The 56546-nt window shown below is 73.6% G+C and carries 47 protein-coding genes (1 of these 47 cut by a window edge); 13 read left to right on the top strand and 34 right to left on the bottom strand.

Annotated elements, in window-relative coordinates:
• Window positions 1-214: 214 nt before the first annotated feature.
• The 5 genes from ACZ6W9_RS01270 to ACZ6W9_RS01250 all read right to left on the bottom strand — a co-directional run bounded on the left by ACZ6W9_RS01270 (window position 215) and on the right by ACZ6W9_RS01250 (window position 4807).
• A complete protein-coding gene (locus tag ACZ6W9_RS01270) occupies window positions 215-853 on the bottom strand; it encodes an MBL fold metallo-hydrolase (RefSeq protein ID WP_362928920.1) in 639 nt (212 codons plus the stop codon).
• A complete protein-coding gene (locus tag ACZ6W9_RS01265; RefSeq protein ID WP_470116518.1) occupies window positions 850-1935 on the bottom strand; it encodes an S-(hydroxymethyl)mycothiol dehydrogenase in 1086 nt (361 codons plus the stop codon). Before ACZ6W9_RS01265 ends, ACZ6W9_RS01270 begins: the two co-directional genes overlap by 4 nt.
• Before the next feature lie 191 nt (window positions 1936-2126).
• Window positions 2127-3104, bottom strand: a complete 978-nt coding sequence (locus tag ACZ6W9_RS01260; RefSeq protein WP_389958532.1) for an adenylate/guanylate cyclase domain-containing protein — start codon at window positions 3102-3104, stop codon at window positions 2127-2129.
• 138 nt (window positions 3105-3242) lie between these two features.
• Window positions 3243-3833 carry a PH domain-containing protein gene (locus ACZ6W9_RS01255; protein WP_470116517.1) on the bottom strand — a complete coding sequence of 197 codons (591 nt, stop codon included), beginning with the start codon at window positions 3831-3833 and terminating at the stop codon, window positions 3243-3245.
• A 149-nt stretch (window positions 3834-3982) separates the two neighbouring features.
• Window positions 3983-4807 carry a biotin--[acetyl-CoA-carboxylase] ligase gene (locus ACZ6W9_RS01250; RefSeq protein WP_389958526.1) on the bottom strand — a complete coding sequence of 275 codons (825 nt, stop codon included), beginning with the start codon at window positions 4805-4807 and terminating at the stop codon, window positions 3983-3985.
• Between the two features lie 151 nt (window positions 4808-4958).
• Between ACZ6W9_RS01250 and fdhD the strand changes: the two genes are divergently transcribed.
• Entirely contained in the window at window positions 4959-5927 is a 969-nt protein-coding gene (gene fdhD / locus ACZ6W9_RS01245) for a formate dehydrogenase accessory sulfurtransferase FdhD (protein ID WP_389958523.1), read from the top strand.
• Here the strand turns inward: fdhD and ACZ6W9_RS01240 are convergent.
• From ACZ6W9_RS01240 to ACZ6W9_RS01225, 4 genes are all read right to left on the bottom strand, one after another.
• Window positions 5887-6372 carry a GNAT family N-acetyltransferase gene (locus ACZ6W9_RS01240; protein WP_389958520.1) on the bottom strand — a complete coding sequence of 162 codons (486 nt, stop codon included), beginning with the start codon at window positions 6370-6372 and terminating at the stop codon, window positions 5887-5889. The genes fdhD and ACZ6W9_RS01240 overlap by 41 nt on opposite strands.
• On the bottom strand, window positions 6369-9047 hold the full coding sequence (locus tag ACZ6W9_RS01235; protein ID WP_389958517.1) for a phosphoenolpyruvate carboxylase: 2679 nt from the start codon (window positions 9045-9047) through the stop codon (window positions 6369-6371). Before ACZ6W9_RS01235 ends, ACZ6W9_RS01240 begins: the two co-directional genes overlap by 4 nt.
• Window positions 9048-9241: 194 nt before the next feature.
• Complete coding sequence (locus ACZ6W9_RS01230; protein WP_389958514.1) at window positions 9242-10921, bottom strand: hypothetical protein; 1680 nt, start codon at window positions 10919-10921, stop codon at window positions 9242-9244.
• Entirely contained in the window at window positions 10897-11676 is a 780-nt protein-coding gene (locus tag ACZ6W9_RS01225) for an ABC transporter ATP-binding protein (protein ID WP_389958511.1), read from the bottom strand. Before ACZ6W9_RS01225 ends, ACZ6W9_RS01230 begins: the two co-directional genes overlap by 25 nt.
• Before the next feature lie 136 nt (window positions 11677-11812).
• On the opposite strand from ACZ6W9_RS01225, the gene ACZ6W9_RS01220 reads away from it, so the two are divergent.
• The 5 genes from ACZ6W9_RS01220 to ACZ6W9_RS01200 all read left to right on the top strand — a co-directional run bounded on the left by ACZ6W9_RS01220 (window position 11813) and on the right by ACZ6W9_RS01200 (window position 16817).
• Window positions 11813-13405: an acyl-CoA carboxylase subunit beta gene (locus ACZ6W9_RS01220; protein ID WP_389958508.1), complete on the top strand. Its 1593-nt coding sequence runs from the start codon at window positions 11813-11815 to the stop codon at window positions 13403-13405.
• On the top strand, window positions 13402-13599 hold the full coding sequence (locus ACZ6W9_RS01215; protein ID WP_389958505.1) for an acyl-CoA carboxylase subunit epsilon: 198 nt from the start codon (window positions 13402-13404) through the stop codon (window positions 13597-13599). Before ACZ6W9_RS01220 ends, ACZ6W9_RS01215 begins: the two co-directional genes overlap by 4 nt.
• A gap of 100 nt (window positions 13600-13699) precedes the next feature.
• Window positions 13700-14647, top strand: a complete 948-nt coding sequence (locus ACZ6W9_RS01210; RefSeq protein WP_362928900.1) for an NYN domain-containing protein — start codon at window positions 13700-13702, stop codon at window positions 14645-14647.
• Between the two features lie 200 nt (window positions 14648-14847).
• Window positions 14848-16296 (top strand): DNA-3-methyladenine glycosylase 2 family protein, encoded by a 1449-nt coding sequence (locus ACZ6W9_RS01205; RefSeq protein ID WP_389958499.1) that lies wholly within the window; start codon window positions 14848-14850, stop codon window positions 16294-16296.
• Window positions 16293-16817: a methylated-DNA--[protein]-cysteine S-methyltransferase gene (locus tag ACZ6W9_RS01200; protein WP_389958496.1), complete on the top strand. Its 525-nt coding sequence runs from the start codon at window positions 16293-16295 to the stop codon at window positions 16815-16817. The genes ACZ6W9_RS01205 and ACZ6W9_RS01200 overlap by 4 nt, the downstream gene beginning before the upstream one ends.
• A 69-nt stretch (window positions 16818-16886) precedes the next feature.
• On the opposite strand, the gene ACZ6W9_RS01195 is transcribed toward ACZ6W9_RS01200, so the two are convergent.
• From ACZ6W9_RS01195 to ACZ6W9_RS01140, 12 genes are all read right to left on the bottom strand, one after another.
• On the bottom strand, window positions 16887-17825 hold the full coding sequence (locus ACZ6W9_RS01195; protein ID WP_389958493.1) for a hypothetical protein: 939 nt from the start codon (window positions 17823-17825) through the stop codon (window positions 16887-16889).
• On the bottom strand, window positions 17822-18499 hold the full coding sequence (locus tag ACZ6W9_RS01190) for a hypothetical protein (RefSeq protein ID WP_389958490.1): 678 nt from the start codon (window positions 18497-18499) through the stop codon (window positions 17822-17824). The genes ACZ6W9_RS01195 and ACZ6W9_RS01190 overlap by 4 nt, the downstream gene beginning before the upstream one ends.
• 143 nt (window positions 18500-18642) lie before the next feature.
• Window positions 18643-21633, bottom strand: coding sequence for a BTAD domain-containing putative transcriptional regulator (locus tag ACZ6W9_RS01185; RefSeq protein ID WP_470116516.1), 2991 nt, complete (start codon window positions 21631-21633; stop codon window positions 18643-18645).
• A 143-nt stretch (window positions 21634-21776) separates the two neighbouring features.
• Window positions 21777-22241 (bottom strand): pilus assembly protein TadG-related protein, encoded by a 465-nt coding sequence (locus tag ACZ6W9_RS01180; RefSeq protein ID WP_470116515.1) that lies wholly within the window; start codon window positions 22239-22241, stop codon window positions 21777-21779.
• Complete coding sequence (locus ACZ6W9_RS01175; protein WP_389958481.1) at window positions 22238-22777, bottom strand: TadE/TadG family type IV pilus assembly protein; 540 nt, start codon at window positions 22775-22777, stop codon at window positions 22238-22240. Before ACZ6W9_RS01175 ends, ACZ6W9_RS01180 begins: the two co-directional genes overlap by 4 nt.
• Window positions 22774-23220 carry a TadE/TadG family type IV pilus assembly protein gene (locus ACZ6W9_RS01170; RefSeq protein ID WP_389958478.1) on the bottom strand — a complete coding sequence of 149 codons (447 nt, stop codon included), beginning with the start codon at window positions 23218-23220 and terminating at the stop codon, window positions 22774-22776. The genes ACZ6W9_RS01175 and ACZ6W9_RS01170 overlap by 4 nt, the downstream gene beginning before the upstream one ends.
• A gap of 76 nt (window positions 23221-23296) precedes the next feature.
• Window positions 23297-23563 carry a hypothetical protein gene (locus tag ACZ6W9_RS01165; protein ID WP_470116514.1) on the bottom strand — a complete coding sequence of 89 codons (267 nt, stop codon included), beginning with the start codon at window positions 23561-23563 and terminating at the stop codon, window positions 23297-23299.
• 2 nt (window positions 23564-23565) lie between these two features.
• Entirely contained in the window at window positions 23566-24501 is a 936-nt protein-coding gene (locus ACZ6W9_RS01160; protein ID WP_362928881.1) for a type II secretion system F family protein, read from the bottom strand.
• Window positions 24498-25382, bottom strand: a complete 885-nt coding sequence (locus ACZ6W9_RS01155; RefSeq protein WP_362928879.1) for a type II secretion system F family protein — start codon at window positions 25380-25382, stop codon at window positions 24498-24500. The genes ACZ6W9_RS01160 and ACZ6W9_RS01155 overlap by 4 nt, the downstream gene beginning before the upstream one ends.
• Window positions 25379-26680 carry a CpaF family protein gene (locus ACZ6W9_RS01150; RefSeq protein ID WP_362928877.1) on the bottom strand — a complete coding sequence of 434 codons (1302 nt, stop codon included), beginning with the start codon at window positions 26678-26680 and terminating at the stop codon, window positions 25379-25381. The genes ACZ6W9_RS01155 and ACZ6W9_RS01150 overlap by 4 nt, the downstream gene beginning before the upstream one ends.
• The gene (locus ACZ6W9_RS01145; RefSeq protein WP_389958473.1) at window positions 26677-27432 is read right to left on the bottom strand and encodes a CpaE/TadZ family protein; all 756 of its coding nucleotides are present in this window, start codon (window positions 27430-27432) and stop codon (window positions 26677-26679) included. Before ACZ6W9_RS01145 ends, ACZ6W9_RS01150 begins: the two co-directional genes overlap by 4 nt.
• 1 nt (window position 27433) lies before the next feature.
• Complete coding sequence (locus tag ACZ6W9_RS01140; protein WP_389958470.1) at window positions 27434-28141, bottom strand: CpaB family protein; 708 nt, start codon at window positions 28139-28141, stop codon at window positions 27434-27436.
• Between the two features lie 624 nt (window positions 28142-28765).
• On the opposite strand from ACZ6W9_RS01140, the gene ACZ6W9_RS01135 reads away from it, so the two are divergent.
• Window positions 28766-33484 carry an FtsK/SpoIIIE domain-containing protein gene (locus ACZ6W9_RS01135; protein ID WP_470116513.1) on the top strand — a complete coding sequence of 1573 codons (4719 nt, stop codon included), beginning with the start codon at window positions 28766-28768 and terminating at the stop codon, window positions 33482-33484.
• An 86-nt stretch (window positions 33485-33570) separates the two neighbouring features.
• On the opposite strand, the gene ACZ6W9_RS01130 is transcribed toward ACZ6W9_RS01135, so the two are convergent.
• The 3 genes from ACZ6W9_RS01130 to ACZ6W9_RS01120 all read right to left on the bottom strand — a co-directional run bounded on the left by ACZ6W9_RS01130 (window position 33571) and on the right by ACZ6W9_RS01120 (window position 34897).
• Entirely contained in the window at window positions 33571-34293 is a 723-nt protein-coding gene (locus tag ACZ6W9_RS01130; protein ID WP_389958464.1) for a YqjF family protein, read from the bottom strand.
• A 48-nt stretch (window positions 34294-34341) separates the two neighbouring features.
• Window positions 34342-34515, bottom strand: coding sequence for a hypothetical protein (locus tag ACZ6W9_RS01125; RefSeq protein WP_470116512.1), 174 nt, complete (start codon window positions 34513-34515; stop codon window positions 34342-34344).
• A 109-nt stretch (window positions 34516-34624) separates the two neighbouring features.
• A complete protein-coding gene (locus ACZ6W9_RS01120; protein WP_179819513.1) occupies window positions 34625-34897 on the bottom strand; it encodes a WXG100 family type VII secretion target in 273 nt (90 codons plus the stop codon).
• Window positions 34898-35234: 337 nt separating this feature from the next.
• Here ACZ6W9_RS01120 and ACZ6W9_RS01115 point away from each other — a divergent pair, with 337 nt between their 5' ends.
• Window positions 35235-36989 carry an acetyl-CoA carboxylase biotin carboxylase subunit gene (locus ACZ6W9_RS01115; protein ID WP_470116511.1) on the top strand — a complete coding sequence of 585 codons (1755 nt, stop codon included), beginning with the start codon at window positions 35235-35237 and terminating at the stop codon, window positions 36987-36989.
• A gap of 171 nt (window positions 36990-37160) precedes the next feature.
• Window positions 37161-38537 (top strand): hypothetical protein, encoded by a 1377-nt coding sequence (locus tag ACZ6W9_RS01110; protein ID WP_389958455.1) that lies wholly within the window; start codon window positions 37161-37163, stop codon window positions 38535-38537.
• A gap of 212 nt (window positions 38538-38749) precedes the next feature.
• On the opposite strand, the gene ACZ6W9_RS01105 is transcribed toward ACZ6W9_RS01110, so the two are convergent.
• The 3 genes from ACZ6W9_RS01105 to ACZ6W9_RS01095 all read right to left on the bottom strand — a co-directional run bounded on the left by ACZ6W9_RS01105 (window position 38750) and on the right by ACZ6W9_RS01095 (window position 44089).
• Window positions 38750-39754: a LacI family DNA-binding transcriptional regulator gene (locus ACZ6W9_RS01105; RefSeq protein WP_389958452.1), complete on the bottom strand. Its 1005-nt coding sequence runs from the start codon at window positions 39752-39754 to the stop codon at window positions 38750-38752.
• A gap of 142 nt (window positions 39755-39896) precedes the next feature.
• Window positions 39897-42719, bottom strand: a complete 2823-nt coding sequence (locus ACZ6W9_RS01100; protein ID WP_470116510.1) for a glycoside hydrolase family 3 C-terminal domain-containing protein — start codon at window positions 42717-42719, stop codon at window positions 39897-39899.
• A gap of 164 nt (window positions 42720-42883) precedes the next feature.
• Complete coding sequence (locus ACZ6W9_RS01095; RefSeq protein ID WP_389958446.1) at window positions 42884-44089, bottom strand: ROK family protein; 1206 nt, start codon at window positions 44087-44089, stop codon at window positions 42884-42886.
• A gap of 209 nt (window positions 44090-44298) precedes the next feature.
• Between ACZ6W9_RS01095 and ACZ6W9_RS01090 the strand changes: the two genes are divergently transcribed.
• From ACZ6W9_RS01090 to ACZ6W9_RS01075, 4 genes are all read left to right on the top strand, one after another.
• Window positions 44299-45993: an extracellular solute-binding protein gene (locus ACZ6W9_RS01090; protein ID WP_389958443.1), complete on the top strand. Its 1695-nt coding sequence runs from the start codon at window positions 44299-44301 to the stop codon at window positions 45991-45993.
• Entirely contained in the window at window positions 45986-47008 is a 1023-nt protein-coding gene (locus ACZ6W9_RS01085; protein WP_362928853.1) for an ABC transporter permease, read from the top strand. Before ACZ6W9_RS01090 ends, ACZ6W9_RS01085 begins: the two co-directional genes overlap by 8 nt.
• On the top strand, window positions 47005-47904 hold the full coding sequence (locus tag ACZ6W9_RS01080; RefSeq protein ID WP_362928851.1) for a carbohydrate ABC transporter permease: 900 nt from the start codon (window positions 47005-47007) through the stop codon (window positions 47902-47904). Before ACZ6W9_RS01085 ends, ACZ6W9_RS01080 begins: the two co-directional genes overlap by 4 nt.
• Window positions 47905-48060: 156 nt before the next feature.
• Window positions 48061-49998: a DUF262 domain-containing protein gene (locus ACZ6W9_RS01075; protein WP_470116509.1), complete on the top strand. Its 1938-nt coding sequence runs from the start codon at window positions 48061-48063 to the stop codon at window positions 49996-49998.
• A gap of 69 nt (window positions 49999-50067) precedes the next feature.
• Here ACZ6W9_RS01075 and ACZ6W9_RS01070 read toward each other — a convergent pair whose 3' ends face one another.
• The 7 genes from ACZ6W9_RS01070 to ACZ6W9_RS01040 form a co-directional block, all read right to left on the bottom strand.
• A complete protein-coding gene (locus tag ACZ6W9_RS01070; RefSeq protein WP_389958431.1) occupies window positions 50068-50385 on the bottom strand; it encodes a MerR family transcriptional regulator in 318 nt (105 codons plus the stop codon).
• 89 nt (window positions 50386-50474) lie between these two features.
• Window positions 50475-50924, bottom strand: a complete 450-nt coding sequence (locus ACZ6W9_RS01065; protein WP_389958428.1) for an Hsp20/alpha crystallin family protein — start codon at window positions 50922-50924, stop codon at window positions 50475-50477.
• Window positions 50925-51226: 302 nt separating this feature from the next.
• Entirely contained in the window at window positions 51227-52093 is an 867-nt protein-coding gene (locus ACZ6W9_RS01060) for an aldo/keto reductase (protein ID WP_389958425.1), read from the bottom strand.
• A 79-nt stretch (window positions 52094-52172) separates the two neighbouring features.
• On the bottom strand, window positions 52173-52985 hold the full coding sequence (locus ACZ6W9_RS01055; RefSeq protein ID WP_470116508.1) for an HpcH/HpaI aldolase/citrate lyase family protein: 813 nt from the start codon (window positions 52983-52985) through the stop codon (window positions 52173-52175).
• Window positions 52985-54157: a CaiB/BaiF CoA transferase family protein gene (locus tag ACZ6W9_RS01050; RefSeq protein WP_389958419.1), complete on the bottom strand. Its 1173-nt coding sequence runs from the start codon at window positions 54155-54157 to the stop codon at window positions 52985-52987. The genes ACZ6W9_RS01055 and ACZ6W9_RS01050 overlap by 1 nt, the downstream gene beginning before the upstream one ends.
• A complete protein-coding gene (locus ACZ6W9_RS01045) occupies window positions 54154-55713 on the bottom strand; it encodes an ADP-ribosylglycohydrolase family protein (RefSeq protein ID WP_470116507.1) in 1560 nt (519 codons plus the stop codon). The genes ACZ6W9_RS01050 and ACZ6W9_RS01045 overlap by 4 nt, the downstream gene beginning before the upstream one ends.
• Window positions 55710-56546, bottom strand: the 3' portion of a protein-coding gene (locus tag ACZ6W9_RS01040) for an ADP-ribosylglycohydrolase family protein (protein WP_470116506.1). It continues 375 nt past the right edge of the window; 837 of the gene's 1212 nt are visible here — the last part of the coding sequence; its start codon lies off the right edge, out of view; its stop codon occupies window positions 55710-55712. Before ACZ6W9_RS01040 ends, ACZ6W9_RS01045 begins: the two co-directional genes overlap by 4 nt.

Below are 56546 nucleotides of genomic sequence, written 5' to 3'. Positions count from 1 at the left end.
CGTAAGGGATAAAGCGGGCGTGTCCCGGCGATCAACACAAAGCGATCAACACAAAAGGGTCCGTGCCGCCACGGGCCCGCGCCGGACGACCCGGCGGCCCGGCGTACCCGCACCGGACGACCCGGCGACCCCGAGCCCCCGAACCGGCCGGCCCCCGCCGGGGAGACGCCGGGCGAACCGGCCGGCGTCTCCCCGGCGGGGCCGGCCGGCGGGCTCAGTGCCCCCGGGCCAGCCACTCCGAAAGGTGCGGAGCCTCCTCGCCGATCGTGGTGGAGTCGCCGTGCCCCGTGCGCACGACCGTCTCCGGCGGCAGGGTCAGCAGCCGCCCGCGAATCGACTCGATGATCGTCTCGAACGACGAGAACGACCGGCCCGTCGCCCCCGGCCCGCCCCGGAACAGCGTGTCGCCGGTGAAGACCGTCCCGAGCGCGGGGGCGTACAGGCAGACCGCGCCGGGCGCGTGACCCGGCGTGTGCATGACGTGCAGCTCGACCCCGCCGGCCGAGATCACCTGCCCGTCCGCGAGCGGCGTGTACGGCGTGCCGGGGTGGACCATGTCCCACAGGACCTGGTCGGCCGGGTGGAGCATGACCGGGGCGCCGGTCCGCGCGGCGAGGGCCGGGGCCGCGCCGACGTGGTCGTCGTGCCCGTGGGTGCAGACGATCGCCCGGACCTGGCGGTCGCCGACCGCCTCGGCGATGGAGTCGGCGTCGTGCGCCGCGTCGATGACGACGACCTCGTCGCCCGAGCCGACCAGCCAGACGTTGTTGTCGACCTCCCAGGTGCCGCCGTCCAGCGAGAACGTCCCCGAGGTGACGACCCTGCCGACCGCGGAGTCCTCTCCGGCGCTCACAGGACCACCACCGAGCGCAGAACCTCGCCGCGGTGCATCTTGGCGAACGCCTCCTCGACGTCCCCGAGGCCGATCGTCTCGGAGACGAACCGGTCGAGGTCGAGCCGGCCCTGGAGGTAGAGGTCGATGAGCATGGGGAAGTCGCGGCTGGGCAGGCAGTCGCCGTACCACGACGACTTCAGCGCGCCGCCGCGCCCGAAGACGTCCAGCAGCGGCAGCTCGATCCTCATCTCCGGGGTGGGCACGCCGACCAGCACGACGGTCCCGGCCAGGTCGCGGGCGTAGAACGCCTGGCGGTAGGTCTCCGGGCGGCCGACCGCCTCGATCACCACGTCGGCGCCGTTGCCGCCGGTGAGCTCGCGGATGGCCTCCACCGGGTCGGCGTCGCGGGAGTTGACCGTGTGGGTGGCGCCGAACTCCTTCGCCCAGCCGAGCTTGCGGTCGTCGACGTCCACCGCGATGATCCTCGTCGCGCCCGCCAGCCGGGCGCCGTGGACGGCGGCGTCGCCCACGCCGCCGCAGCCGATGACGGCCACGCTGTCGCCGCGGCTCACCGCGCCGGTGTTGATCGCGGCGCCGATGCCCGCCATCACGCCGCAGCCCAGCAGGCCGGCCGCGGTCGCGGGCGCCTGCCGGTCCACCTTGGTGCACTGGCCCGCCGCGACCAGGGTCTTCTCGACGAACGCGCCGATGCCGAGGGCCGGGCTGAGGGGCGTGCCGTCCTCCAGCGTCATCCGCTGGGCGGCGTTGTGGGTGTTGAAGCAGTACCACGGACGGCCCCGCCGGCAGGCGCGGCACTCACCGCAGACCGCCCGCCAGTTGAGGATCACGTAGTCGCCGGGGGCCACCTCGGTGACGCCCTCGCCGACCGCCTCGACCACCCCGGCGGCCTCGTGGCCGAGCAGGAACGGGAACTCGTCGTTGATCCCGCCCTCCCGGTAGTGGAGGTCGGTGTGGCAGACGCCGCACGCCTGGACGTTCACCACCGCCTCGCCGGGGCCGGGGTCGGGGACGTGGATCGTCTCCAGCGAGACGGGCTCACCCTTCGCCCGCGCGACCACGCCTTGCACGGTGTACGGCATGTCATGCACCTCAGATCTTCGAGCTCGTACCGGTCGTCGGTCGGCGCCCACGAAGCGGTCCCATGAGACGCCCACGCCTCAATCCTTATCAGTCCCCGCGAAACACGCACGCCCCCGCACGGACCGTCACCCCGCCCGGTGCGCGGCGGAACGCGCCGGACCCGCGCTCCGGCCCCTCGCGGCCCGTACGGCTAGCTCCCCCGCAGCACGTACGGCTGGACCATGCCGAGGCCGCGGACCGGCCGGCGGCGCATGCGGACCACCTCCACACCCGGCGCGCCCTCGACGGCGGCGGCCACCCCCTCGTCCGCGAGGATCGTGCCGGGACGGGCGATGGCGGTCAGCCGGGCCGCCAGGTTGACGGTGGTGCCGAAGACGTCGCCCATGACCGGCAGCACCGGGCCGTGGGCCAGCCCGATCCGCACGCCGGGGCCGTCCCGGCCCGCCGTCCCGGCGAGCTCCAGCGCGATCGCGGCGGCCCGGCGCGGGTCTGCGGCGGTGAACAGCACCTCGTCGCCGAGCGTCTTGACCAGACGCCCGCCGTTCGCGGCGACGATGTCGGAGGCGCGGGCCTCGAACCCCTCGACCAGCCCCGCCAGGGCCCGCTCGTCCAGCGAGCGGGACAGGCGGGTGAAGGAGACCAGGTCGGCGAAGCCGACCGCGAGGGTCCGCCGGGGCGATGTGATCTCATCGGCCATGTCGGCGACCGCGAGCAGGCGGGTGCCGGCGGCGGCGAGCTGGGCGCGCCACACGTGCACCAGCATCCGCTCCAGGTCCGGCAGCATGCGGCGCGAGGTGTCGAGGACCGCCGCCAGGTCGTCGTCGGTGGGCGTCCGGCCGGGGTCGAGCATGGCGCCGATCAGGATGTCGGCCTGCCACTGGGCGAGCCTGGCCGTCGTCTGGCCGAGCGCCCTGGCCATCCGGACGGCGGTCTCGTCGTCCATGGACCCGTCGTCCATCATCACCCGGACCCGGCGGAGGGCGTCCACGTCGGCGTCGGTGAAGGCCACCGCGTCATCGGGCAGCGTGGCGAACCCCAGGGCCCGCCAGATGCGCTCGGTGAGGCTCTGCGGCACCCCGGCGAGCTCGGCCACCTGGATACGGGTGTGGCGGGGCCGGTCGCCGGCGAAGACGCTCTCGATCTGCTCGGCCGTCGGACGTCCCGTCACTTCCCCTGGTCCCCCTTCTCGCCACCCCCGTCCAGGGGGTCCGCCCCGTCCAGGAGGTTACGCCACGCGGCCGGGCCGGCTCCGGGGCCCCCGGCCGTACGGGAGCCCCGGGAGGCCCTGGAAGGGCCTCGGGAGGCCCTACCGTCTCCGGCGGCCCGTCCCGTCCAGATCGCCCGCCGCCTCCGGGCCGCCCTCCCCGTCCACGCCGTCGTGCTCGTCGTGGTCGTCGTGGTCGTCGTGGTCGTCGGCCTCGTCGATCGCCCGGAACAGCTCGGCCCGCACCTCCTGGAGGTGGGGGATGTCGCGCAGCTCGATCCGGCCCTGCTCGCCGGCCGACTCGACGTGGAGCGTGCCGGAGCCGAGGATCCGCTCCACCAGCGTCTGCTCCGCGCTGACCGTGTTGACCTTGGCCATCGGGATGTCGTCGTGCGACTTGCTCAGCACGCCGGTGCCGATGGACAGGCGGTGCGAGGTGAGGAGGTAGGAGGTGTTCTTCCACTTCAGGTACGGCACGAACGACCAGACGGTCAGCAGCCCGACGGAGATCACCGCGACCGCGATCCGGGCGTAGCCGGCGTACTCGAAGTCGGGGATGTAGAACATCGCGGCGCCGGAGGCGACGACGATGACGACCAGCGCCAGGAACGGCACGACGAGCCGCCGCCAGTGGGGGCGGAACGAGCGGACGCGCTGCTCGCCGTCCGTGAGGTGGTGATCCGGGAGACCCATGGGCAAATCGTGGCACGTCCGGCCCCCGGCCGTCAGGAGGCGCGAGGACGGGCCCAGGCCGGATGCGCGCCGGGGCCGGACGCTCCCGCCGGACGCCCTCTCCGGGGCCCGGCTTCCCACGGAAAGCCCCCTGAAGCTCCCGGGATCCCTCAGGAGGCGCGAGGACGGACGTGCACCACGTCGCCGGCGCTCAGCGCGTGCTCCTCGCCCCCGGACTCCACCAGCAGGCGCCCGGAGGCGTCGACGCCGACGGCCCGCCCGGCGAGCACCCGCTCCCCCGGCAGCTCCACCCGGACCTCGCGGCCGACGGTCGCGCCGGCGGCGAGGTAGGCGGCCCGCAGCCCGCAGGCGTCGGCATCGCCCTGGGCCTCGGACCATTCGCGGTAGTGAGCCTCGATCTCCCGCAGCACCCCGCGGACGAGCGGGTCGCGGTCGACGCACACGGCGTCCTCGACGGCGAGGGAGGTCGCGGTCTCCACGGGCAGCTCCTCGGGGCGGAGGCTCACGTTGAGGCCGATCCCCACCACCACGGCGCCGTCGATCCGCTCGGCGAGCACCCCGGCGAGCTTGCGCTCGCCGATCAGCAGGTCGTTGGGCCACTTCAGGCGGACGTCCACCTCGGCGATCCGGCGTACCGCCGACGCCGCGGCCAGGCCGACGAGCAGCGGCAGCCAGCCGTGCCGGGCGGGGGGCGGGTCGGGCCGCAGCAGCACCGAGAGCGCCAGGCCGGAGCGCGGCGGCGCCGTCCAGGCCCGGCCCAGCCTGCCGCGCCCGGCGAACTGGGCCTCGGCGATCAGCACGGCCCCCTGCCGGGCGCCGTCGCGGGCGGCCTGCGCGAGGTCGGCGTTGGTGGAGCCGGTCCGCTCGACGACGGTGACGCCGGACCACAGGCCGCCGGGCCGTACCAGGGCGCGGTTGAGCGCCGCCTCGGAGAGCGGCGGCCGGTCGAGGTCGGTGAAGGGCGAGTCGGGCATCCGTCCATCATCCCTCCTTCCGCCCGCCGCCGGTGACCGGATCGTGACGACGGTGCGGGGGCGACACCGAGGAATACCGAGGCCGTGGCGGGGAAGACGCAGATCCCACCGGCTATCGGCGCCACTCCAAGGAGCGGGGAAGATGATGAACATGAGCACGAGCCGTGCCGGTACGCCCCGGCCAGGACCGACCACCCGGGCCCGCGTCCTCGCGGTGTCCGACGGCACCGCAAGGGAGCGGCGCGACGACCTGGCCACCGAGGAACCGCTGGAGATCCGGCTGAGCGCCTCCCGCCACGTCGGCTCGGCCACGCCGCGCCCCCGGGCGGTCGGCGGGTCCGCCCCCGCGGAGGTCCACCGCACCGTCGCGATCACCATGCGCACCCCCGGCAACGACTTCGAGCTGGCCGCCGGGTTCCTGTACGGGGAGGGGATCATCACTCCCGGCGACCTGTCCTCCATCGCCTACTGCACCGACGAGGACCTGCCGCGGGAGGCCCGCTACAACACCGTCACCGTGCGGTTGCGTCAGGGCAGGCTGCCCGATCTGCCCACCCTCGACCGGCACTTCATGACGTCGAGCGCCTGCGGCGTCTGCGGCTCCGCCAGCCTGGAGGCCCTGCGCGACCGGTGCGCGCCGCTGCCCGTCCCCGCCCGGGACGGCGCCGTCGACGGCACCGCGAACGGCGGCGCCCCGGACGGCGTCGCGCGGGTCGCCCCCAAGGTCCTGTACGGCCTGCCGGACCGGCTGCGCGCGGCGCAGAGCGTGTTCGGCAAGACGGGCGGCCTGCATGCGGCCGGTCTGTTCACCGCCGCCGGCGACCTGGTGGCGGTCCGCGAGGACGTGGGACGGCACAACGCCGTGGACAAGCTGGTCGGCTGGGCGCTGATGACCGATCGGCTGCCGCTGCGGGAGAGCGTCCTGCTGGTCAGCGGGCGCAGCAGCTACGAGATCGCGCAGAAGGCCCTCGCCGCCGGGATCCCGATCGTCTGCTCGGTCTCGGCGCCCTCCTCCCTGGCCGTCGATCTGGCCAGGGAGTTCGGGATGACGCTGGTCGGCTTCCTGCGCGACGAGCGGTTCAACGTCTACTCGGCCCCGGAGCGAGTCGTTTCACCATGAAGACCACGTCGCGCGGCCCCGACAGGCGACGCTCGGTGACCTCGTAACCGAGACGCCCGTAGATCGCGATGTTCCGCTCCATCCGCGCGTTGGTGTAGAGCCGCAGCGCAGGCAGGCCCAGCTCCGCGGCCCGTTCCTCGGCGAAGGCCAGCAGCCGCCGGCCCAGCCCCCTGCCGTGCCGGCCGGGGCGGACGGCGACGTTCTCCACCAGCAGCGTGCCGGGCTCCGGGACCAGGACGACGAGGCCGAGCACGCCGGCCCCGCCGGGGAGGTCCGTCCCCGGCGCCTCGCACAGCAGGTGGACACGACCGGCCGCGACGTGCGCGGCGTAGTCGTCGTCCAGCGGCTTGGGGCGGACCCCGATGAGGTCCGCCCACGGCCGGTAGGCCGCCTCGACGATCTCCTCGATCACCGGCACGTCGTCAGCCGTGGCGAGGCGGATCATCCGGTGTTCTGCAGGCCGGCGGCGACGCCGTTGACCGACAGCAGCAGCAGCGTGGACAGCCGCTCGCGCTCCTCCTCCGAGACCTCCTGGCCGGCCTGGTCGGCGCGGAGCCGCGACAGGGCGCGGAGCTGGAGGTGCGACAGCGCGTCCACGTACGGGTCGCGGAGCTGGACGGCGCGGGAGAGGACCCGGCGGTTCTCCAGCAGGCGGCTGTGGCCGGTGACCTCCAGGACCAGGCGGCGGGTGAGGTCGTACTCGGCCAGGACCTGCCGGACGAAGTCGTCCCGGCCGCCCAGCGCGAGGTAACGGGCCGCGATGTCGCGGTCGGTCTTGGCCAGCGACATCTCCACGTTGTCCAGCAGCGAGGCGAACAGCGGCCACTCGCGGTAGGCGGCGCGCAGCTCGTCCAGGCCGCTCTCGGAGATCACCGCGGCCAGGCCGCTGCCCAGGCCGTACCAGCCGGGCAGGTTGACCCGGGTCTGCGCCCAGGCGAACACCCACGGGATGGCCCGCAGGTCGTCCAGGGAGCGCGGCGCGCCGAGGCCGCGCCGGGCCGGGCGGGAGCCCAGCCGCAGCGAGCCGATCTCCTCCAGCGGGCTGACCAGGGAGAACCACTCGGGGAAGCCGGGCGCCTCGGTCAGCGCCCGGTAGGCCCTCTCCGAGGCGGAGGCGACCTGCCGGGCCACCCCGCGGAAGCGCGCGGCGGCCTTGGCCGTGCGGGCCTCGGCGGACGGGGTGGAGGCGAGCAGCACCGCCGAGGTGACCTGCTCCATGTGGCGGCGGGCGATGGCGTCGTGCCCGTAGCGGGCGAAGATGACCTCGCCCTGCTCGGTGACCTTGAACCGGCCGCCGACCGAGCCGGGCGCCTGGGCGAGCACGGCGCGGTTGGCCGGCCCGCCGCCGCGGCCCAGGGCCCCGCCCCGGCCGTGGAACAGCGTCAGCCGCACGTCGTGCACGACGGCCCACGAGGCCAGCGCCTCCTGCGCCTCGTACAGCTTCAGCGTCGCCGCCGCGGGCCCGAGCTCCTTGGCGGAGTCGGAGTAGCCGAGCATGACCTCCAGGCGGCGCTCGCCCGTGGCCAGGCGGTCCCGGACGGCGGGGATGTCGAGCATGCCGGTCAGCACGGCGGGGGCGTTCGCCAGGTCGGCCCCGGACTCGAACAGCGGCACCACGTCGAGTACGGGCGCCCGGTCGCCGAGCGCGTGCCGGGCCAGCTCGTACACGGCGGCGATGTCGTCGGCGGAGCGGGTGAAGGAGACGACGTAGCGGGAGGCGGCCGTCACGCCGAACCGCTCCTGGATCCAGGCGACGGTCCGGATGGTGGCCAGCACCTCCTCGGTCCGCTCGGAGGTCTTCCCGGCCCGGATCTCGGCCAGCGCCTCGGCGTGGACCTGCGAGTGCTGGCGCACCTCCAGTTCGGCCAGGTGGAAGCCGAACGTCTCCACCTGCCAGATCAGGTGCTGCAGCTCGCCGTACGCCTGCCGGGCGGCTCCGGCGCCGGCCAGGGACGTCTGGGCCAGCCGCAGGTCGTCCAGCAGCTCCCCGGGCGAGCGGTAGGCCAGGTCGAGGCCGCGCTGCCGGGTGGCGGCGATGCGGGCGGCGACGAACAGCAGCCACTGCCGGTGCGGCTCCCGCGGCGAGCGGGTGGCCATCTCCGAGACCAGCTCGGGGTGGTGGTCCTCGGCGGCGGCGAGCGCCGCGCGCAGTTCGGCCGAGGGCGGGGTCTGGCCGCCGTTCAGGGTGAGGGTCCGGCCGATCCGCTGGGCGGCGTTCTCCAGGGCGATCAGCACGTGCTCGGCCTGGATGAGGATGGCGTCCCTGGTCACCCTGGCGGTGACGTTGGGGTTGCCGTCGCGGTCGCCGCCGATCCAGCTCCCGTAGCGGATGAAGGCGCGGGCCTTCGGCGCGCGGGCGCCGGTGTCCACGCCGAGGGCGGCGTCCAGCGAGCGGTAGACCATCGGGACCACCCGGAACAGCGTCTCGTCGAAGGCGGCCATGGCCGTGCGGACCTCGTCGAGCGGGTTGAGCTTGGTGGACCTGAGCTGGGCCGTCCGCCACAGCAGGTCGATCTCCTCCAGCAGCCGCCGCCGGGTCTCGGCCCGCTCGGCGGCGCCCCGGCCGGGGCTGTTGTAGTCGGCGAGGCGGCCGCTGATCCGCTGGATCGCGGTGACCACCGCGCGCCTGCGGGCCTCGGTGGGATGGGCGGTCAGCACCGGGTGGAGCCGCAGCCCCTCCACCAGTTCGGCGACCCTCTCCTCGCCCAGCTCGTGAACGGCCTGGGCGATGGAGTCGGGCAGCGGTTCCTCGCCGGTGTCGCGGACCCGCAGGACGCGGATGCGGAAGTGCTCCTCGGCGAGGTTGACCAGGTGGAAGTAACAGGTGAACGCCCGGGCGATCTGCACCGCCCGATCGATCGGCCATTCGGCGACCAGTGCGGTGACCTCGTCGCCGGAGACCTCCCCGCGGCGGGCCGCGATGACGGCCTTGCGGAGGCGTTCGACGTCGGCGAGCAGGTCGTCGCCGCCGTACTCGGCGATGACCTGCCCCAGGAGTTCTCCGAGCAGCCGCACGTCCGCGCGCAGCTCCTCGGGCATCTCGGTGACGGCGGAGGAACGCTCTGCCTGCTGCGCGGCCTGCGCTGAGCGTTCTGCCTGTTCGTTCGCGATGGCGGGCATGCTCGCCAGCGTATCCAGTCCGTTATGTCCCGTGAGGAGTGGTCTCACCTATTGGACTAGACCACTGACGGGATCCGGCGCGGACCGCCCGACCCTCCCGGCGGGAGGGGCGGGCGGGGCCGGACACACGTTTCCGGGCGGAGTGGGCGCGCTCCGGGCGGTCGGTACCCCGCCGGAGGGGCGCGCTCCGGCGGTCAGTTCGCCCGGGAGGTGGCGGCCAGGATCTCCGGGTGCCGGCCGAAGGCCAGCCCGCCGGCGAGCCGCCGCCCGCCCCAGGAGACCAGCAGGCCGTACGGCACCGCCAGGACGCAGAACCAGGGGGACCCCAGCAGCACCGGCAGCACGACCGGCAGGGACAGCACGACACTGGCGATCATCCCGCCGAAGGAGGCGGCGAAGGCGACGCCGCCCTGCCCCGGCGCGGCGCCGGTGAAGGCGTTCAGCCGCTCCGGCACGGTGTACGGGATCAGCACGCTGGTCAGGGCCCCCACGCCGAGCCCGGCGCCGAGGACGCCCCAGCCGGTGAGCGCGGCGGGCACGGCCCAGGAGAGGTCACCGGCGAGGAGTGCCGCGACGACCGCCAGCACGGCCAGCAGCGGGACCGCGATCGTCGCGACGGCCAGCTGCCGCCCGGCGATGTCGGTCCGCCAGTCGCGGGCCGAGCCGTAGGCGACGGAGTTCATCCACAGCGACCGGCCGTCGATGCCGAAGATGTTGACCGCCTGCAGGGCGATCATCACCGCGCCGATGCAGGCGGGGCCGACCACGAGGAAGGCCGAGCCCGGCGCGTCGCCGTTGTTCATGGAGAAGGCCAGGACGCCGGTGACCGCGACGGCGGCGAACCAGCCGACCCGCCCGCGCGGGTCGCGGCGGGCGTACTTGAGCTCCTTGGTCGCGACCGCGGCGAGCGGGCCGTCCGGCAGGACGCGGGCCAGCAGGCCCCGCGAGCTGCGGACGGTGGCCGCCTCGGTGGAGGCGTCCGCCGTGACCAGTGCCCGGCGGAGCGCGGCGATCCACAGCCGGCCGATCACGAGGACCAGGACGGCGAGCACGGCCAGCTCGGCGAGGGCGGCCGGGCCGCCGTCGGCGACGGCGTGCGCGGCCATTCCGGACGGCGTCCAGCGCAGCGCCGACGCCAGGCCGCCCAGCAGGGCGAGCGGGTCGCCGCCCACCCCGCCGTTGACCAGCAGGTTGGGCAGCTGGGCCGCCAGGACGACGAAGATCGCGGAGACGGCGAGCACGTCGCGGCCCCGGCGGGTGCGCAGCACGCCGGACAGGGCCGTGGTGATCAGCCGCGAGAGCACGATGCACAGGGCGAACTGCAGCAGCACCGCGACGACGCCCACCACGGCGCCGCCGGCCCCCGTGGCCAGGCCGGCGACCGCGCCGAACGCGGCGACCAGCGTGGCCAGCGGCCAGACGCCGGTGACCGAGGCGGCGAACATGCCGGTCGCGAGCTGCCCGGTGCGCAGCGGGAACAGCGCCAGCCGGGACGGGTCGAGGGTGTCGTCGAGGCCGAACGCCAGCAACGGCACGACCGCCCAGCCGAGCAGCTGCATGGTGAACAGAATGATCGTGATGTCCCGCGCGACGTCGGCGGGCGCCCCGCGGAGTGCGGCCAGGAGGAAGAACCCGAAGCCCGCCACGACCACCGCGGCGACCGCCGAGAAGACGAACCCGGCCAGCCGGGTGCCGTTCCCGCGCAGGCCGCCGGCGATCAGCCGGAGCTTGAGCCGGACGAAGACGCCGGGCCCCACCCGCGCCGCGCCGCCCGCACCGCTCACACCGGTCTCCGGGCGGACACCCGCGCCGTCCTCCGCGCCGCTCACGCCGCCGTCCGTGTCGCCGCTCACGCCGAGGTCGCGCCCAGCCATGACAGGCCCTCCTCCCCGCCGTCGTGACCGTGGGCGCCGACCAGGCCGAGGAACGCCTCGTTGAGGCTCCGCCCGGCCCGCACCTCGTCCAGCGGGCCCTGCGCGACGATCTGCCCGCGGCTCATCACCGAGACCCAGTCGCACAGGCGCTCCACCAGCTCCATGACGTGGCTGGAGAAGACGACGGTCGAGCCGGAGGCGGTGTAGCGCCGGAGCACCTCGACCAGCGTGTTGGCGCTGACCGGGTCCACCCCCTCGAACGGCTCGTCGAGGAAGAGCACCGCGGGGTTGTGCAGGAGCGCCGCGGCGAGCCCGATCTTCTTGCGCATGCCGGTGGAGTAGTCGACGACGAGCTTGTCGGCCGAGTCGGCGAGGTCCATCACCCGCAGCAGCTCCGCCGACCGCCGCTCGACCTCCTCCTTGGGGATGCCGCGGAGCTGGCCGTTGTAGGCCAGCAGCTCCCGGCCGGACAGCCGCTCGAACAGGCGCAGGCCCTCGGGCAGGACGCCGATGCGGCCCTTGACCGCGATCGGTTCGCGCCAGACGTCGAGGCCGTCGATGTGCGCGGTTCCGCCGTCCGGGCGCAGCAGGCCGGTGACCATGCTCAGCGTGGTGGTCTTGCCCGCGCCGTTCGGGCCGACCAGGCCGGCGAAGCCGCCCCGGGGCACGACGAGGTCGACGCCCCCCACCGCCACCTGCTGACCGAATCTCTTGACGAGCTGCCTGGTGCGTACCGCTTCGACGATGTCCGCCATGGCCCCTACTCTGCCGTTTCCAGCCTTTTACGAAACCTATCCCAGGCCGCTGAACGAACGAGCGCCCCCGATGGTTCGACGGGGTTCCGGACGGCTACCCTCGCAGGGAGTCGACGACGACGAGTGTGAGGAACCGATGAGCGCTGAGCCGGTGGCCACCGGAATCGACATTCACACCACGGCGGGCAAACTCGCCGACCTGGAGCGGCGTCTGGACGAGGCGAAGCACGCCGGTTCCGAGCGCGCGGTGGCCAGACAGCACGCCAAGGGCAAGATGACGGCCAGGGAGCGGGTCCTCTCCTTCCTGGACGACGGCAGCTTCGTGGAGTTCGACGAGCTGGCCCGGCACCGGTCGAGCGGCTTCGGCCTGGAGCGCGAGCGCCCGTACGGCGACGGCGTGGTGACCGGCCACGGCACGGTGGACGGCCGGCCGGTGGCGGTGTTCGCCCAGGACTTCACGGTCTTCGGCGGCTCGCTGGGCGAGGTCTTCGGCGAGAAGATCGTCAAGGTCATGGACCACGCGCTGAAGACCGGCTGCCCGGTGGTCGGCATCAACGACTCCGGCGGGGCCCGCATCCAGGAGGGCGTGGTCTCCCTCGGCCTGTACGCCGAGATCTTCAAGCGCAACGTCCACGCCTCCGGCGTGATCCCGCAGATCTCGCTGATCATGGGCCCGTGCGCGGGCGGCGCCGTCTACTCCCCCGCGCTCACCGACTTCGTGCTGATGGTGTCGGAGAAGTCGCACATGTTCATCACCGGCCCCGACGTGATCAAGACGGTCACCGGCGAGGAGGTGACGTTCGAGGAGCTGGGCGGCGCGCACACGCACAACTCCCGCTCCGGCGTGGCGCACTACGAGGCGTCCGACGAGGAGGACTGCCTGGAGTTCGCCCGGGCGCTGCTGTCCTACCTGCCGTCCAACAACCTGGACGAGCCGCCGGTCTTCGAGACCGAGCCGGTGCTGTCGGTCACCGACGCCGACCGCGAGCTGGACACGCTCATCCCCGACTCGGCGAACCAGCCCTACGACATGCACACGGTGATCGGGCACGTCCTGGACGACGAGGAGTTCCTGGAGGTGCACGCGCGGTTCGCGCCGAACATCGTGGTGGGCTTCGGCCGCGTCGAGGGGCGCCCGGTGGGGATCGTCGCGAACCAGCCGATGAGTTTCGCCGGCACGCTGGACATCGCGGCGTCGGAGAAAGCGGCGAGATTCGTCCGCACTTGCGATGCTTTCAACATTCCCGTGCTGACATTTGTGGATGTTCCCGGATTCCTTCCTGGAACCGATCAGGAATGGAACGGGATCATCCGCCGCGGCGCCAAGCTGCTCTACGCCTACGCCGAGGCGACCGTCCCGCTCGTCACCGTCATCACCCGCAAGGCGTACGGCGGCGCCTACGACGTCATGGGGTCCAAGCACCTGGGCGCCGACGTCAACCTGGCCTGGCCCACCGCGCAGATCGCCGTCATGGGCGCGCAGGGCGCGGTCAACATCCTCTACCGGCGCGAGCTGATGGCGTCCGGCGACCCCGACGCCGAGCGCGCCCGGCTCGTCACCGAGTACGAGGACACCCTGGCCAACCCGTACCTCGCGGCCGAGCGCGGATACGTCGACGCGGTGATCCGCCCCTCCGACACGCGCGTGCAGATCGTCCGCGCCCTGCGCGCCCTGCGTAACAAGCGCGCCACCCTTCCGCCGAAGAAGCATGGGAACATTCCGCTGTGACCGAGCTGAGGATCGTCCATGGTGAGCCGGGGCCCGAGGAGGTCGCGGCGCTGGTGATCGCGATCACCTCGAGGACCGCACCGGAGGGTGAAACCGTACGAAAGCCGGGGAACTGGCGCGATCCCGCTTACCGACTGCGAAAGCCACTCCCCACCGGACAAGGCGCCTGGCGATCCAGCGGATTACCGCGATAGATCTCGGGAACAGGGTGTCAAGCCGCACGAGAGTTGGGACTATCTAAGAAATGGGCGTATATAGCCAGCCGATCAGCTAGTCCGAGGCCTGGAGGACGACATGACCATCCTGGACCTCACCTCGCACCCCGTCATCGCGAAGTACGCCGTCCTGGTCGACGTGGGATACCTGTACGCCGCGGCGGGGGAGGTGTTGCTTGGCGCCAAGGAGCGCAAGGAATACCGCGTCGCGGCCGACGAGCTGATCCAGGCGCTGCAGAAGCACGCCGAGACGCGCATCCACGGCGAGCTGCTGCGGATCTACTGGTACGACGCCGCCCGTGACCGGGTGCCGACCGTCGACCAGCGCGTCATCGCCCAGCTCCCGTGGGTCAAGGTGCGCCTGGGCAACCTCAACGCGCGCGGGCAGCAGAAGGGCGTGGACGCGCAGATCCGCAGCGACCTGGAGGCGCTGGCCCGCCACCACGCGGTGAGCGACACGATCCTGCTCGCCGGGGACGAGGACATGGTCCCCGCCGTCGAGGCCGCCCAGGCGTACGGCGTGCGGATCCACCTGTGGGGGGTGGAGCCGCCGTACGGCACCAACCAGGCCGAGCGCCTGGTCTGGGAGGCCGACACCGTCGAGATCATCAGCGCCGACTTCCTGCGCTCCTTCTTCAGCCGCGCCCCCGCACCGGTCCCGGTCACCCCGGTCGCCACCGCCCCCTCCCCCGCCCAGGTCTTCGCCGGGCGGACGCCCGCCTCGATCAAGCCGAAGGTCTCCCCCGGCCAGGCCGCCAAGCTCGGGCCCAGCCGCCCGCGGGTCGAGGAGGTCGGCGAGCACGTGGCCCAGAAGTGGATCCTCACCCGCGGCCGCGACAACATCCGCGACCTGCTGCCGGGCCCGCTGCTGCCCACGGTGATCGACACCGAGCTGCTGATCGAGGCGGAGAAGGAGCTCGGCCACTCGCTGCGCCCCTACCCCGAGGCCCGGGTGTGGCTCCGCGACGGTTTCTGGGCCCGCGTCTACCGCGAGTTCGAGATCGGGGTCGGCGTCTCCTCCCGCTGACCCCGGACCGCCGGGCGGCCCCCGCCCCCGGTTCCAGCTCCGGCCCGGCCCGGTTCCACCCCGATCCGGCCCCTCCCGGGCCCTCTCCCGATCCGGTCCCTCCTCCCGGGCCCGGCCCGGCGGTCGCGTCCGGGAGGAGGTTCACGGTCGCGTCCGATTCCCGCCAGCCGTCCCCCTGCGCTGGGGCTAACGTTTCAGGTGTGTCCGCGACAGAGCTCGACTTCGACTCCTGTTACCGAGCGGTGGCCGCCCGGGACGCCCGCTTCGACGGGCGGTTCTACACGGCGGTCACCACGACCCGCATCTACTGCCGCCCGGTCTGCCCGGCGCGCACCCCGACCTCGCGCAACGTCCGCTTCTACCGCCACGCGGCGTCCGCCGAGGCCGCCGGGTTCCGGCCCTGCAAGCGCTGCCGGCCGGAGCTCAGCCCCGGCGACCCCGGCTGGGACCACCGCGGCGACCTGGTGGGCCGGGCGCTCCGCCTGATCGACGAGGGGGTGGCCGACGACGGCGGGATCACCCGGCTGGCCGGGCGGCTGCACATCACCGAGCGGCACCTGCACCGGCTGTTCGCCGGCGAGCTCGGCGTGGGGCCGCTGGCCGTGGTCAGGACCAAGCGCCTGCTGCTGGCCAAGCAGCTCCTGACCGAGACCGGGCTGCCGATCAGCGACGTGGCGTTCGCCGCGGGCTTCGGCAGCGTCCGGCAGTTCAACGCGACCATGAAGGAGACCTACGGCTTCACCCCCGGCGAGCTGCGGGCCACCGCGGGCCGCGCCGCATCGGGGAACGCGCTGACGCTCCGGCTGCACCGGCGCGAGCCGTACGATGCCGGGACGCTGATGCGGTTCCTGGCGGCGCGGGCGATCCCGGGGCTGGAGCAGGCCGACGAGACCTCCTACCGCCGCGCGGTGCCGCAGGGGACGATCACCCTCACCCCGCTCCCCGGCCACGTCCGGCTGGACGTCACCCTCGACGACACCCGCCACCTGGCCCGCGTCGTCGCCCGCGCCCGCCGCCTCCTCGACCTCGACGCCGACCCCGAGGCCATCTCCGGCGCCCTCGGCGAGACCGCTCTCGCGCCGCTGGTCGCCGCCCGGCCCGGGTTGCGCGTCCCCGGCGCCTGGGACGGCTTCGAGGCCGCCGTCCGCGCCGTGATCGGCCAGCAGATCTCCGTCGCGGGCGCCCGCACCATCCTGGGCCGCCTCACCGCGCGCGTCGGCCGTACGGCGGGCCTCGTCACGGCCGGGGCGAGCGGCGCGGACGGGGGCTGCGCCGGCGGGGACGGCCCGCACCTCCTGTTCCCCACCGCGGCCGACCTCGCTGAGGCCGACCTCGCCGGGCTCGGGCTGACCGGACGGCGGGTGACCACGCTGAAGGCGCTCGCCACGAAGGTCGCCGACGGCGAGATCGACCTGGACGGCGCCCAGGAGCCGGCCGAGGCGGTCGCCCGGCTGCTGGAGGTGCCGGGGATCGGCCCGTGGACGGCCGGCTACATCGCGCTGCGCGCCCTGCGCGACCCGGACGCCTGGCCCCGGGGGGACCTCGGGCTACGGCGAGCCATGGCGTGCCTGGGCATTCCCGATGACCACATCGAACGGTGGCGGCCCTGGCGGGCCTACGCCGCGCTACATCTCTGGAGTTCGGAATGATCACCACCACTGTCACCACGACGATCGAGGCGCAGGTCCTGCCCACCCCGGCCGGGCCGCTGTCGCTGCTCTCGCACGAGGGGACCCTCGTCGCGGCCGGCTTCACCGCCGACCCGGAGGAGATGTTCGCCAGGCTCTCGCCCGCGATGCGGGCTCACGGCCTCGCCAGGGTGGACGACCTGGGTCACGCGGCGCGGGCCGTACGCGACTATCTGGACGGCGACCTCGCGGCGCTCGACGCCGTCGAGGTGTCCCAGCCGGGGTCGCCCAGGCGGCAGCGGCTACTGACCGCGCTCCGGGAGGTGCCGGCCGGGACCACGGTCACCTACGCCGAGCTCGCCGAGCGGGCGGGGATGCCGAGGACGGCCGCCAGGGCGGCCGGCGGGGCGTGCGCGCAGAACCTGATCGCGCCGTTCGTCCCGTGCCACCGCGTCCTGCCGTCCACCGGCGGCTTCGGCGGCTACTACTACGGCACCCCGGTCAAGCAGTGGCTGCTCGCCCACGAGAAGGCCGTCGGCTGACCGCCCGGTCCGGTCCGGCGCCCCGCCGTCCGCGCCTCAGCCGATCCGCGGACGGCGGGGCGCCGCGCCTCAGCCGGTCCCGGTGACGGTGCTCTGCACCTCGCCCACCTCGACGTCGCGGGTCGCGCCGACCTGGATGGGGTCGTAGGGGTCGTAGGCGAAGGGCGCGACGCCGCCCTGCCCCTGCGCCGTCACCTCCCACACCGAGGTCACCGTCAGCTCGTAGACCTCGCGCGGCTGGTCGACCGAGGCGTGGAGGTACTGGACGCCGCAGGTGAACGTCCCGCCCTTGGTGTACGGCTTGCCGGTCGGCCCGCAGTCCGTCATGACCCTGGCCCGGTCCTCGGTCGTCCCGGACTTGATCGTCATGTCGTGGAGGTTCGCGGTCACGGTGGCGCTCATGTAGCCCGGGATCGTGGCCGTCACCGACCTGGTGGTCTGGCCGACGTCGTCGAGCCAGACCCAGGTCGGGAGGTTGACGTAGCTCTTGACGTCGGGGTTCAGCTTGATCTTCGGCTCGGGCACGGTCAGCGCGGCGCGGGCGATGTCGAGGAGCTCCTGCATGGTGATCGCGTTGGGCGGGGTCGTGTTCGGCGGCACCCAGATCTCGGGCTCCATGCCGCCGAAGCAGGAGACGCCGGCGTCGGTGCCGTCGTGCGCGACGTGCCACCAGCGGCCCTCCTGGCCCACCTTGTCCTTGTACTTGTCCAGGTAGCCGTCGTCGGGGGTCTCGCCCCAGGTCCGCTCCGCGCTGTTCTGCCGGTCGTTGCGGAACTTCATCTCGTCCTCGGCGTTGTTGCCCGGCTCGTACCAGCAGTGGCGCTTGACCTGGTACCCGTCGCTCTTGGCGCCCAGGCCGGACCCGGACAGGCGGATCTGGGAGTTGTACAGCTCGATCCTGCTCGTGTTGCCGCTCTGGCTGGTCCGGACCCCGCCACCGCCGCCGCCGTCCGGCTGCGGGCCGGGGGCGAGCAGGAGCAGGCCCGCGACGGCCACATTCACGATCATCGGAGACACCCCTTCGCGGGTTCACTGGGCAGGTCCTCATACTGGAGCAGCACGATCCGCCAGACGCCGTCGTCACCGCGGCGCATCCCGGCGGTCTGCAGGAACGGTTTCCGGGTCCACGACGGCTGCTTGCGGACCGCCGTCCCGGTTCCGGCGTCCAGGAGTCGCATGCCGGTCTCGTCGACGCAGGCCTTGAACGTCGCGCCCCGGCCGTCGACCGCGGCGACGTTCATCGCGTAGATCCGGGAGACGCCCCGCAGCGACGTGCGGTGCTCGATGAACCGTCCCACCCACTCGCGGCCCTGCCAGGCCCCCTCGTCCCGCATCGCGTTCAGGTAGGCGGTGTCGGCGCCCCGGGTGACGACGGCGCTGTACGACCCGGCGCGGTAGTCGCGGAAGGCGTTGATCATCCCCGTGGTGTCGGGGTCGGACACCGCGGGCCACTCGACCACCACCCGCACGCCGGGGGAGATCACGATGGTCTCCTCCTTCGGCCCGGAGACGGCGCCGTCGGTGCGCCGCGGGCCGTCCGTGCCGCCCGGTGCGGGGCTGCCCGCCGCGTCCCGCGACGCGCCCGGCGGGTCGGCCGGGAGGTCGACGGGGGTGAACGGCCGGGCGGGCGGCGAGGAGCAGCCCACCGGCGCGGCCAGGGCCAGCGCGGCCAACGCTCGCATGACGGTCACGTTAGGAGCGCCCGCCGCACGGAACCACCGGTATGCACGAATCAGCATGGTTCCGCTCCTCCCTCCGTCCCCGGTCATCCGTGTCTTTTCCGTCCTCGCGTTCTCCGCCCGGCGGGCTTCGCCGTTCAGCGCGGTCATGCCGACGGCGCCGAGCGCATCCGCCACGCGGGCAGCAGCTCGTCGATGAGCGCCTCGGTCTCCGGCGCCATCCCGCCCCCACCGGGCCGGGCGGAGCGCCGGTGCAGGCCGTCCGCCACGGCCCGCAGCCTGGCGGCGTCGCCGGTGAGGTGGGTGGCCCGCAGCAGGTCGCGCCAGAGCCCCTCGTCGTCGGGGGCGAGCAGCAGCCCGGCCCGCACCGCGGCGACGGCCCGGTCGGCCTCGCCGCGGGCCAGCCGTACCTCGCAGAGCCGGTGGGCGGCGTCGGCGACGGCGGCGGTCACGTCGTACTCCAGGTCGTCGGCGGCCAGCCAGGCGTACCGGCCGCGCGGGCGGTCGGCGAGCAGCGGGCCGCGCACCAGCCCCAGCGCCTTCTCCAGCAGTACGGCGCGCATGGTCGGGTCGGCCTGCGCCCGGCGGGCGAACGCGCGGAAGAGCGACCAGTCGGTCCGCACCTCGGGGCCCAGCCGGAGCCGGCCCGAGTCGTCGGTGTGGAGGTTGGGCCGGCCGGAGCGGTCCGTGCCCAGCCAGTCGACGACCCGGGCGATGGTGGCGTCCCGGACCGCGGACTGCACGCCGCGCGGCCACAGGATGCCTCCCAGCACGACCGGGTGGACGCCGGCCGGGTGGGTCGCGAGGTAGACGACGAGCTCCGCGGCGAGGGCGGCGCGGCCCTCCTCCATCGGCGGCGGGCCGAGCACCTCGGCCGGCCCGAGGATCCGCACCTCGACCGAGGGCGCCCCGGCGGCCCACCGCGACTCCGGCCCGTCGGACAGCGGCCCGTCGGACAGCGGCTCGCCGTCGAGCCGGTCGGCGGTGTGGAACAGTTCCACCAGCGAGCGGTAGTGGCGTCGGGGCAGGAGCTGGGCGGTGACGTCGAAGCCGAGCGCGTCGACGAGCGCCCGGCCGTCCTCGGTGATCTCCCAGTTCCAGGTGGCGTGCGGCGCCTCGCCCGCCACGACGTACCCGGCGGCCGTACGGACGCCCCTCCTGGCCAGCAGCGCCAGGCGTCGGCCCTCCTCAGGCGTAGGGGCGACCGCGGACAGCACGTAGTGCGGCGGCCAGATCGGGTCGGCGGCGCGGCCGTGGATCCGGCCGGTGAGCACGTCGTCGCCGTGGCCGCGCTCGTTCGCGGTGGCCTCCAGCTCGGGCAGGACCTCGGCGAGGGAGCCCGCGCACCGGATCCGGTCGGGGGCGATCACGGCCAGCTCCTCCCCGAAGCCGACCAGCGTGATCCGCATCCGGTCGGACCAGCGGTTGGTGGCCAGCTCCACGGCGAGCGCGGCGAGCGCCGAGGTGGTCCGCTCCCCCTTCAGGCTGATCAGGCCGTGGGCCGCCTCCAGGTCCACGAGCACCCGGCCCTCGCCGTTGGAGCCGAGCGAGACCAGCCCCGGGTACGGCGCGGGCGCGTCGGCGAGGGACCGCTCGTCGATCATCCGGCCCTCCTCGGCGGACAGCCGCCAGACCTGGCCCCCGTCGCAGGAGACCCAGGGGGCGGGGGCGTCCTCCTGCGGCGGGTGGATCCACAGGTCGAGGGTCTGCGCGGACAGGTAGGCGGCGTAGACGGTCGGCGGGACGCGCCGCTGCCCGGCGAGCGACCTGCCGAGGAGCCGCAGCCCGAGGTCGAGCATCCGGCTGCCCGGTGCGTCGGCCCCGATCCTGAGCGCGACCTCGGCCTCGGCGGCGTCGTCGCGCGGCCGGACCACCCGGCGGCCGAACGCCCTCTCCCAGAGCTGCCGCCTGCGCCTGCCGCCGAGGGCGGCCAGCACCCCGGCCGCCAGCAGGGAGGCCCCGGCGAGGTAGTCGAGCAGCGGCGCCCCGGTCTCGGGCTCGGCGGCCCAGTCCGGGGGGACCGGCCGTTCCGTGACGGTTCCCCGGCCCGGGTCGCCCGGCGCGTGCTCCCGCCCGGTGGCGCGCTCACCGGTCCGGGCGGGGTCGGCGTGCTCGCCGGTCCGGGACGGCTCCGCGGTGCCGCGGCCGGTCTCGGCGGGGGCGGGCCGTTCCACCCGCCCGGGGTCGCCGGACCGCCGGTCTCCGGAGCCGTCGCCGGGCAGGACCGAGGTGTCCTGGGGCGGGGAGACCTCCGTGTGCCTCCCGGTGTGGTGCCCGGTCCCCGTCTCCTCCCCCGCCGGGAGGTCCCGGGCGCCGGGTGTGACGTGCTGGGTGCGTCCGTCGAGCTCGGCGGGCTTGTACGGATGGTCCTTGAGGGTCTCGTCGCGCGGCTGGTCCACCGGGACGATGTGCACGTTCCTGGCGTCGTCCGGCATGTCGAGCACCCAGCCGGGCCTGATCAGGTCGGCCATGTGCAGGCGGCTGCCGTCGGGCTGCTCCTTGTGCTGGTTGAGCCGGTAGACCTCCGGATAGCGGCGGCCGTCGCCCAGGCACTTCTCCGCGATCTCCCACAGGCTCTCGTGGTGGCGGCCGTGCGGCGGCTGCACCACGTACACCTTCTTGACCTCGGCGACCGGCGTCAGCGGCGCCCGCTCCCCGGCGACCGGGGCCGGCAGCGCCGACAGCGCGTCCGCGGCGGCCGCGGCGACCGGCGGGCCGACCGGCAGGCCGCCGGGCCGGGCGATCGGCACCACCACCGCCGACACGGTGAACAGCAGCAGCGCCGCCGAGACCAGCCGGTTGGCCAGCGCCTGTGTGCCGCCGGAGAACGGCACCTGGGCCGGCATGCCGACCCGGCGGATCCCGGCGTAGACCTCGACGATCACGCAGACGGCCAGTTGCAGCCAGGCGAGCCAGACCAGCAGTACGAGGATCGCGATGATCGTGCTGGTGCCGACCTGGCTGGTCAGCACGTCCAGGTCGAGCAGCTCGGGAGGGAGGGGCGGCCCGGCCAGCCGCAGCAGGGCGTAGGGGACCCCGCCGACGAGCGCGGCCAGCAGCACCAGCGCGCCGAGTCCGGCGAGCACGTCGCCCGGCGTGCGCCTGGGCCTGATGCGCACGGGCTGTCGCGGTGGCATGCCTCTCCCTCCCATCCCTCCCTGTCTCCCTCCTCGTCCAGGTTCGCCCCGTCCTGCGGGCCGGGCGGGCGGTACGCCCCGATCGGCATGGCTCGCCGTCCGCGGCGGGCCGGGGCGGCGCCCGGGCGGGGCGGGACGGGCCATCAGGCGTCGTCCCCGGCGTCCGGGCCCGCGGTGACCTCGGCCTTCATATCGGAGCCCGGAAAGCCCAGCGCGGCGAGGAAGATCGCCTTCCAGGGGACGGTGACCCCCACGGTGACCTCCGCCTGCCCGGCGCCGACGGAGCACCCGGCGATCCGGACGTCGCCGGCGGCGTGGGCGGAGACGATCTCCTCGGCCTCGGCGCAGACCTCGCCCTCGTCCATGAGCCGGACCTGGCCGGTGGCGCGCAGCGTCTCCTCGTCGATCCGGTCGGCGGCGGCCCGCGCCGCCTGCTCGGCGATGTCGGCGGCCCGCAGCCGGGCGTTGATGGCGGCGCCGCCGTCCACCAGGAGCCCGGCGAGCAGGAAGACCGCCACGGAGAAGACCGCCGTGAAGACCGACATCGACCCCCGCTCGCCCGCCCGCCGGACCGGTCCGGAACGCGGCGACCGCCGCATGGCGCTCATCCCCCGTCCTCCTCCACCCGCCGGAACCGCTCCAGCGGGACCACCGAGTCGCCCTCGATGTCCTTGGCCGCGCCGAAGCCGAGGAAGCTCAGGTCGAGCGAGCAGGTGACCTCGGCCCGGACCCGGCCGCCCATCTCCCACCGGCTGCCCTCCAGGCTGACCTGCGGCTCGCACTGCCCCGACAGGGAGTCCCGCGCCGCCTCCTGCGCCGCCGACTCGGCGTCGGCGAACGAGCGCTCGACCGAGGCGGCCCTCGCCGCGTCCCTGGCCGCGCCGTTGACCTCGCCCTGGGCCTCGACCAGCCTTCCCGCGCCGACGAGCAGCAGCAGGAACAGCAGGAAGACCGGGGCCAGCAGGACCGTCTCGGCGGTCAGCGAGCCGCGTTCGCCGCGCGGGCCGTGCCGGGTGGCGGGCGTCCTGCCGCGCGGGCCGGACCGCGGGCCATCGGGCCAGGGGCTTCCGGTCCGGGGGCTTCCGGTCCGGGGGTTCCCGGTCCGGGGCGACCGCCGTCCGCCGCGCCGTGCGAGGGCGCTCACGGGCATCCCTCGCTCCCGTCGTCGGGCCGGAAGCACTCGACGGGGCCGCCGAACCGCGCGGTGATGGTGAGCGTCGTGGACGGCAGCAGCGGGACCACCTGGACCGCGGTGGCGGTGATCTCGACGCCGCGCCGGCCGTCCTCGTCCCACGCCGTCACGGCGGCGCCCTCCAGAAGCTTCGGGCCGACCGCCCTGAGCACCTGTTCGGCCCTGGAGGTGGCGTCCGACTCCCAGGAGTCGGTGTCGATCCGGGCGAGGCGGGCCCCCTCCCGGGCGGCGGCGTCGGCGACCTGCCGCCCGTGGAACCACAGGGCGAACTGCACGACGAGCAGGATGATCGCCAGCACCACCGGCATGATCATCGCCAGCTCCACGGCGGCGGCCCCGCGCTCCCGGCGGCGCCGTACGGCGGTCCGCGCGGTCGTCCGTACGGTGGCCCTCACGGCGGCCCGTGAACGGCCGCGGCCCTCGCCGGCGGGTGAACGGGCACGGCTCCCGGCGGCGGGCTCCCGGCGGAGCTCAGCCGTCACCGAAGCCACCGCCGTTCCCCTCTCCGCCGCCCCCGCCGCCTCCGCCCCCGCCGAACTGGTTGGAGATCTCGGCCTGCTTGCCCTCGACGAGGGTCTTGATGAGGGTGGCCAGGCCGAGCGCGACCCCGGCGATGATCGCCGTGATGATGACCCACTCGACGGCCGAGGCGCCCCGGGTGGGGGCGTTGCGGGCCCGCTCGATCCTCGTGCTCAGGAACGCGGCCGTATAGACGATCCACGGATGGTTGCTCAGCATGGTCAGGACCCCAACATCTTCATAGCGGCCGGGTAACTCAGGAAGATCACGAAGCCCGCGCAGAGCAGGAGCTGGGCGACGAGCATCGACTGCGAGCGCTCGCCGGCCTGCCCCTCCACCTCGGCGAGCTCGCGGCGCCGCAGGGTCGCGGCGCGGGCGGTCAGGGACGATCGGACCTTGGCGCCGTCGTCGGCGACCAGCCCGAGCGCGGCGGACAGGTCGCGCAGCTCGTCGACGTTGATCTCGTCGCCGAGCTGCCCGAGCGCCTGCCAGGGGGTGATGCCGACGATCCGGGCGTTGCCCAGGGCCTCGCGGATGCGGGACATCGCCCAGTTGGCGCCGTCGTCGTCGGCGTTCGGGCTGCCCACCGAGACCGCCATCATCAGCGCCTCGGGCACACCGCGCCCGCCCGCGAGGTTCATCGCGACCAGGTCCAGGAAGGCCCCGACGACGTGCCGGAAGTCACGGCGCATCCGGGCGGCGTCCCGCTTGGTCTGCAGGTCGGGCAGGACGAAGAAGACCCCGGCGACCGCGAGCGCGGCCCACAGCGGCACGGTGAGCGAGACGCCCCACCCCATCAGCACCAGCCAGCCGACCAGCAGCGGGAACGCCAGCAGCCCGGAGGCGGCCAGCAGCGCCTTGGTGGCGAGGAACCCCTCGAACGACCTGCCGAGCAGCGCGAGGTCGGCCCTGGCCGAGCGGGCCTCCCAGCCGCGCGCCGCGTAGAAGCGGGCCAGCCGCTCCCCCAGGGAGCGCCGGAAGGCGCTGACCTCCTCGTCGGGCAGGACGAGCCGGGCGCGCGGCGCGTCGGTGCCCTCCCGGGCGGCGTCCAGCGCCAGCAGCCGCGACACCAGGCCGGGCCGGGCCGGGAACAGCGCCCGGACCAGCAGGAACAGGCCGAGCCCCAGCACGCCCCCGGCGAGCACTCCCTCGGTCATTCGTGCGCCTCCCCCGTGGACGGCAGGCCCAGCAGCCGGGCCGGCTTGTCGAAGCGGGCCAGGCGGCGCATCCAGGCGAACCCGGCTCCGAAGAACCCGGCGACCACCACGAGCACGGCCTGGCCGAGAGTGCTGTCGTACTCCTCGACGTAGGAGGGGTTGAACACCACCAGGGCGACGGCGAAGGCGACGGCCGTGCCGACCACGATCTGCACGCTGCGCCGGGTGGAGCGGCGCTCGGCCTCGACACGGCGGCGCATGTCGAGCTCCTCGCGGGCCGACACGGCGAGCGCGCCCAGCACGTCGCGCAGGCCGGGGCCGCGCAGCTTGGAGTTGAGGATCAGCGCGGCCACCACCAGGTCGGCCGAGGGGTCGTCGAGCTCGTCGGCGAACAGCCGCAGCGCGTCGGGCAGCGGCATGCGGGTGTGCAGGCGGTCCACCAGCGAGCGCAGGTGCGGGCGGAGCGTGGGGGCCGCGGCCCTGATGGAGGAGGGGATGGCCTGCTCCAGGCCGGCGGCCCCGGCGATGGTGTCGCGCAGCGACTCGGTCCAGGCGGCCAGTCCCTCCAGCCGCCGCATCGCGGTGCGCTCCTCGGCCGCGCCGCCGGAGAGGCCGCGCCAGCCCAGGGCGAGCAGGACGGCGCCCGCCGCCATGACCGGCCAGCCGGTCACCACGAGGACGACCACCCCGGCGATCGCGCCGACCGCCGAGCGGGTGGACAGGGCGCGCAGGACCTCCTTGCGGCGGGGGCCGCGACCGGGGACGGCCGGGCGGGGGCGCACGCCGTACAGGGCGAGGCCGAGCAGGAACAGTCCCGCGCCGACGGCCGCGCCGGCGAGCATCACCAGCGGGTCGAGCAGCCCGGGCGGGACGGGGATCATGACCAGCCTCCCGGGTCGTAGCCGTGCCGGGCGAGCTCCTCGGCGCACGACAGGGGGGCGTGCGGCAGGACCCGGCCGTCGGGCGCCTGGGCGAACACCTCCGACGACAGCACCCGGCCGTCCACGCCCGCCACCTCCCGCACGCTGGAGACGAAGCGGCGCAGCCGTCCGCCCGCGGCGTACTCGTTGCGCTTCTCGATGAAGACGACGAAGTCGATCGCGCCCGCGATGAGCATGTGGGTGGCCTCGATCGGCAGCCGCTCGGTCGCCTGCAGGGCGTAGGTGGCGATGCGGTTGAAGACCTCCATCGAGGAGTTGGCGTGGATGGTGGACAGCGAGCCGTCGTTGCCCTGGGTCATCGCGTTGAGCATGGTGACGATCTCGTCGCCGAGGACCTCGCCGACGATCACCCGCGAGGGGTTCATGCGCAGGGAGCGGCGGACCAGCTCGGCCATGCTGATCTCGCCCTGGCCCTCGGAGTTGGGCAGCCTCTGCTCGAAGGCGACGACGTTGGGGTGCAGCTCGGGGAACTGGTCGAGACCGAGCTCCAGGGCCCGTTCCACGGTGATCAGGCGCTCGGTGGGCGGGATCTCGTTGGCCAGCGCGCGCAGCAGGGTGGTCTTCCCGGCGTTGGTCGAGCCGGAGATCATGATGTTCTTCCGCGCGGCGACCGCGGCCGACAGGAAGCGGCCCACCTCCGGGGTGAGCGTGCCGTTGCCCACCAGGTCGCTGAGGAAGACCTTGCCCAGCCGGGCACGGCGGATGGAGACGGCCGGGCGGACCGTGACGTCCATGACCGCCGAGAGGCGGGATCCGTCCGGCAGGCGCAGGTCGAGCTGGGGGTTGGCGGTGTCGAACGGCCTGCTGGACAGGCCGCTGTAGGCGGCGAGGATCTGGATCAGCTCGACCAGTTCGTCGTCGCTGTCGGCCACCGGCTCGGCCAGGCCCTCCCGGCCGTCGGCGTAGCCGACGAAGACGCGGTCGCAGCCGTTGATGTCGATGTTCTCGACCTCGGGGTCGTCCAGCAGCGGCTGCAGGCGGCCGACGCCGAACAGGGCCGCGTGGATGCCGGCGGCGAGCGCCTCCTCCTCCTCGGCCGTGGGCGGGGTGCGGCCGACGCCGATCTCGCCGCGGGCGAACTCCTCCAGCACCTGGGCGATCAGCGCCCGGGCGAACTGGCGCTCGTCCTCGCCGGTCATCGGGGCCAGGCCGCCGGCCTGGTCGAGGCGGCGCTGGTGGGCCAGGCGGTCGCCGACCTCCTGCCGGAAGCGCTTCACGAGGGTGTGGTCGACGGTCATACGGCCGGCTCCGGGGCTCGGACGGTGGCGACGACGCGGGCGGCGAGCTCGCGCGCCGTACGGATGACCAGGGAGCGGTCCAGCCGGCCGCCCCACTGGCCGCGCAGAAGCTCGGCGCCCTTGGGGTCGTGCGCGAGGCCGCTGACGAAGGCGACCCGGCGGCCGGTGGCGGTGACGATCCGGCGGACCTCCTCGATGGCCGTGCGGTACTGGCGGGGATCGGCGATCACCACGACCGCGATCTGGGGGTCGCGGGGCATGATGTGCAGGCGCTCGCGCAGGTGGGCGACGTGGTCGAGGCTCGCCCTGGTGAACAGCAGCACCAGCTCCGCCTCGGCCGTCAGCTCGGCCGTCTGCGGGTGCCCGCCGAGGCGGCCGCAGTCGGCCAGCACGTCGGCGCCGGGCAGCGCGGCCAGCGCGCGGCCGAGCGGGCCCCACATCCAGGTGAGCCCGGCGGCCTGCTCGCCGTGGGTCAGCCCGGCCAGCACGTCGAGGCCGCCGACGATCTTCTGGGTGTGCTCGTGGATCTGCTCGGGGCGAAGGCCGCGGCGGGCGGTGGCGCCCAGGGTCAGCAGTCCCCGGGCGGGGTTGAGGACCCCGCCGTCGGCGGCCGGGAGGCGGTAGGCGAGGTCTCCCCCGGCCGGGTCGCACTCGGCGAGCAGCACCGGGTGCGGCCAGACGGCGCCGAGCGCGGTGGCCGCCGTGGTCACGCCCGGGGCGCCCTTGTCGGCGGCCAGTGCGATGAGCGCCACCTCAGCGCGCTCCGGGCAGCTCGGCCAGCGCGATCTCACCGCTGGAGGCGTAGGCGGCGACCGTCGGGGAGATGGTGCTGTCCACGATCACCGTCACCAGGCCGGAGGTCCTGCCCTGGGCCTGGCCGGACCCGCCGACCTGGTGGACCAGGGCGTTGGGGGCCAGCACCCGGCTGGTGGCGTTGCCGCCGCCGCCCCGGCTCGGGACGTATATCACCTGGACCCGGTCGCCCCGCTCCAGCGTCCCGGGCATCTGGCCGGGCTTGAGGGAGAGTCCGACCTGCGCCTTGCCGGGGCCGAGCTCCCTGCTGGCGGAGACGACCATGTCGCGGGTCAGGAGGGTGCCGGGCAGGAGGGTGACGCGGGCGAAGTTCTGCGCGACGAGGGCGCGGTCGGCCCAGGCGACGTAGCCGACGCCGGTGTCGGCGATCTGCGTCTCGCGCATCACGGCCTCGGTGAAGGGCTGGCCCGCGCCGACCTGCTGGGAGATCACGATCGCGGAGACCCGGTCTCCGCTGCGCATGACCAGGAGGGTCGTGGCGAGCGCGCCGCCCAGGATGAGCAGTACGGCGAGGGCCGCGAGGGCGGGTTTGCGCTCTCGCGGGGGTACGGGGAGCTTGCGCGACGCCGGGCCGGAAAGGGAACTCGCCGACCCCGGCCGCTCGGCGTTCAGCGGTGTGCGGCTCGCCGGCTTCTCACTGGTCCTCATGGGCAGGGGGACTCCCAGAGTGATTAACGCGTTGGGACTACTGGTTGAATTTACGCCATTATGCGCACCATGCCGATGAAGCGCCGGACAAAAGCCGGGTCCCATGCTCGTTTGATAGGAACAGGTCTGTCAACGACGGCTCCATGAAACCTGTCCCTTCCGCCACATGACAAGAAGCTTATCCGGGTGATAAGGACATGAATTAATGCATATATCTACCGTCCCAATATTCCCTTCGGTCCCTGCGGTCACGGCCGCACCGCACCGCCGCCGGTCCGGCCCGCGAACCGGACCGCCCGAAACCCGGGTCCCATGACCGCTTTGACGGACTTAAGGCGAAAAATACCTTTTGCCGGATATAGCGACCTCGGGGACAGGGGAAACCGTCGGGTTATCCACAGGAAGGGGCGACCCGTCCCCAGCCCGCACCCCGTCCCTGGCACCATCGAACCCCATTAGAACGGCATGACCGGCCGGTCACATCCGACGGTTGTCCACAGGCGGGAATGTTTTCCACATACCACCCCGGGCCCCGCGGCATCGCCGCGAACACCTCGTCCCGGGCGGTTCCCGCTCTGTACCGTGGACCCGGCGGACCCGGCCCCCGACCGAGGGAGAGCGGCGATGCGCATCATGCTCACCGTGCTCGGCGAGCACGCCGACCGCGACGTCGTGGTGGAGGCGGACGAGACCACCACGGTGGGCCGGCTGGCGGAGTCGCTCTCCGGGCAGGGCGGCGAGCGGCCGACCAACGTGGTGCGGCTGACCCGCACCAGGGCCCCGTACGGCCTGGGCCGCGACGGCGACGCCGCCGAGCCGCCGGACCTCTGGCTCGACGGCCGCGCCCTCGACCCCGGCGCCCCGGTCCTCGGCCTGCTCCGCGACGGCGACCTCGTCACCCTCGACCGCGACCTCGCCGCCGCCACCATCGCCGAGGAGCCCGGCGGCATCGTGGAGATCCGCGTCGTCGGCGGCCCGGCCGCCGGGTCGGTGCACCGGCTGGGCCTGGGCGTCCACGTCGTCGGCTCCGACCCCGTCTGCGCGGTGTCCGTCCCCGACCCGGGGCTGCCCGCCGAGGCCGCGGTGATCCGCCTCACCCCCGAGGCCATCACCGTGGAGCCCGCCCCGGGAGGCGGGGCCGTGCCGCGGCTGGACCGCGAACCCCTCCGCGGCCTCGCGCCCTGGCCCGAGCACGCCCTGCTGACCTGCGGCACGACCGTGCTGACGCTGACCGCCGTGGAGCCCCCCGACGCCCACCTCGACGCCCAGCCCGACGGCGGCCTCGCCTACAACCGGCCGCCCCGGCTCCGCTCCCCCGGCGGCGAACGGCGCTTCGAGGTCCCGGCCGAGCCGAAACGGGCCGAGGGCATGCGGCTGCAGCTGCTGACCGCGTTCCTGCCCCTCGTGCTCGGCGTCGGCATGGCCCTGGCGCTCAAGGCGTGGTACTACCTGCTGATCGCGCTGATGACCCCGCTCATCATGGTCGGCCAGTGGGTGAGCGACCGGCGGCACGGCCGCAAGCAGTACCGCAAGGAGCTCAAACGCTACCGGGAGCGGATGCGGGAGTTCGAGGCCGCGGTGGAGGCGGCGCGCGCCGCCGACGAGGCCGAGCGCCGCGCCGCCGCGCCCGACCCCGCCGAGGTCCTGCTCACCGCGACCGGCCCCCGGCGGCGGCTCTGGGAGCGCCGCGACCACGACCCCGACGCGCTGCGCCTGCGGGTCGGCCTCGCCGACCTGCCGGCCGGCCTGGAGTTCGTCCCCGAGCGGTCCGCGCCCGCCGACTTCGTCCCGCCCGACCCGCCCGCCTGCCACGCCGTGCCGGTGGCCCTGGCCATGCGGCGGCTGGGCGTCGCCGGGCTGACCGGCCCACGGTCCCGGACGGCCGGACTGGCGCGCTGGCTGGTGGGCCAGGCCGCCGTCCTGCACAGCCCGCGCGACCTGGCGATCGTGGTGCTGTCGGCGCACGGCGACGGCGAGGAGCGGTGGAACTGGGTGCGCTGGCTGCCCCACTGCGCCCCGCACGGCGGCGAGGACTGCGTCGCGCTGGTCGGCGCCGATCCCGAGGCCGCGGCCCGGCGGGTGAGCGAGCTGGTCACGCTGATCGAGGAGCGGCTCGGCGAGGAGGACGACCCCGCCGCCCGGATCGGCCGCGCCCCCGCCGGCTGGGCCGACCTCGGCGGCGGGACCGGGCGGGACGAGCCGATCCCCGTCTACGACGAGCGCCCCTACGACGTGCTGGTCGTCCTGGACGGCGCGCAGGTCCTGCGCGCCCTGCCCGGCATGCCGCAGGTGCTGCGCCAGGGCCCGCGGGCCGGCGTCCACACCCTGGCGATCGACGACGACCAGCGGCTGCTGCCCGAGGAGTGCGCCACCGTCGCCGACGTGGCCGCCGACGGCACCGTACGGCTGCGCGGCGGCGGGCTGGACGGCATCGGCGGGATCCTGGCCGACCAGGTCACGGCCACCTGGTGCGACCGGCTGGCCCGGTCCCTGGCGCCGCTGCGCGACGTCAGCCGTGACGACGCCGCCACGGCCCTGCCCGGCTCCGCGCGGCTGCTCGACGCGCTACGGCTGCCGTCGGTGTCCGGCGAGGCCCTGGCCGGACGATGGGGCCGGTCCACCGAGGCGTTGATCGGCGTCGGCCCCGACGGGCCGTTCTCGGTCGACCTGCGCGTCGACGGCCCGCACGCCCTCATCGCCGGCACCACCGGCGCGGGCAAGTCGGAGCTGCTGCAGACGCTCATCTGCTCTCTCGCGGTGGTCAACCGGCCCGACGAGATGACGTTCGTGCTGATCGACTACAAGGGCGGCGCCGCCTTCAAGGAGTGCGTACGGCTCCCGCACACCGTCGGTATGGTCAGCGACCTCGACGGCCACCTGACCCAGCGGGCCCTGGACTCCCTGGCCGCGGAGATCCGGCGCCGCGAGCGGCTGCTGCTGTCCGCCGGGGCCAAGGACATCGAGGACTACCACGAACTGCGCGACGCCCAGACGGCCCGCGCCTCCCGCGACCTGCTCGTCGCCGGGGGCGGCGCCCCGTCCGCCCCGCCCACGCCGCTGCGCGGCCGGGGCGCGCCGCTGCCCCCGCTGCCCCGGCTGGTGCTGGTCATCGACGAGTTCGCGGCCATGGTCACCGAGCTGCCCGACTTCATGACCGGGCTGGTGGACATCGCCAGGCGGGGCCGTTCGCTCGGCATCCACCTCGTCCTGGCCACCCAGCGGCCCGGCGGCGTGGTGACCGCCGACATCCAGGCCAACACCTCGCTGCGGATCGCGCTGCGGGTGACCGAGGCCGCCGAGTCCGCAGACGTCATCGGCCGGCCGGACGCCGCGCACATCCCCAAGTCGGCCCCCGGCCGGTGCTACGTCAAGTCGGGGGCGGGCGCGGCCGTCGCCGTGCAGACCGCGCGGATCGGCGGGCGCGGCCCCGGCGCGGCGAGCGAGGTCCGGGCCCGGGTCACCGAGGTCGGCTGGCGGGCCCTGGGGCATCCGCCGGCCGCCCCGGACGCGGCGGCCGAGGGGGCGGCCGTCACCGACCTGTCCGTGCTCGCCGACGCCCTGGCCGACGCCGCCCGCGTCGCCGGAGTCCCCCGGCAGCCGAGCCCCTGGCTGGAACCGCTCCCCGACCTGGTGGTCGCCCCCGGCCTCCCGGAGCCCGAGGGGGCCGCGCCGTACCGGCCGGGGAAGGAGGAGGTGCCGCCACTGGCCTTCGGCATGACGGACCTGCCGTGGGCGCAGGACCGGCGGGCGCTGACGCTGGACCTCGCCCGCGGGGGCCACCTGCTGCTGGCCGGCTCCCCCCGGAGCGGGCGCTCCACCGCGCTGCGCACCCTGGCCGGGGCGATCGCGGCGGGCGCGTCCCCGGAGGACGTGCACCTGCACGTGATCGACTGCGGCTCGGGGGCGCTGCTGCCGCTGATGGCGATGCCGCACTGCGGCGCGGTGGTGACCCGCGACCAGCTCGACCGGGTCGAGCGGCTGCTGACCCGGCTGCGCGCCGAGGTCGGACGGCGCCAGCAGCTCCTCGCCGAGGCCGGTCACGCCTCGCTGGCCGAGCTGCGCGCCGGCTCCACCGGCTCCACGGTGCCCCCCGGGTCTTCCGGGTCCCCCGGGTCCCCCGGGTCCCCGGGATCCCTGGGGTTCCCGGGTGAGCGGCCGCCCTGGCTGGTGCTGATGCTCGACCGATGGGAGGGGTTCGTCGCCGCGTTCGAGAACTACGACTACGGCCGGCTGGTCGAGGCGATGATGCAGCTGCTGCGCGAGGGCCCGGCGGTCGGGCTGCGCGCCGTGGTGACCGGCGACCGGTCGGCGCTGATCGGCCAGATCTCCACGGTGTTCGACGACCGGCTGATCCTGCGGCTGGCCGACCCGGCCGACTACGGCCTGGCCGGGCTGCCGGTCAAGGACCTTCCGGCCGTGCTCGGCCCCGGCCGCGCGGTGTCGTCCGGCGAGCACGGCGTCGTCGAGCACCAGATCGGGCTGCTCCGCGACGACCCGTCCGGCCCGGCCCAGGTCGCCGAGCTCCAGGCGCTGTCACGCGCGATCCCCGCCCGCTTCGGCGGCGACCGGGTCGTGTCCCCGGTGGCCGCCGCGGCGGGCGCCGCCACGGCCACCGCCGCGGCCGGGCCCGCCGGGTGGGTCTGGGGCGGTGAGCCGCCGCTGCGGGTGGACGCGCTGCCGACCCGGATCACCGCGGCGCAGGCGATGGCGCTGGCGCCGTCGCACGAGCCGCCGTCACCGCTGTGGGCCCTGCTCGGCGCCGGCGGCGACTCGCTGACCCCCATGGGCGTCGACCTGATGGCCCACGGCCCCGGTGCGGTCGTCGCGGGCCCGCCCCGGTCCGGCCGGTCCTCGGCGCTGGTGACCGCCGCCCGCTCGCTGCTGGAGCACGGCACACCGGTGATCGCGGTCGCCCCGCGGCGCAGCCCGCTGCGCGACCTGGCGGGCGTGCCCGGCGTGGTGGCCGTCCTCGGCGCGGACGGCGATCTGGAGGGGGCCGTCGCCGGACGGGAGCGCTACGTGGTGGTCGTCGACGACGCCGAGCTCGTCTCCCCCGACTCCCCGCTGGGCATGGCCCTGGAACAGGTGCTGCGCACCGGCCGCGACGGCGAGCACGGCCTGATCGCCGGCGGGGCCACCGGCGACCTGACCACCGCCTACCGCGGGTTCGTCGCCGAGGCCCGCAAGTCCCGGACCGGCCTGCTGCTGGCGGTGCAGAGCCCCGCCGACGGCGACCTGTTCACGATCCGGCTGCCGCGCGGCGCGGTCGGCGGCCCGCCCGGCCGGGGCCTGCTGGTCACGCTCGGCTCGACGACCCCCGTCCAGACCGCCCTGCCCGGCTGAACCCGGCCCGAGGGTGCCGGAACGCGTCCGGCGGTCCGGCCGAGGCGGCCCCGGAAAGCACCCGGGAAGCACCCGGCCGGCGCACGTCAGCGGACCGGGTGCCACATCCCGACGGCCACCGGAACGCCGGGAGAGGCGTGCAGGAGCGGCGGGTGGTCCGGGGCGGGCAGCCCGGCCGCCCGGACGAGGTTCTGGTCCAGGCGCTCCAGCCGGACCTCGCGCAGCGGCCACGGGGGATGCTCGACCTCGGCCGAGGCCAGCGTGCCCGCGAAGAGGGTGAACAGCCGGTAGCGGGCGGTCAGGAAGATCGCGGCCTCGTCCGGGGCGTCCAGCGGCGGCCCGGTCTCCACGACGGCGTCGCAGTGCCCGCCCGGTTGGAGCGGCCGGTGCCTGCGGCAGCGGTAGCGGCGCCGCGCGCCGTCCACCCGCACCGCCATGTCCGACCAGAAATAGGGCAACCCGTAGGTGAGGCGGGCGCCGAGGACGGCCGGGAGACGGCCGGCGTCCAGCGAGTAGAACCAGATCCCGGCGCGGCCCCGCTCGTCGCGCACGTAGGTGCGCACGTTGGTCTCCGGGAAGCGGGACAGCCACGGCAGGGCCGGGATCCCCGGCGGCCGCAACCCCTCCAGCAGGAAGGGGGTCAGGCTGACCCACGCCGTTCCGTCGAAGGCGTCGACCTTGAGACCTGGCGGCAGCGTGGCCTGGATCAGCTCGGCGGGATAGCGCCAGTGGACGAACGTGATGTGGGACCAGCGGTGGTACATCACCGGCCGGTCCACTCGCGGGGACGGAGGCGGTGCAGCGGACATGACCGGTTCCTACCCGGATCCGGCCCGTTCGGTCCGGCGCGGTGCCGGTCATGATCGCCGCTCGGATCTCCCTCTGTCCAATTCGTCCAGGATGTCCTCGGTGGAGAAGGTGTCGACCGCGGCGGCGGCGGCACGGTCCAGGATCTCCTCCAGACCGGGACGGCCCGCGTCGGCCGCGGGTTCACCCGGCGGGTGCTCCCGCCGGGGCTGCCAAGCGCTCATTGCTCGCCCCTCAGCAGGTGAAAAACCCTTGTCCGGAGCTTTGCCCTGAATTGGTCGCCATGGCCCTGCTTCGCTGTGGAAACGGCGAAGCAGGGCCACGGCCGACGGGTCAGCGGGTGGCCGACTCGATGTTGCCGCGGTAGGTGTTGATGACGCGGGACGCCTCGGCGAGCTCCTCGGACATCCGCTGGAAGGCCGCGCGGTAGTTCTGCCAGGCCTCGCTGAACCGCTGGGCGCCGGGACCGGTCCAGGCGGTGCCGACCTTGCCGGCCTCCCGGTCCAACGCGGCCATCGTGGCCCTCACCTGGTCCGCCTGCTGGGTGAACTGGGTGGCCATCTGCTGCATTTCCGCGGGATTTCCGCCGAGCAAGTTCTGGCTCATGCCCGTCTCCTTCGGGATGGGTGTCGGGGATCACCAAACGAAATCACGATAGGCGACCGGACCACAATGATTTCGTGAATATGCGCAGCGGCTATGGATCTTCCTTCCCACCCGAAAGGCCGCCGCGTTTTCACCCGGTTTCTCATGCCGGTCCGCGCGTCCCGGGGACGGCCCCCGGGCGGCGGGACGGCCGGCGGCCGGCGAAACGGTCACCGCACCGAGCAACCCGGACGAGACCCGGCGATCAGATGACGCCTACACTCCGTTGAAGGCCCGAGGCCGATGCTCCATCGACAAGACCCGCCGGGCCGTACGAACGCACGAAGGGAACACGTCGGTGCACAAGGTCCTGATCGCCAACCGTGGTGAGATCGCGGTGCGGATCGCCCGCGCGTGCAGGGACGCCGGGCTGGCCAGCGTCGCGGTCTACGCCGACCAGGACCTCGACGCGCTGCACGCGCGGGTCGCCGACGAGGCGTACGCGCTGGGCGGTCAGTCCCCGGCCGAGACCTACCTGGACGTCGGCAAGCTGCTGCGCGTCGCCCGCGACAGCGGCGCCGACGCCGTCCACCCCGGCTACGGCTTCCTCGCCGAGAACGCCGCCTTCGCCCAGGCCGTCATCGACGCGGGCCTGACCTGGATCGGCCCGCCGCCGTCCGCGATCGACGCCCTCGGCGACAAGGTCCAGGCGCGCCACATCGCCCAGGCGGTCGGCGCGCCGCTGGTGGCCGGAACCCCCGACCCGGTCTCCGGCCCCGACGAGGTGCTGGCCTTCGCCGCCGAGCACGGCCTGCCCATCGCGATCAAGGCCGCGTACGGCGGCGGCGGGCGCGGCCTCAAGGTGGCCAGGACGGCCGAGGAGATCCCCGACCTGTACGACAGCGCCGTCCGCGAGGCCGTCACCGCGTTCGGCCGGGGCGAGTGCTTCGTCGAGCGCTACCTCGACCGTCCCCGCCACGTGGAGACCCAGTGCCTGGCCGACGCCCACGGCAACGTGGTGGTGGTCTCGACCCGTGACTGCTCGCTGCAGCGCCGCCACCAGAAGCTGGTCGAGGAGGCCCCCGCGCCGTTCCTGACCGACGAGCAGGTCGGGCTGCTGCGGTCGAGCTCCAAGGCGATCCTGCGCGAGGCGGGTTACGTCGGGGCGGGCACCTGCGAGTTCCTCGTGGGGCAGGACGGCACCATCTCCTTCCTGGAGGTCAACACCCGCCTGCAGGTCGAGCACCCGGTGACCGAGGAGGTCGCCGGCGTCGACCTGGTGCGTGAGATGTTCCGGATCGCCGACGGCGAGCCGCTGGGCTACGACGACCCGCCGCTGCGCGGCCACTCGTTCGAGTTCCGGATCAACGCCGAGGACGCCGGGCGCAACTTCCTGCCCGCGCCGGGCGCCATCACCGCGATGCGCGTCCCGTCCGGGCCCGGCGTGCGGCTGGACTCCGGCTACGAGGAGGGGATGACCGTCCCGCAGTCCTTCGACTCCCTGGTCGCCAAGCTGGTGGTGACGGGCGCGACCCGCGAGCAGGCGCTGCAGCGCGCCCGCCGGGCGCTGGCGGAGTTCGAGATCGAGGGCATGCCGACCGTGCTGCCCTTCCACCGCGCCGTCATCGAGGACCCGGCCTTCACCTCCGACCCGTTCTCGGTGCACACCCGGTGGATCGAGACCGAGTTCGCCACGCCCATCGAGCCGTACGCCGGCCCGGTGGCCGACTCCGGCGCGCCCGCCGAGCGGGAGCACATCACCGTCGAGGTCGGCGGCAAGCGCCTGGAGGTCGTGCTGCCGGCCGGGTTCGCCGCGCCGGCCCCGGCCCGGGGCTCCGCCAGGCCGCCCCGGCGGGGGAACCCGGGCGGTGCGGGCAAGAAGGCCGTGGCCGGGGGCGACAGCCTGGTCAGCCCGATGCAGGGCACCATCGTCAAGGTGGTGGCCGCCGACGGCGACGCCGTCGCGGCCGGCGACACCGTCGTGGTGCTGGAGGCGATGAAGATGGAGCAGCCGCTGACCGCGCACAAGTCGGGCACCGTCACCGGCCTGGCGGCCACGCCCGGCCAGACCGTCACCGCGGGCGCCGTGATCTGCGACATCAAGGACGCCTGACCGGCGCCCGGGGCGGCGCGGATCCGCGACCCCACGGGCGTCCGGGACGGCGCGCGGCGGCCGCCGCGCCGTCCCGGACGCCGCGGGGGACGTCTGGAAGGGATACGGTCGGGAAGTGGGAACTCTGACGTCCGCTTGTTCGTCCTGAAGGGCGAAGGAGGCTTTCTTGCCGTGATCACGACAAAAACCGCACCGGGCCGCCTCGGCGCCGCGCTCGTCGCGCTGCTCGCCGGGCTGCTGGCCGTCTTCATGATCGCTCCAGCCGCCCATGCCGCCGCGCCCGACCCGGGCACGATCTCCTCGGGCCTGACGGACGGCGACCGCTTCTACGCGGATCCCGCCTCCGGCATCCCCGCGAACGCCGTCGACGAGATCCGCGGAGCCGTCGGGCAGACGAAGAGCTCCTCGGTCTACGTCGGGCTGCTGCCTGAGGGGTCCGTCACCAGCAAGTCGCAGGCCAGGACCCTGCTGACCTCCGTCCGCAAGGACGTCGGCGGCAAGTCCACCATCCTGCTGATGAGCGGAAAGACCCCGTTCGGCGTCTCCAACATCAAGGGCGTCGACGTCGACGAGCTGCTGGGCCGGGCCAAGACCACCTCCAGCCCCACCGACAACGTGGTCAACTTCGTCAAGCTGGCCGACGACGCGGCCAGCGGCGCCGGGCTCGGCTCCGGCTCCGGATCGGATTCCCGCTCCTCCTCCGGAGGCGGCGGGGGCGTCCTGATCGGCATCCTGGTGCTGGCCCTGGCCGGCGGTTTCGGCCTCTTCTTCTACTCCCGCAAGAAGAAGAAGCAGCGCGAGGCCCGCGAGGCGGCGGAGCTGGCCGCGGTCAAGCAGACCGTGGACGAGGACGTCACCAAGTTCGGCGAGGAGATCACCGGCCTCGACACCGACGTCAAGCTCCTCGGCGACGGCGCCGAGCACCAGCAGGACTGGCAGCGCGCCCTCGACTCCTACGAGCGGGCCAAGGTGGAGCTGGACGCGGTCAAGCGCCCCGACGAACTGCGCAACGTGACCTCCACGCTGGAGGAGGGCCGCTACGCCCTCGCCTGCGTCAAGGCCCGCGTCAACAACCAGCCGCTTCCCGAGCGGCGTTCCCCGTGCTTCTTCAACCCGCAGCACGGCCCGTCCGCCCGTGACGTGCGCTGGGCCCCGCCCGGCGGCGCGGTGCGCGACGTCCCGGCCTGCGCGGCGGACGCCGAGGCCGTCGAGCGCGGCTTCGAGCCGCAGACGCGCCAGGTCATGGTCAACGGCGGCTACCGCCCGTACTACGAGGCCGGTCCCGCCTACCAGCCCTACGCCTACGGCTACTACGGCGGCTTCGGCGACATCATGACCGGCATGCTCGTCGGCACCATGCTCGGTGGCATGATGGGCGGCGGCTGGGGCATGGGCGGCGGCTACGGCATGGGTTACGAGCAGGGCGTGGCCGACGCGGGCGGCGGTGCCGACTTCGGCGGCGGCGGAGACTTCGGCGGCGGCGGCTGGGGCGACTTCGGCGGCGGCGGAGACTTCGGCGGCGGTGACTTCGGTGGGGGCGACTGGTGACCCGCCGGTGACCGGTTGACGATCGCCTCCTGAGACGGCGAGACGGGCGCGTTCCCCCGAGGGGACGCGCCCGTCTCCGTGTCCGGATCCCGTACGGCGCCCGTCTCCGCGTCCCGGCCGCCTACGGCGCCCGGCGGACCTCGCACGCGGCGGGCTCTGCGGGGCCGCCGGGACCCGCCGGGCGGCCGACGCGTCCGCTCCGCCGGACGAGGTCAGGTGCTCCCGCGCACCGTCAGCCGGGGGGCGAGCAGGGTGGCGTCCGGCACGGCGGCGCCCGTCAGCTTGGCCATGAGCAGCCGCACCGCCTCGCGGCCCACGTCCTCGGCCGGGACCAGCACCGACGTGAGCGCCGGGCCGGCCCGCTCGGCGACGTCGTCGGGGCAGATCGCCACCACCGCGACGTCCTCGGGGACCCGCCTGCCGTACTGGCGCAGCGCCCCGAGCACGTGGCCGACCGCCGCCTCGTTGTGCACGACCAGGGCCGACAGCTCCGGCCGCGTCTCCAGCAGCCGCCGTACCGTCTCCGCGACCTCCTCGAAGCTCTCCTCGCACGGCAGGGCCGTACCGGTCATGCCACGCCCGGCCACGGCCTCGGTGAACCCCTCCCTGGTACGGCGGGCGAACCCGGTGCCGCGCTCGTAGACCACCGAGGGGGCGCCGAGCAGCGCCACCTCCCGGTGCCCGCGTTCGGCCAGGTGTTCCACGCAGAGCGCGCCGGCCCGGTGGAAGTCGAGGTCCACGCAGGTCAGCCCGGCCGTATCGGCGGGGAATCCGATCAGGACGCTCGGCTCGGCGAGCTCGCGCAGCAGCGGCACCCTGCTGTCGTGCAGTTCCACGTCCATCAGCACCAGGCCGTCGGCCAGGGCGCTCGCCACCGCCCTGCGCAGTCCCTCGGCCCCCTCGTCGGCGGTCAGCAGCAGCACGTCGTGGTCGTAGCCCCGGGCTGCGGTGACCACCGAGGTGGCGAACTGCATCAGCACCGGGACGTGCATCCCGGCCCGCAGCGGCAGCACCAGCGCGATGACGTTCGCCCGCCGGCTGGCCAGCGCTCTGGCCCCGGCGTTGGGGTGGTACCCGAGCGTCCGCACGCTGTCGAGGACCCGCCGCCGGGTGTCGGCGGAGATCGCCCGTTTCCCGCTGAGGACGTAGGAGACGGTGCTCACCGCCACCCCGGCGTGCCGGGCGACCTCGGCGATCGTCACCGCCCGCCCGCTCATGCGCCTCCTCGCCCGCCGGCCGGAAGAACGCGTCCGCCGACCGGAAGGACACGTCCGCCGGCTGGGAGGACACCGTTGCCCCGCCCGGTGTCCCGGGGGACGCGCCCGCGGGCGCGCCATGCCGTCCGCTCGTCGCACTCGCTCACGTGCGCTCTCCGAAGGTGAAGCCGGCCAGGGTGATCCCGGCGTTCTCGAACACCATATAGAGATCACGGACCCCGCGGACATCCGCGAGCCCGGTGCGGACCTCGGTGAGGTCGTAGCGGCCCGCCCGGGGGACGGCGAGGTCGCCGAGGAGCGGGCCGTGCAGCGGGTCGTCCAGCCTCAGGCTGATCACGCCGCCCTCGGCACCGGTGACACGCGCCGAGAGCGAGGCGGCCCCGTCGCCGAAGTCCGTCGAGCGGAACGCGATCCACGCCCCCGCCTCGGTGGACCGCACGGCGTCGCCGGAGACCCGGTCGGCGTCCACGAAGGCCACCGCGTCGTACTCGTCGTGGTCCACCGCGCGGATCGGCCCGGCCAGGGCCGCGCGGGGCGGGATGCGCTCCCCCTCGACGTGGAAGGAGGCGCACAGCCGGATGTCCCGCGCGGAGCGGCCGACCATGGCCCGGTGCGGGGCGTCCTCCACGACGAACCGGTTGCGGGTGACGTCCCAGAAGGCCAGGTCGCGGACGGGGAGGCGCCAGCTCACCGTGGTGCTCTCGCCGGGTGCGAGCCGTACCTTGGTGAAGCCGCGCAGGCGGCGCAGCGGTTGCTTGACCCGGGAGCCGCGCTGGTGGGTGTAGAGCTGGACGACCTCGGCCCCGGCGCGGGGGCCCGTGTTGGCGACCGTGGCGGTGACGGTGACCGTGCCGCCCTCCGCGCCGCTAGGGCCGTCCGCGCCGCCGGGGCCGTTCTCCACCGAGACGGTCAGGCCGGAGTAGTCGAACGTGGTGTAGCTGAGGCCGTGCCCGAAGGGGAAGAGCGGTTCGCCCCGGTAGTACTGGTAGGTGGCGTCGGAGGCGATGATGTCGTAGTCGAGCAGGTCGGGCAGCTCGCACGCCGAGCGGTACCAGGTCTGGGTGAGCCGGCCCTCGGGGTCGGCGTCGCCGAAGAGCACCTCGGCCAGGGCGTGGCCGTACTCCTGGCCGCCGTGCGACGACCACAGCACGGCCGGCAGGTCCTCGTCGGCCCAGGAGACGGGGTAGCCGCTGCTGATCACCATGACGGTCCGCGGGTTGGCCGCCCGCACCGCCCGGACGACGGCCTGCTGGGCGGCGGGCAGGTCCAGGTCGAGGCGGTCCTCGGTCTCGCGGCCGTTGACCAGCGGGTGGTCCCCGACCACCACGACGGCCACGTCCGCCGTCGCGGCGAGGGCGGCGGCGGTCTCGGCGCCGTCCACCACCCGCTCCATGGTGAGCCAGGCCGCCGCGTCGGCGTCGTCGGCCAGCCGGAACGTCCCGTCGTCCAGGGCGACGTAGCGGCCGGTGGAGATGTGCCGCAGGGCGAGCGTCCCGCGCGGGCGGCGCTCCATCCGGAAGGTCTGGCGCACCTCCCAGCCGTTGGGGCCGGGCTGGTCGTTGACCAGCACGCCGTCGTCGCCCACCGACAGGTGACGGCCGGTCGCCACGGCCCGCAGCGCGTACGACCCGCCGCCCCAGTCGAACAGGTCGTACAGGGCCTCGTCGCCCCCGCCGCCGGGCGCGACGGACAGCGGCCCGCCGCCGGGGTCGGCGACGACGGCCCCGGCCTCCACGCTCAGCGCGACCCGGTCCACGGCCTCGCAGAACACCGTCTCGCACCGTTCGGCGAGACCGGCGCGGGCGGTGACGGCGTAGGGGAGCGTGCCGGAGTACCAGTCCTCCATCAGCGTGTCGCCGAGCTGGCCGATGACCGCGATCCGGCCGGGCGCGGCCAGCGGCAGGATCCCGTCGTTGCGCAGCAGCACGATCGAGCGCCGGGCGGCCTCGCGGGCCAGCTCACGGTGTTCGGTGCAGTTGACGACCGCCTCGGTGATCCCCTCGTACGGCGTGGCGGGGTCGAACTCGCCGAGCCGGAACCGGATGGACAGCGCGTGCCGTACCGCCTCGTCGACGTCCTCCTCGGTGAGCAGGCCCAGCTCCAGTGCCCGGCGGATGTGCCCGAGGGTCTCGCCGGACCGGTCGTCGTCCTGGGTGAAGCTGTCCAGGCCCGCTCTGATCGCGTGGGCGTAGGCCGTGGGCAGGTCCTCGTGGTACGCCTGCATGCCGGCGAGGTTCCCCGGGGCGTATGCGTCGCTGACCACGAGGATGTCGTCGGGCGCCCACTCGCGCAGGGCCTCGCGGATCAGCGGGCTGAGGTGCGCCGGGCGTCCGTTGACGAGGTTGTAGGACGGCATGACGGCCACCGCCGCGCCCTGCTCCAGGGCGGGCCGGTAGGCGGGCAGCTCGTACTCGTGCAGCACCCGGGGCGGCAGGCCGCTGGAGGTGACGCAGCGGTCGGTCTCGTTGTTGTAGCCCAGGAAGTGCTTGAGGGTGGGCGCGGTCTTCAGCACGGTGGAATCGCTCCCACGAAGGCCCCACGCGTACGCCGCCGCCATGACGCCGGTCAGCCACGGATCCTCGGAGTAGCCCTCCTCGTTGCGTCCCCACCGGGGGTCGCGCAGCGGGTTCACCACGGGCGCCCAGACGTTGCGCCCGGCGCCGGACGGGTCCTTGCGGTGGAAGGCCAGGACCTCGTCTCCCGTCGCCTCGCCGACCCATCTGACCAGCTCCGGGTCCCAGGTGCTGGCCAGCCCCACGGCCTGCGGGAACACCGTCGCCGGGCCGAGCCAGGCCAGACCGTGCAGGGCCTCGGTGCCGGTGCGGAAACCCTCCACGCCCAGCCGCGGGATCGGCGCCTGGTACTGGTGCAGCAGGCCGATCTTCTCCTCCGGTGTCAGGCGGTCCCGCAGGTCGGCGACGCGCTCGGCGAGGGGGACTCCGGGGTCGCGGAAGGGTTCGTTCATGGGGGGACCGTCCTCTGGGGGGTATCGAAGCGCTTCGAAAATCGGTCTGATGGAGGCGCCCCGGTCCGTCGAAGCGCTTCGATGAATGATCCGGAAATGCTCCGTTCGTTACGCGGGTGTTTCGAACGGAGCTTCCCCGAGGGTGCACGCCCGTGCGACTCAGGTCAAGAGATTCGCGGCAAACGCCCTGAATCCACCAGATCGAGCACCCGGGCGGCGCCGCCGAGCGCGGCGGCGCCGTACCCGAGGGTGGAGGCCACGACGCGGCAGCCGCCGGCGTCCGGCGCGATCACCCGCCCGCGCGCCTCGGCCTCGATCTCGGGCAGCAGCCAGGGGGCGAGGGGCACGTAGTATCCGCCGAGGACGACCACCTCGGGGTTGAGGAGGTTGACCATCATCGAGACGCCCCGGCCGAGGTTGCGGCCGACGTCGGCCAGGACGGCGAGGGTGTGCGCGTCACCGGTCCGGGCCAGGCGGGCCGTCTCCTCCAGTTCGACCTCCACCTCCGCCGGCGAGAGCGCCGCGTGCTCCAGCACCGCGCCGATCCCGGCCATCGCCTCCAGGCAGCCACGGCGGCCGCAGCGGCACTCGGCGCCGAGCGGATCGAGCTGGATGTGGCCGATCTCGCCGCCGTAGCCCTGCCCGCCGCGCCGCAGCCGCCCGTCGAGGATGACCCCGGCGCCCACCCCGATCTCGCCGGTGAGGTACACCAGGTCGGCGGTCCCGGCCCACGGGCCGAAGCGGTGCTCGGCCAGGGCGGCGAGGTTGGCGTCGTTGTCCACCTGCACCGGAAATCCGGGGTCGCGGAGCGCCTTGGCGAGGTCACCGGCCAGGTCGGCGTCGCGCCAGCCGAGGTTCGGCGCGACGCGGACGACCCCGTCGGTGCCGACCAGGCCGGGCACGGCCACGGTGAGGCCGAGGACCTGCCGTTCCTCCCGGGCCATCCGGGCCGTCACGCGGCGGACGAGCCCGGCGACGACGGCCATCGCCTGCGACACCGTGACGTCGGGCCCCTGGAAGGAGCGCCGCCAGGACAACAGCCGCTCCCCCGACAGGTCCACCGCCACGGCGGTGACGTAGTCGACGTTGATCTCGACGCCGATCGCCGCGTACGGCGAGCCGTCGAGCACCAGCATGGTCGCCGGGCGGCCGACGCGGTTCTCGGTCAGCCCGGTCTCCCGGACCAGCCGGCGGTCGATCAGGTCGGCGACCAGGCTGGAGACCGTCGCCTTGTTCAGCCCCGTGGAGGCGGCGATGTCCGCCCGCGAACAGGGGGCGTGCTCACGCACGAACCGCAGGACGACGGCGAGGTTGGTCGCCCGCACGTCGGCGAAGTCGGCCGGCTGCGGGTCGCTCGTAGATGTGATCAAGGTCAGTCCCGTTCCGGCTCGGCCAGGCTGGCCCCATCATGCACCATCGTTCACCAATCCGTGACCGCCTCCCGCGGACGCCGGGTCGGCGCTCCCTTGTGGCGGGGGTCGGCCTCGACTAATTTGTTTGGCCATCAGACGAACTAACTCTATCGCGACCCCTCTCCCGCGGACACCCCCCTGATCTGAACCGACGAAGGGAAAGCGCCATGACCCAGACCCCGGGCGCGACGACCACCCGCCGAGGCTTCCTCGGCCTGGTGGGGCTCAGCGCCGCGATGGCCGCCGGAGGCGGCCTGCTCGGCGCCTGCTCCGCCCCGAGCGGCCCCCGGCCGGGAAGCGGGGGCGCCACCGCCGCCGCCGCGGAGAAGCTGACCTCCCTCACCCCCACCTACGCGCCCTTCCCCGGCGCGCAGCCCGACATCCCCGGCATCGTCTCCGACCTGCCGGGCATCCCCGGCATCGGCGGCGGCTTCACCACCTACCCCGCCTCCCCCGCCCCCGCGCTGACCGCCAAGGCAGGGAAGGGCGGCTCCTACAAGGCCATGACGCCGCTGTGGGGCCCGGTGCCGCCCGCCCTGGCGGACAACGCCTACTTCCAGGCGGCCAACGCCGACATCGGCGCCACCGTGGAGTTCCAGATCGCCGACGGCACGGTGTACGCCGACAAGGCGATCGCCCGCCTCGCCTCGGGCGACCTCCCGGACCTCATGGTCATCCCCAGCTGGGAGATCGAGAAGATGGCCGACTTCAACCAGGCCGTCGACAAGGCGTTCGAGGACCTCACCCCCTACCTGCAGGGCGACAAGGTCAAGCCGTACCCGCTGCTGGCCAACCTGCCGACCGCCGCGTGGGAGTGGTCGGTCTGGAACGGCAAGCTGATGGCGGTGCCGTTCCCCACCGAGCCCTTCCCCTTCGCGCTGCTCTACCGCAAGGACCTGTTCGACAAGAACGGCTGGAACACCGCGCCCAAGAACGCCGACGAGCTGTACCGGCTCGGCAAGGAGATCAACGACCCCAAGAACAAGCGCTGGGCGTTCGGCGACATCCACGAGATGCTCTGGACGGTCTTCCGGATCCCGCAGGAGTGGCGCTACGAGGGGGGCAAGCTCGTCCACAAGTACGAGACCCCCGAGTACGAGCAGATGCTGGAGTTCATGCGCAAGCTCTTCGCCGAGGACCTGATCCACCCCTCCGTGGTGAGCAGCAAGGGCGCCAACGAGAAGGACCTCATCGGGGGCGGGCAGATCACCGTCTACCGCGACGGGCTCGGCGGCTGGAAGGAGCTGCTGCAGCAGCACCGCGGCAAGAACCCCGACTTCGCCATCGACGCCTTCCCGGTCTTCGCCCACGACGGCGGCAAGCCGCTGATGTACCACAACAACGCGGCGGGGATCTTCACCTTCGTGAAGAAGGGCACCCCGAAGGAGAAGGTTGAGGAGATCCTCTCCATCCTCAACTGGTGCGCGGCGCCGTACGGGACCAAGGAGTACGAGCTGTCCAACTTCGGGGTGGAGGGCAAGCACTTCACCCGCGACGACAAGAACGTCCCGCAGCTGAACGACCTCGGCCGCAAGGAGGTCGCCCCCACCTACCTCTTCCTCGGCGGACGCCCCATCTTCGTGGACTGGGTCGCCTACCCCGACGCGGTCAAGGCCAACATGGCGTGGCAGCAGGCCACCTTCCCGCACGTCGAGAAGACCCCGTTCGACGGGATCCGGATCCAGAAGCCGTCGAAGTTCTCCGGCCTGCAGGTGCCCACCGAGGACAAGTTCACCGACATCATGCGCGGGCGGCGCCCGGTCAGCGACGCCAAGAAGATCGCCGCGGAGTGGCGGCGAGACGGCGGCGACGAGGCCAGGGACTTCTACATGAAGATCCTGCGGGACAACGGCCGTGCTTAGCAACGAGCCGAGGACCGGGCCGGCGGGTGACCTGACCTCACCCGCCGGCGCCGGCACCTCCAAGCATGTCGGTAAAAGGGCCGTCTCGACAAGCCCGGGCACCCGTGTCCCTTTCCGGGACCGGCTGCGCCGCGACTGGCAACTGCTGCTGATGACGGTGCCCGCGATCGGGCTGCTGATCGTCTTCCACTACGTCCCGCTGCTCGGCAACGTCATCGCATTCCAGGACTACTCGCCCTACGTCGGCGTCGCCGACAGCCCGTGGGTCGGGATCTCCAACTTCCAGTGGCTGCTGCTCGACGACAGCTTCTGGGACGCGACGCTCAACACCCTGTCGATCACCGCGTTCCAGCTCGTCTTCTACTTCCCGGTGCCGATCGCGCTGGCCATCCTCCTCGACAGCGTGGTACGGCCCCGCCTGCGCGTGTTCATCCAGGGCATCGTCTACATGCCGCACTTCTTCTCGTGGGTGCTGGTCGTCACGCTGTTCCAGCAGATGTTCGGCGGCGCCGGGCTGCTCTCGCAGATCCTGCGGGACCACGGCTACAGCGGCTTCGACGTCATGACCAACCCGGACACCTTCATCCTGCTGGTGACCGCCGAGACGGTCTGGAAGGACGCCGGCTGGGGCGCGATCGTCTTCCTGGCCGCGCTGGCCGCCATCAACCAGAACCTCTACGAGGCGGCGGCGGTGGACGGCGCCTCGCGCTGGCGGCGGATGTGGCACGTCACGCTGCCCGGCCTGCGCCCGGTGATCGTCCTGCTGCTGATCCTGCGGCTGGGCGAGGCGCTGAACGTCGGCTTCGAGCAGTTCTTCCTGCAACGCGACGCGGTCGGCCGGGACGCCGCCGAGGTGCTGGACACCTTCGTCTACTGGCGCACCCTGCTGACCGGCGAGTGGAGCTACGGCGCGGCGGCGGGCCTGGTCAAGGGCGTGGCCGGACTGATCCTGATCGTCATCGCCAACAAGGTCGCCCACCGGTTCGGAGAACAGGGAATCTACAAACGATCATGACGACCTCACCTCCATGGGCCGAACGGCCCGGCCGCGCCGGCGGGCTCGCCAAGGGACTCGTCCTCACGCTCGTCGTGGCGGCCGTCCTCTTCCCGATCTACATGGTCGTGCTGACCAGCCTCTCCACCCAGGAGGCCGTGTCGAGGGCCGGCGGACTGGTCACGATGCCCGGCGAACTGTCCCTCGCCGCCTACCAGCAGCTGTTCGCGGGCGGCGTGGTCACCCGGTCGGTCCTGGTCAGCCTCGGCGTGACCACGGTCGGCACGGCGATCAGCCTGAGCGTCACGGTGCTGGCCGCCTACGGCCTGTCCCGGCCCGGCTCGGTGCTGCACCGGCCGCTGCTGTTCCTCATCCTGCTGACGTTCCTGTTCGGCCCCGGACTGATCCCCAACTACCTGCTGGTCAGCTCGCTCGGCCTGATCGACAGCTACTGGGCGCTGATCCTGCCGACCGCGGTCACCGCGTTCAACCTCGTGGTCATGCGGTCGTTCTTCATGAGCATCCCCGGCGAGGTGACCGACAGCGCGCGCATCGACGGCGCGAGCGAGTTTCGCATCCTGCGGCGGATCGTGCTGCCCATGTCCAAGGGCGTCACCGCGGTCATCGGCCTGTTCTACGCGGTCGGCTACTGGAACTCGTTCTTCAACGCCGTGCTCTACCTGAACGACAACGCCAAGTGGCCCCTGCAGGTCGTGCTGCGGCAGTACGTGCTCCAGGGCCAGTCGCTGTTCGTCGGCCAGAGCGGGACCGGCACGATCCCCGGGCAGGCCCTGCCGCCCGGCCTGGCCATCCAGATGGCGATCGTGGTGGTCGCGCTGCTCCCGGTCCTGTTCGTCTACCCGTTCGTCCAGCGCCACTTCACCAAGGGGGTGATCGTGGGCGCCGTCAAGGGCTGAGCCGCGCGCCCCATCCTGCCTGGATCTTCATATGTCAGCCGTGAGATCGCCTATACCGTCTGAACCTCGGCTCACGGCCTGACATGCTTGTTCAATGGGGATCGAGCTGAATCCGACCACCCCTGTGGACACGGAACTTCCATGGCAGGAGCCGCGATGAGCACCGGGCTGGAAACGCGCCCCAGCGCCACGACCTACGACGTCGAGAAACTGGTGGGCATGGCCTGGCGCGGACAGATCAGGGTGCCTCATTTCCAGCGCGACTTTCGCTGGGGCCGCGAAGACGTCATCCGGCTCTTCGACAGCATCGTCAAGGGTTACCCCGTAGGCAGCCTTCTGTTGTGGGTACGGCCCGCCGCGGAGCAGACGCTCACCCTCGGCACCTTGAGTATCGATGCCCCCCGCATGGACCAGTCACTGTGGGTGGTGGACGGCCAACAGCGCATCACCAGCCTGGCCAACGCTCTACACGAGGAAGGCGCCCGGGAGACACGGTTCGCACTCGCTTACGACTTGCGCACCGAGAAGTTCGTTCCCCGGCCATCCGTTGAAGATCCATACGTCATCCCGCTACCCATTCTGTTCGATCTGCGCCGGGTCCTGCGGTGGTTCACCGTCTATCCGGAGATCTCCGCCGAGCTTCAGGACAAGGCGTTCAACCTGACCACGGTCCTGCGGCAATATCCCATGCCCGCCTACCAGGTGGAGCAGGAGAACGCTGAAGTTCTTCAGGACATCTTCGACCGGATGAACAACTACGGGAAGCGCCTGAGCAAAGCTGAGATATTCTCCGCGCTCTTCGCCGGCGATGAGTCGGAGCAGGACAGGACTCTTACCATCGATGTGATCGCCGCTCACGTGGATGAACGGTTCGGCTTCGGTCGGATCGACAGCGACACGGTACTGCGTGCGATCCTCGCCAGACGAGGCCCCAATCCCGAGCGAGAGATCCGGACGGAGTTCGATGACGAGAACCGCAGAGAGGTCATCGAATTCCCAGGCGAAGATCGTGATACCGCCTTCCAGGCAGGAGAAGAAGCCCTGGGAAGGGCAGTCGGCTTCCTGCAGAAGGACGCCGGAGTTCCCCATTTCAGCCTGCTGGCGTACCGTTACCTCCTGATCGTTCTCACCCGGGTCTTCGCGCACTTCCCCGATCCTGATCCCGTCAACCGCAAGCTACTTCGTCGTTGGTACTGGCGGGCGGCTCTGTTCGGCCCGGAGATTTTCAAAGGGAGTTCCACGGGGGCGAGCCGCGCGCTCTGCGCGAAGGTTCAGCCGAACGACCTCACAGGATCAGTACAGAACCTCCTCGGAGCCCTGAACCGTCCTGAGCCGCAACTGCCCGAACTCCGGAGATTCAGGACCAACGAAGCAGCCGCAAAGATCACTTTGTGCTCCTGGTGGTCCTTGGAGCCACGCGACCCCAGCACGGGGAAACCCAGCGAACAGATCGAGCTGGCAGAATGCCTGACCGGCCGTCCCACCGCCGCCGACGCCGTGCGCTACCTGGTCCCCACCCGCCAGATGGACGAGAAGTATCGCCTCTGGGCTGCTAATCGTGTTCTGTTGCCCGCGATGGAGCAGGAGGCGGGCAAGGACATCGGTGCCGCCATTGTTAACCCACCGCTCACCATGGACGAAAAGGAATGGCTGGAGGTCCTAGATTCCCATCTGATCACCCCGGCGATGGCCGCCCTACTACGGGACGGCCATCTGAAAAACTGGTCGCTCATCTATCGGGACCCCAGGACCCCGGCGCTCTCCCCCGCCTATGACCTCGTCTGTACACGGGCCTACATGGGAAAAGGCGAGACACTCGGTATGAAGTTCGCGGGTTCCCGGCGTTTCGACGCCGTCACCATCCGTACCTTCGAGCGCTTGGAACGGCGCCTCCATGCAGCAGGCGCTGGGTTGGGTGACATCGTCACGGACCTGGTCGGCCGTGTGCGCTCGGCCTGGCCTGCCTGCGCCGACCTGCTCTCCACGGCACCGGAAGTGCGGGATCCGTGGCGGCCAGCATTGAACGGCGCAGCCGTACTCTGCTTTCCCGCCCTGGGAGCGGCTGAGCGGGAAGGCCTTTCCATACCTCCATGAGGTAGTGCCAGATCTGTCAGGTGCAGGGGCTCCCCGGCGAACGGGGGCCCGCGCGGCCCGCGCCGCGGTTCAGGGCCCCGTGGGCTCCCCGTGGGCGGCGCGCTCCCGGGCGAGCTCCTCCCGAAGCCGCCTGACCTCGTGCTGCAGCTCGAAGATGCGGCGGACGGCGGCGAGGGTCATGCCCTCGCCGACCAGTTTGATGGCGTCCTGGAGCTCGCCGATCTCACCGCGGCTGTAGCGGCGCTGCCCGCCGCCGGAACGGGCGGGCCGGACCACGTCGTGCTCGTCGAGGCGGCGCAGGAACGCCCGCTCGACCTGGAGCATGTCGGCGACCTGGCCGACCGAGTACAGCGGCGCGTTCTCGTCGTCGAAGGGCAGCCTGACCATCGTCGCTCCTTTCCGGGGGTTCGGGACGACCGCGGGGCGGGCGCCGGACCGGCGCCCGCCCCGAGGAGACCCGACGATCAGGCCGGATCTCAGGCCTTGATCGACTTCTGCTCCGACGCGGCCTTGTGGATCTCGACCTTGCGGGGCCTCGCCCGCTCCAGCACCGGGATGCGCACGGCCAGGACGCCGTTGGAGTACGCGGCGTCGATCTTCTCGCTGTCGAGGTGCTCGGAGAGGTAGACGCGGCGGGTGAAGGTCCCCATCGGACGCTCGCGCACGAAGAGGCGGTCGTCCTCGGCGTACTCCTCCTCGCGCCGGGCGCTCACCGTCAGGACGCCCCGGTCCACGGTGACCTCGACGGAGTCGGGGTCGGCGCCGGGGAGGTCGAACTTGAGGAGGACGTCGTCCTTGCGGCGGACGCCGTCCAGCGGCATGGCCCCGCGCGAGTCGTTCTGGCCCCACCCGAGGGTCTGCCGCGCGAGCCGGTCGAACTGACGGTCGAACTCCTGCACGAACGGGTCGATCGACGTCAGCAGCATCGGTAACCACCTCCGTTGAACCGGGCAGGTTCCTCACGCCTGCCGTTCCGAAAACCTCTAAGTCAATTTATAAGTTACATGCAGCGGTGGATGCAAGTCACTCACGACCTGGTTTGCAGGATTCTTCACACCCGGCCCGCAGGTCCCGGCCGGAGAGCGGACGCGCCGGGCCTGCCGGGCCTGCCGGGCCTGCCGGACCCGCCGGGACCGCGGCCCCGACGGGCCCGGCGCGCCGGACCGTGCGGTTCAGCCAGTGCGGTTCGGGCCGTGCGGTTCAGACGGCGCGGTTCGGACGGCGCGGTTCAGACCGCGTCCGTCAGCGCCGCGAACTCCTCGTCGGTCAGCTCCAGGGTCGCCGCGGCGACGTTGTCCTCCAGGTGCGCCACCGAGGAGGTGCCGGGAATGGGCAGCATCACCGGGGAGCGCCGCAGCAGCCAGGCCAGCGCGAGCTGCGACGGGGTGGCGCCGTGCCGCCTGGCCGCGGCGTCCAGCGGGCCGCCCTCCCTGGCCAGCTCGCCGGTCGCGAGCGGGAACCACGGGATGAAGGCCAGGCCGTTCGCCTCGCAGTGCTCCAGGACCGGCTCGGCGTCGCGGTGGGCGAGGTTGTAGAGGTTCTGCACCGAGACGATCGTCGCCGTCTCCCCGGCCCGCTCCAGATCCTCGACGCCGACCTCGCTGAGTCCGATGTGGCGGATCTTGCCCTCCCGCTGGAGCGCGGCGAGCTCTCCGACCTGCTCGGCCAGGGGCACCTTGGGGTCGATGCGGTGCAGCTGGAGCAGGTCGATCCGCTCGACGCCGAGGTGGCGCAGGCTCAGCTCGACCTGCTGGCGCAGGTACTCGGGCCGGCCCACCGGGCGCCAGTCGTCGGGGCCGGAGCGGGTCAGGCCGGCCTTCGTGGCGATGACCAGGTCGTCCGGGTAGGGGTGCAGGGCCTTCCTGATGAGCAGCTCGGACACGAACGGTCCGTAGGAGTCGGCGGTGTCGATGAAGTTCACGCCCAGCTCGACCGCGCGGCGGAGCACCCGTACGGCCTCCTCCGGGTCGGGCGGGTCGCCCCAGATCCCCTTGCCGGTGAGCTGCATGGCGCCGTAGCCGAGGCGGTTGACGGTGAGGTCGCCGCCGATGGCGAACCGGCCGGAGGCGTCCGCGGGACGGGTCGTGGTGGTCATACGCTGTCTCCTCCAGGGAGCGGAATATGCAGATTTCACCTGATTAGCCCCTTAAGGGGTTATCTGGGGCCGTTACCCGCTAAATTCGCTTTTCACCCTGGGTGAGGTGGTCATCGAGCACCCGCCTGGCCTGGCGGACGACGGCCTCGTCGACGAAGCGCCCGCCGGGGAGGGCCACCGCGCCGGCCCCGGCCGCCGCCACGATCTCGCGGGCCGCCGCGACCTCCTCCTCGCCGGGCCGGTAGGCGTCGCGGATGACCGGGAGCTGGGCCGGATGGATGGCGGCCCGCCCGCGGAAGCCCATGGCCCGGCCGGCGCGGCACGACTCGGCCAGCCCTTCGAGGTCCCGGAAGTCGGTGTAGACCGACTGGGCCGGCGCGGGCAGCCCGGCGGCGCGGGCCGCCACCACGAGCCGCGACCGCGCCCAGGCCAGCCCCGCCTCGTCGCTGACGCCCAGGTCGGCCCGCAGGTCGGCCTCCCCCAGGCCGATGCTCGCCACCGCCGGATCGGCCGAGGCGATCTCGTGGGCCCGTTCGAGGCCGAGAGCCGACTCGATGAGCGGGTGCAGCGCGGCGCCCGGCGCGGCGGCGGCGACGTCGCGCAGCTGACCGGCCGACTCGGTCTTGGGCACGCGGATGCCGGCCGTACCCGCGGCCAGGGCGCCGACGGCGCGCAGGTCCGCCTGGCCCCAGGCGGTGCGGGTGTCGTTGATCCGGACCTGCACGCGCGGCCGGGGTACGGCGAGCAGCGCCACGACCTCGGCCCTGGCCAGGTCCTTGCCGCCGGGGGCGACGGCGTCCTCCAGGTCGACGATCACCACGTCGGCCGGGCCGGCGAGCGCCTTGGCCACCAGGTCCGGCCGGTCGGCGGGCGCGTACAGCCAGGTCAGCATCACACCACCCCCCTGTCGCGCAGCGCCTCGATCTCGGCGGGCGTGAGCCCCGCCTCCGCCAGGACCTCGGCCGTGTCCTCACCGTGGGCGCGGCCGGTCCAGCGGATCTCGCCGGGGGTTCCCGACAACCGGAACATGACGTTCTGCATCCGCAGCGGCCCCAGCTCGGGGTCCTCCACGGTGGTGACGGCGTCCAGGGCGGCGAGCTGCGGGTCGGCCAGCACGTCGCGCACGTCGTAGACGGGCGCCACCGCGGCCTGCGCCTCCTCGAAGGCGGCGAGCACCTCGTCGCGGGTGCGCGCGCCGACCCACGCGGCGACGGCCCCGTCCAGTTCGGCGGCGTGCTCGGCGCGCCCCGCCCCGGTGGCGAACCACGGCTCGGCGATGCACTCCGGCCGGCCGACGAGGCGCATGACGCGCTCGGCGATGTTCTGCGCCGAGGTGGACACCGCGACCCAGGAGCCGTCCGCGCACCGGTAGGTGTTGCGCGGCGCGTTGTTGACCGACCGGTTGCCGGTGCGGGGCGGCACGATCCCGAGCCGGTCGTAGATCGTCGGCTGCGCCCCCAGCACGGTCAGGATCGGCTCGATGATCGACATGTCGACGACCTGCCCGGACCCGGTGGCCTCGCGCGCGTGCAGCGCCGTCATCACGGCGTAGGCGGTCGCGAGCGCGCAGATGCCGTCGGCCAGGCCGAACGGCGGCAGCGTCGGCGGCCCGTCCGGCTCGCCGGTCATCGCGGCGAACCCGCTCATCGCCTCGGCCAGCGTGCCGAAGCCGGGCCGTCTCGCGTACGGGCCGAACTGGCCGAACCCGGTGACGCGGGCGAGCACCAGGCGGGGGTTGGCCTCGCGGAGCCGGTCGTAGGAGAGGTTCCACCGCTCCAGCGTCCCCGGGCGGAAGTTCTCGATGATCACATCGGCGTCGCGCGCCAGTGTGAGGAGCAGGTCCTGGCCCTCGGGCCGCGACAGGTCGAGGGTGATCGTCCGCTTGTTGCGGCCCAGCATCTTCCACCACAGGCCGCCGGGCCCGTGCCCCCGCGAGGAGTCCGGTCTGACCGGATGCTCCACCTTGACGACCTCGGCGCCGAAGTCGCCGAGCATCATGGCCGCCATCGGTCCCGCGAACAGCGTCGCGAGGTCGAGGACGCGGACCCCTTCCAGAGCCTTCACCGTCGTTCCTCCAGGTTCGGTTCCTCCGGGTCCACGGCCGGTCCGCCCGCGAAGACGTCCTCCGGGTTCACGGCCGGTCCGCCGGTGGGGACGTCCTCCCGGTTCACGGCCGGCGCGCCGGCGAAGGCGTTCTCCCGATCCACGGCCGGCCCGTCGGCGAGGACGTCCCGCGCGACGGCCAGGGTGCGGCGGGCGAGCCGGTCGAAGCCGATGCCGTCGAAGCCCCGCAGGCTGCTGGCCAGCCGGTTCCCCGGTTTCCACTGTTCGGGGACGCCGGAGGCGCCGAGCAGCCCGCCCACGATCGAGCCGACCGTCGCGCCGGCCGAGTCGGTGTCCCAGCCGCCGGCGACGGCCCCCGCGATCGACACCGTGAAGTCGCCGCGCCCGTGGACGAGCGCCGCCGCGATCAGCGCCGCGTTGTTGACCGTGTGGACCCAGTGCAGGTCGCCGTGGCGTTCGTACAGCCGGTCGACGACCCGCTCGAACTCCGGCTCCGACGAGGCGTCCGCGACGGCGTCCCGTACGGCCCCGGCCAGCCGCGACCCGGCCGGCACGACGGAGAGCCCGGCGGCGACCACGTCCTCGACCGAGGAGGCCACGAGGGAACGGGCGCACATGGCGGCGACCATCATCGCGCCGTAGACGCCGTTGCCGGTGTGGCTGAGGCGGGCGTCCCGCCAGGCGAGCGCGGCGGCGGCGGCCGGGTCCCCCGGGTTGGCCCAGCCGTAGACGTCCGCCCTGATCAGGGCGCCGATCCACTCCCGGAACGGGTTGCGGTGCGTCGCGGTGCGGGGCGGCTCGATCCCGTCGAGCAGGTTGCGGTACGCCGCCCGCTCGGCGGTGAAGACCCGGCCCGCGGGCAGCTCGTCCAGCCACATCGCGGCCACGTCGGCGGTGGTGAAGTCGCGGCCGAGGCGTTCCAGCAGGGAGAGCCCGAGGAGCGGGAAGTTCAGGTCGTCGTCCTCGGGCACGCCGTCGATGTTCTCGGCGAGCGAGTTGACGGCGCTGCGCCTGTTCCACGGCCAGCGGGCCGCCACCTCGTCCGGCAGTCCGGCCGCGGTGAACCAGCCGCGGATCGGCCAGTTGCCGGTGGCCTCGGCGATCTCCCTGATGCCCTCACGGGGGATCTTCTCCACCGGCTTGCCGAGCACGCACCCGGCGGCGCGTCCCAGCCAGGCGCCGAGCAGCCGGTCGGGTAGCCGGGCGGGGTCGGCGGCCTCGCGGGGGAAGCCCCCGGGGGCGCTCAGGGTGATCTCGGCGAGTCCGGAGGGTTCGGGGAGCGGGGACGGGATCGCCGCCAGCTCGTCCAGCAGCTCACCGGCCAGGTCGCGCAGCGCCGGGTCGGCCGGCCGCGGGGAGGCGCCCGCCCTGGGCGGCGCGTCGTGCCCCCCGGCGGCGCGCCAGCGGGCGGCGATCGCGGCGGCCTCCGGGCCGCGGCCGTCCTCAGCCGCCTGGCGTAGCTCGTGGCCGACCAGGTCCTCCGGCTGCACCCAGGTGAGCCGGATCAGGCGGTCGTCCGGCCGGTCGGTCCGCCGGTCCGCCGGGCGGCCGGTCACGCCGTCCCTCCCGCCGCGTCCCCGGCCGGGGCGTTCCCGGCCGCCGCGTCCCCGGCCGGGGCGTCCCCGGTCAGGGCGGCGAAGGCGGCCTCGTGGGCCCGCCGCGCGGCGAGGTCGGCCGCGTGGACCCGCCGGGCCACCCCGGCGATGGTCACGCCGGGAGCCACCAGGTCGATCCTGCTGGCCTCCGACACCGGGCCGAGCCACTCCGGCGGCACCGCGCCGGCTCCGCCGAGCGCCCCGGCGATCGCGCCGCCCATGCTGGCGATCGAGTCGGCGTCGCGGCCGTAGTTCACCCCGCCGAGCACGGTCTCGCGGTAGTCGCCCTTCGCGATGAGCAGGAAGGCGAGCGCCAGCGGGAGCTCCTCGATGCTGTGCAGGCGGCTCGGGCGGCGGGCGCCGAGCCCCTGGTCGCGGTAGGTGTCGGCGACGGTGTCGTAGGGGGCGACGGCCTCGCGCAGCGCGCCGAAGGAGCCGTCCCAGTGGCCGAGGCCGCGGGCCCGGTCGCAGACGGCCTCGATGGCGGCCCGCGTGCCGTCTTTGGCGAGCCGCAGACAGGTGGCGACCACCGAGTCGGGGGTCGCTCCCGGGCGCATGGCCTCGGCGACGGCGGCGGCCAGCACCCCGGCGGCCTCCCGGCCGTAGCTGGACTGGTGGGCGCCGGCCAGGTCGATCGCCTCGGCGTACGCCCCGTCCGGGTCGGCCGCGTTGACGACGCCGACGGGCGCCATGTACATCGCGGCGCCGCAGTTGACGATGTTGCCGACGCCGGCTTCACGGGGATCCACGTGGCCGTAGTGCAGGCGCAGGACCAGCCACTTCTCGGCGAGGAA

This window comes from Streptosporangium sp. NPDC053982, assembly GCF_055585205.1.
Note: the sequence above shows the minus strand (reverse complement) of the source record. Positions and strands in the feature narration are given on the sequence as shown.

Coding starts and splice junctions, on each gene's coding strand:
- ACZ6W9_RS01225 (WP_389958511.1), bottom strand. CDS start 11,676: ATGGCGGACATCGTCGAAGCGGTACGCACCAGGCAGCTCGTCAAGAGA.
- ACZ6W9_RS01165 (WP_470116514.1), bottom strand. CDS start 23,563: ATGCTGAGCAACCATCCGTGGATCGTCTATACGGCCGCGTTCCTGAGC.
- ACZ6W9_RS01130 (WP_389958464.1), bottom strand. CDS start 34,293: ATGTCCGCTGCACCGCCTCCGTCCCCGCGAGTGGACCGGCCGGTGATG.
- ACZ6W9_RS01195 (WP_389958493.1), bottom strand. CDS start 17,825: ATGATCGTGAATGTGGCCGTCGCGGGCCTGCTCCTGCTCGCCCCCGGC.
- ACZ6W9_RS01065 (WP_389958428.1), bottom strand. CDS start 50,924: ATGCTGCTGACGTCGATCGACCCGTTCGTGCAGGAGTTCGACCGTCAG.
- ACZ6W9_RS01230 (WP_389958514.1), bottom strand. CDS start 10,921: ATGGCTGGGCGCGACCTCGGCGTGAGCGGCGACACGGACGGCGGCGTG.
- ACZ6W9_RS01120 (WP_179819513.1), bottom strand. CDS start 34,897: ATGAGCCAGAACTTGCTCGGCGGAAATCCCGCGGAAATGCAGCAGATG.
- ACZ6W9_RS01180 (WP_470116515.1), bottom strand. CDS start 22,241: ATGAGCGCCATGCGGCGGTCGCCGCGTTCCGGACCGGTCCGGCGGGCG.
- ACZ6W9_RS01265 (WP_470116518.1), bottom strand. CDS start 1,935: ATGCCGTACACCGTGCAAGGCGTGGTCGCGCGGGCGAAGGGTGAGCCC.
- ACZ6W9_RS01075 (WP_470116509.1), top strand. CDS start 48,061: ATGAGCACCGGGCTGGAAACGCGCCCCAGCGCCACGACCTACGACGTC.
- ACZ6W9_RS01125 (WP_470116512.1), bottom strand. CDS start 34,515: ATGAGCGCTTGGCAGCCCCGGCGGGAGCACCCGCCGGGTGAACCCGCG.
- ACZ6W9_RS01135 (WP_470116513.1), top strand. CDS start 28,766: ATGCGCATCATGCTCACCGTGCTCGGCGAGCACGCCGACCGCGACGTC.
- ACZ6W9_RS01210 (WP_362928900.1), top strand. CDS start 13,700: ATGACCATCCTGGACCTCACCTCGCACCCCGTCATCGCGAAGTACGCC.
- ACZ6W9_RS01070 (WP_389958431.1), bottom strand. CDS start 50,385: ATGGTCAGGCTGCCCTTCGACGACGAGAACGCGCCGCTGTACTCGGTC.
- ACZ6W9_RS01150 (WP_362928877.1), bottom strand. CDS start 26,680: ATGACCGTCGACCACACCCTCGTGAAGCGCTTCCGGCAGGAGGTCGGC.
- ACZ6W9_RS01060 (WP_389958425.1), bottom strand. CDS start 52,093: ATGACCACCACGACCCGTCCCGCGGACGCCTCCGGCCGGTTCGCCATC.
- ACZ6W9_RS01255 (WP_470116517.1), bottom strand. CDS start 3,833: ATGGGTCTCCCGGATCACCACCTCACGGACGGCGAGCAGCGCGTCCGC.
- ACZ6W9_RS01080 (WP_362928851.1), top strand. CDS start 47,005: ATGACGACCTCACCTCCATGGGCCGAACGGCCCGGCCGCGCCGGCGGG.
- ACZ6W9_RS01220 (WP_389958508.1), top strand. CDS start 11,813: ATGAGCGCTGAGCCGGTGGCCACCGGAATCGACATTCACACCACGGCG.
- ACZ6W9_RS01240 (WP_389958520.1), bottom strand. CDS start 6,372: ATGATCCGCCTCGCCACGGCTGACGACGTGCCGGTGATCGAGGAGATC.
- ACZ6W9_RS01105 (WP_389958452.1), bottom strand. CDS start 39,754: ATGAGCGGGCGGGCGGTGACGATCGCCGAGGTCGCCCGGCACGCCGGG.
- ACZ6W9_RS01055 (WP_470116508.1), bottom strand. CDS start 52,985: ATGCTGACCTGGCTGTACGCGCCCGCCGACCGGCCGGACCTGGTGGCC.
- ACZ6W9_RS01140 (WP_389958470.1), bottom strand. CDS start 28,141: ATGAGGACCAGTGAGAAGCCGGCGAGCCGCACACCGCTGAACGCCGAG.
- fdhD (WP_389958523.1), top strand. CDS start 4,959: ATGAGCACGAGCCGTGCCGGTACGCCCCGGCCAGGACCGACCACCCGG.
- ACZ6W9_RS01235 (WP_389958517.1), bottom strand. CDS start 9,047: ATGCCCGCCATCGCGAACGAACAGGCAGAACGCTCAGCGCAGGCCGCG.
- ACZ6W9_RS01250 (WP_389958526.1), bottom strand. CDS start 4,807: ATGCCCGACTCGCCCTTCACCGACCTCGACCGGCCGCCGCTCTCCGAG.
- ACZ6W9_RS01090 (WP_389958443.1), top strand. CDS start 44,299: ATGACCCAGACCCCGGGCGCGACGACCACCCGCCGAGGCTTCCTCGGC.
- ACZ6W9_RS01185 (WP_470116516.1), bottom strand. CDS start 21,633: ATGCCACCGCGACAGCCCGTGCGCATCAGGCCCAGGCGCACGCCGGGC.
- ACZ6W9_RS01155 (WP_362928879.1), bottom strand. CDS start 25,382: ATGATCCCCGTCCCGCCCGGGCTGCTCGACCCGCTGGTGATGCTCGCC.
- ACZ6W9_RS01200 (WP_389958496.1), top strand. CDS start 16,293: ATGATCACCACCACTGTCACCACGACGATCGAGGCGCAGGTCCTGCCC.
- ACZ6W9_RS01160 (WP_362928881.1), bottom strand. CDS start 24,501: ATGACCGAGGGAGTGCTCGCCGGGGGCGTGCTGGGGCTCGGCCTGTTC.
- ACZ6W9_RS01190 (WP_389958490.1), bottom strand. CDS start 18,499: ATGCGAGCGTTGGCCGCGCTGGCCCTGGCCGCGCCGGTGGGCTGCTCC.
- ACZ6W9_RS01100 (WP_470116510.1), bottom strand. CDS start 42,719: ATGAACGAACCCTTCCGCGACCCCGGAGTCCCCCTCGCCGAGCGCGTC.